The organism is Comamonas sp. 7D-2 (assembly GCF_022749555.1).
Classification (GTDB): domain Bacteria; phylum Pseudomonadota; class Gammaproteobacteria; order Burkholderiales; family Burkholderiaceae_C; genus Comamonas; species Comamonas thiooxydans.
Window position 1 is genome coordinate 1944987 of sequence record NZ_CP094238.1, and the last position, 56000, is coordinate 2000986.

A 56000-nucleotide genomic window follows, 5' to 3' on the forward strand; every position below is an offset into this window, starting at 1 on the left:
GCCTGAGCGATCAGCGAAACACCGCGCGGCCGTATGAGCCTATTCCCGTCCTCTGGGGCGAGATGCGCGTGACGCCTGACCTGGCCAGCAAGTCCTATGCCTGGTTCGAGGGCGACGACCAGTACATGAGCACCATCTTGCTCGGCGGCATCAATGTGCACAGTGCAGCTGATCTGGCCATCGGTGACACGCCCATCGGTAACTATTCCGATGTGAGCGTCTACTACAACGGCTTTTCCGGCATGACCAGCCAGAATGTCCCCCTGTATAGCAATGTGGATGCCGTGGCCGGGGCGGAGTTCGTCAACGGCGGCGACTGGATCACGCGCACGGGCTCGGCGGGGGCCGGCGTGCTGCAACTGGACATCGAGGGCCAGTTGTATGACGTAGGCGGCAAAGGCAATATCAATGCCAACTGGGTCGATCTGACGATTCAGGCTCGTTTAGTCGGTGCGCCTGCCTGGACCACGCTGAGCAGCAGCACGCTGACCAATGCCAGCACCGATGTCCTGCGCCGCACCTTCTCGTTTGATGTGGCGCCTGGTCAATATGAAGTGCGTGCCAAGCTGGGCGTGCCGCGCTGGAACGATGGCGGCTCTGGCGATGCCTGCAAGTTCTCCTGGGTGTCACTCAAGAGTGTGCAGGCCGACGCGACCGATTACAGCCAGTGGGGGCGGATCGGCATCAAGATCCGCTCATCCGGGCAACTGAGCGGCAGCCTGGACCAGGTTCGTGCCACCTATCGCGCCAAGCCGATGCCGATCTGGACGGGTACCGAATGGGCCACGGCCACCACGCGCGCAAATGGTCTGTCCAACCCCGGCGCCATCCTGCTGCAGACGCTGCGAGGTGTGTGGGCGACGGACAGCCAAGGTCAGCGCGTCCTGCAGTTTGGCTTTGGCCTGTCCGACGAGCAGATCGACATCGAGGGCTTGAAGGCCTTCATGCTGCATTGCGCGGCGCGCGGCTACACCTATGACAAGTGGATCACCCCCAGCATGTCGCTGGGCGCCTTCTGCGACGAGGTTGCTCTGGCCGGTATGGGCGAGTTCGCCTGGACCGACGGCAGCCGCCCCACGGCCGTCTTTGTGACCAGCGGCCAGCCCAACAGCGCTGTGGTCAACATGGCCAACATGCTCAAGGGCGGTTTCAGCGTGGATTACGCGCTGAGCAATGCTGCCGATGGCATTGAGTACCAATGGCTGAACCGTGACACCTGGGAGATGACGACCCTGCGCGTGATGGCCCCCGGCGTGACTACCATGCTCAGCCCGGCCCGCGTGACTGGTGAGGGCATCACCAGCGAGGCCCATGCCGCTGTCATGGCCCGCTACCACTTAGCCCAGAGCCTGTATCAGTACAAGACCGTGCACTACACGGCAGACATTGAGCATCTGGACTATCGCCGGCTGTCGGTGCTGTCGGTCTCCCACGACCTGACGCAATGGGGTTTTGGCGGCCGGGTGATGGCCGCACAGAATTTGGGCGGCGCAGGCGTGCTGCTGCAGCTCGATGAGCTGGTGCCACCTATGGCAACGGCCTATATTGGCCTGCGCGTGCCTGGTGAGCGGGACTATCGCGTCTTTCAGGTGGATGCACTGGAGATCGAGTCCGATTGGGTCAGGCTGACTGATCCATGGCCCGCAGATCTGGACTTCCCCGGCGAAGGTATCGGCAACCCCGCGCACGACACCCTGTGGTGCTACGACTTCAAGGCAACGCCCGGCTATCGCGTGCGCGTGACTGGCATCGATCCCGAGTCGGATCTCAAGGGCGCGCGCATCACGGCCGTGCCCGAAGGGCCTGAGTTCTGGGACTACGTGCTCAACGGCACCTATGTGCCCGCGCCCAACCAGAGCAGCATTCCCCAGCTGGGTCGCCCCGTCGTCAAAAACCTTCGCGTTGCCGAAAAGGTCAATCTGCAGGGCGATACAGAGTGGTATGAGCTGTCCTGCGTCTGGGATGTGGAGGGCGATTGCGACCATGCCCAGGTATGGGCAGGCCGTGACGGGTCCGAGCTGCGCCTAGTGGACGGCAACGCCCAGGGCGCCCGCAGCACCTTCCGCATCGATGGAGCTGGCGAGTGGCTGATTGTCGTGCGCCCGTTCAATGCGAGCGGCCAGGCCGGGCAGTCGGCAACGCTGCTCTACATCACCACGATGACGCAGCTGCCCCCGCGCAACCCCGGCACCTTTGTGGTCCAGCAGGTTACCGGTGGTCTGCGCCGCTTTGCTTGGTTGTACGCCAGCGACAAGCCTGCGGCATTCGCAGGAGTGCAGATCCGCTACCTGCCAGGCGATATTTCGCTCAGTGTGGATATGTGGGATGACATGCAGCCCCTGGGCGAGGCAGGCGACATCTACACGGCCCAGTTCGAGACGACCAAGCCGCAGGCCGGCCTATGGACCTTTGGCCTGCGCGCTATCGATACCGCTGGGCAACTGGCAAACGGTATCGTGCGCTTTGCTATCACCCTGGACCAGAGCTTTGACCAGATCCAGCAACCGGATCTGACGCCACCACCGCTGGTGACCGGACTTGCTGCCGTAGGCATGTTCACCAGCGTGCAGGTCACCTGGGATGTGGCGAACTACGCCCAGGGCCACGGCCATGCCCGCACCATCATCTATGCGGCCGAGGGCGCCGGGGCGCAGTTTTCTGCGGCGCGCCAGGTGGCCGAGGCCTTTGGCGGGCCTGCCTCCTTCACCAGCGACCCGGCCACCGCCTGGAGCATCTGGGCCAAGCACCAGTCCGTTGATGGCGTGCTGTCTGATCTGCCGGCTGGTCCCGTGGTGGTGGAGACTGGGCAGGACCTGCAGAAGGTGCAAGAGGCGCTAGGCGGTCACATTTCTGAATCTTGGTTGGCCAATAGCCTGGGCCAGCGCATCGATCTGCTGGACAAGGACAACGGCCCGCTCGGGCGTAGCCTGGTCACGGCCGCTCAGCAGCAGGATGCACTCAATCAGTCCGTGCGCGGCAACATCAATCAGATGGCAGAGGGTCTCCTCGAGGCTGCGCTGGCTGCTGACAGGGCGCTGGAGCGCATCACCGACGCCGGCGTGTATGTCGATCCGGCCACCGGCCAGGTCAAGATCTACGGCCTGGAGCAGACGAATGAGCATGTGACCACGCTGCAGATTCTGCTCGATGCGGTGCAGGGCCAGATGCTACTTAAAGCCAGCACGGCTTATGTGGACGGCAAGATCGCTGAGGCTGTGCTGTCGCCTGCGGATCTGCTCCTCTATGAGGGGATCGATGCGCGCCTGATCACTGTGACGCAGGAGCTCGACAGCATCAACGGTCGGCTGACGCAAAAGGCTGATGCCTTGGAGCTGCAGGGGGCACTGGTGCGCCTGACCACAGCCGAGAGCAATCTGGATGCACTCGGTGGTCAGATCGCCCTGCGGGTCACGCGGGCCGAATACCAAGCCGATCAGGATGCCTTGCAACAGCGCATGGGCAGCGCCGAGCTCACACTCAGCGCCCTGGATGTTCCGGCCATCACGGCCACGGTTACGGCCACCAGGCGCAATGAGCGCGATGCGGAGAAGACGGCTGAAGCGCTGCTGCGCGACATCCTCTCTGGTGAGCGCAATCGCGAGCAGGCTGCTGATGCGTTAGCGTTCGCTCGCAATCAGCTCAGCGCAGCGATCACAGACGGTTTGGCCGCAGAAGCCCAGCAGCGCCTGGAGCTGGCGGCCGTTGTCGGCGCGCAGGGTGCGGCACTGACCCAAGAGTCCAAGACCCGCGCGGACGCTATTTCTGCTGAAGCGCTCTCCCGTCAACAGCTGGCAGCCGAGACGCAGCGCGGGCAACAGAGCCTGGCTGCTGACATCGAGCAGGAGGCCGCGACTCGAGCGAGCGCTGTCTCTGCAGAAGCGAGCCAACGTCAACAGCTGCAGGCCGTGGTTGAAGGCAACCACGAGGCTGCAATGCAGGCAGCCCAGTCTGCCAGCGATGCCGCCGGCGGCAAGGGTAAGGTGATCTTTGGCAGCTCGCAGCCGGCCGCAGTCGACAGGCTGGCGCAAAACCTCTGGATCGACACCGCAGGTGGTGCCAATACGCCCAAGCGATGGAGCGGCACGGCTTGGATCGTTGCGACGGACAAGGTAGCCACCGATGCAGCAGCCGCTGCAGCCGCCGCCCAGGCAAAAGCAGATGAAGCCGCTGCAGCCATCCTGGTGGAGTCGCAGACGCGGGCAACGGCTATTGAGGCAGAAGCGACCCAGCGGCAGCAACTGCAGGCAACTGTTGGCAGCAACCACACGGCGGCTATGCAGGCGGCTCAGGCCGCCAGTGATGCGGCAGGGAGCAAAGGCAAGGTTCTCTATGGCGCATCAGCGCCTGCTGTCGCTGATCGTCTGGCGCAGAACCTTTGGATTGACACCACGGGCGGGGCGAACACCCCAAAGCGCTGGAATGGGTCTGCATGGGCCGCAGTGACTGATAAGGCCGCTACAGACGCTGCGGCTGCGGCAGCCACGGCGCAGTCTACGGCCAATAACGCGGTGGCAGCCATCCAGGCTGAGCAGTCGGTGCGCGCCAATGAGACGGGCCACCTCGGCGCTCTGTACTCCGTGCGCATGCAGCTGTCGCAGGGCGGGCAGCAGGTGGTTGGCGGCTTTGCACTCTCAGGCACCTCCAACGGCACGGCGGGCCCAACCATTGACTTTGGTGTTATGGCCAATTCGTTCTGGATCGCTGCGCCCAGCGGCTCGCCGGCTGGCGTGTCCAACGTCAAGCCGTTCTCGGTGCAGACCACGGCGCAAACCATCAACGGGGTGGTGGTGCCTGCCGGCGTCTATATGGATGCCGCTTACATCAACAACGTGACGGTGCTCTTCGGGCGCTTTGGCACTTTGCTGGCTGACAAGATCCAGGCCACGGCCATCAGTGCCAGCCAGCTTACCGCCGGCAATGGCGTGATCGGCGGCAGCTTGAAGTCAAGCAACTACGTTGCCGGCTCCAGCGGCTGGATATTGCGCCCAGATGGGATGGCCGAATTCTCGGGCGTCACCGTGCGCGGCACGATCTACAGCACTGCGGGAACGATTGGGGGCATCACCATCAATGGCAATGGCCTGAACGCGGGCGGCTTCTGGGGCTATGTGTGGCCGCCGGCGGGGCAGAGTGGCTTTCACATCGGGCCTAACGGCATCTTGTTGGGCAACGCCAATAACGGCAGATACATCGAGATCCAAAGCAGCGGCAACATCTATGCGCCAGGGCTGCGCATCGAGAACGGAAACGCGACCTTCTCCGGCAACCTTTCCGGCGCATCGGGCACCTTCAGCGGCACGTTGACTGCGCAGCGTGTCATTTCCATGGAGAACCTTGACTACAACATCGCGACGGTTGCAGTAGGGGTTACGGCAGGGGATCAAGTCTCGCCTATCAATGCGGAAATTCTCGGTGTGACGGCGCCAGCTGCTGACTGGAGTGCGACGTACATCGTCAGTTTTTATGCAGAGGTGAGGGCCGGCACCAGAGGGGTTTTGCAAATACAGGTGGATGGTGGCACGCAATTCGAGTTTTCGTTGAGCGAAGGCGGCATGAAGTCTTTCGGCTTCACGTTCTCGGGTAACGGGCTAACTCGTCGTGTGCGCCTCTATGTGGCCGGCAACAACACGGCGCCAGTGTCATCGGTAATTGCCCGTTCCATTTCAGTAATCGTTTCCAAGAGGTAACACCAATGCGCTACGCAATGCACCGTGCTGGCGAGACCGCCATTTTTCAGATCCTTGAGTGTCCCGAATCCGTCGTGGCGGAGATTACGCCCACTGGTGTGATCTGTGTCCCGATTGGCATCGATGTGTCGGATACGACTCACCTCATCGTGGACGGTAACGCCGTACCCATTCCGACAAGCACCAATCCATAAGGAGCAGAAATGGCCTGGTACAGAACTGGCACCGTCGCGGTGACCAACAACAGCAACGTCATCACCGGCACAGGCACCTCATGGGTGGATGGTGCAGCGGTTGGCGAAACCTTCCTGGGGCCGGACGCGCAGGTCTATGAGATCACGTCCATCGTGAGCGGCACCAGCTTGCGCATCAGCCCGAACTACAAAGGCAGCACGGCCACGGTCCAAGCCTACGCAATCATGCCCACCCAAGGCTATTTGCGCGACCTAGCCGCGCAGGCGGCTGCACTGGTCAATAGCTATCAGGCGGTGCGCGATGGAGCCGGGGCCGGCAAGTTCGCTGCAGGCACGGCGGCGGCGCCCAGTCTGCGCGGCGCAGCCGACGAAAACACCGGTCTCAACTTCCCCGGCGCAGACATCCTGCAACTCATTACCAATGGGGTGGTGCGGTTGCAGATCGCTGCCGATGGAACGCCCAGCGGTGTGTTTGTGGACAAGCTGCCGGTCAGCGCCGCCACTCAGACTGCAATCAACGACTTGGCTGCCGCTTGCGTTGCGCTGTCGGTTTTGGGGACTGGCCCCGATCAAGTTCCTGCAGGCATCCACTTTGGCACGTTGGCGGCCCTGGATGACGTGAGCAGCTTGCAAGTGCAGTGCCATACGCCCATGAGCAAGCCGGGCGACATCTGGCGCGAATACATCAGCGACACGCAGACCGCGCAGAAATTCCACGGCTTTGATGGCGTCATTCGTACCCTGGCAACCGAGAGCTGGACATGACCACATTGCAAAATTTCCCGGCCCATCGCCCCAGCCTATTGCTGGACTTTGCGCGGTCCAAGCGCCTGCACCCGCAGCTACGCTTTACGCGGGCCAGCACGGCTACCTGCTACACGCCCAGCGGCAAGCTGCGCACGGTTGCCAACAACGTGCCGCGGATTGACTACGAGCCCAAGACGGGGCGCTGCCTGGGCCTGCTGGTTGAGCCCACGCGCACCAATACCGCCCTCAATAGCGACACCTTCTCTAGCTGGACCAAGAGCCGCTCGACGGTTGCCGATACAACGGTGCCATCACCCGACCCCGCAAAGTTTGCCAAGAAGCTTGTCGACAACACCGAGCTGAATGAACACGTCGTCAACTACGCATTCACCCCAGCTGCAAGCACCACCTATGTGTTCTCGTGCTTTTTGAAGGCCGCCGAGCGCAACTTTGCCTTCATCAGTATCCGCAATTTTGCCAATCAGGTTACAGGCTACTCGGTTGGTATCGACCTGACGACCTATCAGACCTATGGTGCGCCTCTGAGCACCGCTGGCGAAGTCTTGACGATTACGCCGCTGCCGGATGGTTGGTGCCGTGTGAGTTTGAGCACGACAACGATTGCTGCCCCTGTGGGGACGGTCACTCCCACCATAGGCGTGAAGGACAGTCTCACCGCCCCGGGCACTTACGTGGGTGACGGGACTAGCGGCATCTACATCTTCGGCGCGCAGGTAGAGGTGGGGTCTTCGCCTTCCTCCTACATCCCGACCGCCGGCGCGGCAGTGACTCGCGCGGCCGAGGTGGCTTACCTGGATGTGCAGGACGCCTTGATGCGCGATGGTTTCTCGTGGGCCTTCGAGGGCTCGGGCGACTATGCGGGAGAGTACCCCTGCATGTTTTCTGACAGCGTCAACACGCTGGGCGGCTATGTCGGTGCGCGCTTTCCAACTGGCAGCGTGTACATCAACAGTCCGGAGGGCGGTCGCTCTGCAGGTGTTGGTGCCAGGCCTGCCGTGGGGAGCTGGTTCCGTGTTGCGGCAAGCGTGGCGAATGACGGCTCGGGCGGTATCTCACTGAATGGGGTCACGGGCGCGGGGCAGCTACGCGATGCGGTGGACTTCTCCATGCGGCGCTGGCTCAAGTTCGGAGCCACCACATCGGCGGTAAATGGCATCTGGCGCATCGGCCGCATTGCCATTTACCGGCAGACCCTATCAACGACTCAACTGCAAAGACTCACGCAATCATGACAGTCTTCCTTCAATTCACTTCGGGGGCTGCTGCTGTCGTGGCATTTGCTCCATGGTCTGACGGAGTCGAAATTCCGTCATATGTCGACGCAGTGGCTGTTGATGTTGTCGGGGTGGTCATCAAACCGACGGGCGATGTACAGCAGACCCCGGATGGGGAGGTTGCTGTGATGACACCCGTGCCTGGATTTCACATCAACCTGAGTGATCGCATTCCAGAGCTGCAGCAGTATGAAATCGAGCCACCAGCCACGCCAGATCGCATTTTCGCTGGCAGTGATGTCGTGGACCCGCCGCGTGTACCGGCCGAGGTGGCTCGCTGGCAAGCCAAGCTGGCCCTGATGCAGCGGGTGGATGGGCAAGGTGTCACCCTTTGGGATCGCCTGCAGCAGCTGCGCGAGTCGCTTACGGATGCCAAGCAGCAGACCATGCTCGATGCGGCCATGAATGAGGTGCTGAGCTGGAAGCGCCCCAGCCCCACGGTGCTGTGGGCTGCCGAGCAGCTTGGGCTCAGTGCCCAGCAGGTGGATGAGCTCTTTATCTACGCGCACGCGCTGGAGCTGTAGCCATGGACTGGACACCTTTGATTCATGCGCTGATCGCCGTGCTGACCCAGGTCCTGGTCGGCCTGGTGCTGGGCAACTGGTGGTTGGGCGGCGCGCTGGCCTGCAGCTGGTGGCTGGCGCGTGAGCACACCCAGGCCGAATACCGCTGGATTCAGGCGTTTGCGGGCGGGCACCGCACGGGCATGCCCTGGTGGGGAGGGTTTGATCCCAGGGTATGGAACTGGGCCAGTGGGCTAGATGCGCTGGTACCGGCGCTGTTCTGCCTGCTGCTGTTCATTACGACCAAGCCATAGGAGGGGGCTGATGGAGGAGCTAATCGATGAACTGCCCGTGCTGGAGCATGAGCAAATTAGAGAACGGTTGGACGAAGGGAGTGAGCGCATGGCAACCATCGAGCGCGATCTGAAAGCCTTAGCGCAGGGCCTTCATGAGGAGCGTCAGGAGCTGCAGGAGCTCAAGCAGCAGCTGGCGGAAATGCTGGAGTTTTTCACCGCCATGAAGGGCGCTTTCAAGGTGCTGAATTGGGTGGGCAAGGTAGCCAAGCCTCTGGCGGCCATCGTCATGTTGGGCGGTGCCTGTGTGGGCTTCTGGACTGCAATCAAAGGAGTGACAAGCCGATGAGCTGGAAAGAAAGACTTATCGCGGCCATTGGCGGCGCTGCAGTGGCCCTGGCCGTGCCCTTGGTGCAGAAGTACGAGGGCACAGTGCTGCGCAGCTACCGAGACCCGGTCAACGTGTTGACCAGTTGCACTGGGCACACCGGCCCCGAGCTGCGGGATGGGCAAACGTTCACCCGTGAGCAGTGCGAGGAGATGCTTTACAAGGACTTGGCCAAGCATGCCGACGCCCTGAGTTGCGTGCGTGCGCCGCTGACGGACGCCCAGCGCGCGGCATTCCTGAGCTTTGCCTTCAATGTGGGGGATGACGCTTTCTGTCGCAGTACCTTGGTGCGCAAGGCCAATGCCGGCGATATGGATGGCGCCTGTGCCGAGCTGAGCCGGTGGACCTACGCCGGCGGCAAGCAACTCCCCGGCCTGGTCAAGCGCCGCGCGGCCGAGCGGCAACTGTGCGAGCGGGGGCTGGCATGACAGGCGCGTCCCGCATCTGGCCGTGGCTGGCCCTGGCTATAGCCCTGCTGCTGGCTGTGCAGACCCAGCGGCTGGCCAAGGTCGAGACTTCACAGTCAAAAGCTGCGGCTGCTCAGGCTCAAAAGGCGCAAGCTGCGACAGAAAAAAAAGCAGAGGCCGTGGTAGAGCACGGCACTGCCCAACAGGAAAACACCCATGACTACACGCAAGAAATGGCCCGCCTGGAGGCTGGGCGCGCTGCTGACGCTTCCCGCATTGCAGGCCTGCAGCACGACATCAGGAGCGCTGCAACCCGCAACGCCCAGCTTGCCGGTGACGCCGCTGCCTGCCGAGATCTCGCAGATCAGCACCAGCGACTCGCAGCCCGTGCTGCAGGAGGCGCGGGCGTGGTTGGCCAGCTTATCGGTCTGGTCGAGCGCCGAGACGCCCAAGTCAGCGCCCTGAAAGGACAGGTGCAGGTCGACAGGGCGCTTATCGAGCGGCTGCAGTAGCTGAGCGGCGCACGCCTAGCTCCAGATCAAGGCCCATGGTCGCCAGGGCTTTGGCGATGGTGTCGATCTTGGTTGCATGCTTGAGGTCCGTCAGCCGGTTGACTTCTTGTTTAGTCGTGCCCATGCGTGCTGCCAGGTCGATGGGGCGCACGCCTTGATGCACCATCTCGTTGAGCAGCAGCACCTTTGCCGACACGCTGGCCGGCAAAGAGATAAGCACCTGGCCCTTGGCGGCCTTGGATGGCTCAGGGACGGCGCGGCGATCGTCAAAATAGAAGTCCATCGCAGTCAGTAGCGCATCATGGGCCATGGATACGGCCTCATCGTAGGTATCGCCGCAGGTCAATGCCTCCGGGATATCGGGAAACGAGACCATGAAGCCATCACCATCGGGCTCGATGTTTGCAGGAAATCGCATTCTTTTTCTCCATGTTGTCGGGGTTCCGGCAAATCCAGTAGGTAGCCCCTTGCGGGGCCACCTCCTATTTAAGTCCTAGCTGTTTCAGAATCGCTTTTCTGAGTCCTTCGCCAATCTCTTGGCTTGGGTGCCGGGGCATTATTGTTTGCTTGCCGTTCAGGAAAACCTTCAAGTGGCGTGTGCCGTGGCTGAAAGTTGCTCCCTGCGCAGCGAGCCATCTCTGGAACTCGCTTTGCTTCATGAACCCTCCCTGTGTTGAACATGGCTCAATGGTAATCAAATATGTTTACTTCTGCAAGAGAAAAGTAAATAAATTTGTGTACTTTTTAGGGTTCGCAATCCTCTGCAAGCCACTGCCGCAATTGCAGATAGGGGGAGTGGCTGGCGAAGTCCAGGCAGGTGGGGTGCTTGGCCTGCAGGAACTCATAGAAAAGGTGCATGGCGGTGCCGGGGTGCGGGTGCATGTCGGCCTCAGCCAGCCTTTCTTGCCAGTTGACCCAGTGGCCCAGAATGGCCTGTTTTGCATCGGTTCGTCTCATCAGGCCCTCGCAATCGGTATGTCGTCAATCTTGGTGGTGTAGCGCGGTGTTCGGCGCTCTTGGCGCATGCGCCAGCCGCTCTCATCCTGCTCGGGCACTCCGGTGCTTGCCACATGCACCGTGCCCTTGCCAAAGCGCTTGTTGACCTTGTCCATGGCTTCCATCAGCTTGCTTTGATCGCGGCAGGGTTCCTCGAAAAGCAGGTCGCCTTGCTGCACTTCTGCAGGGCACAGGTCTTGCAGCATGACGCCGGCCTTGGAGAGCTGATAGCCGGGCTGGTAGATCGATCGCAAGCCGCGCACGGCCGCATTGACAAGCGCCTTGGTGTCGGATGAGGGCGGTTGGAGTTGAATCACTGCCGTTTCGTAGAACCTGCGGCCTGGTCTGAATGGCGATGTGTGTGCGAAAACATGCAGGGCACCAGCGCGCAAACCGCCAGCGCGCAGTTTTTCTGCGGCCCTGGTTGCAAATTCGCTCACGGCTTCAATCAATGGGGGTAGGGTGGTGATGGGGTGGCCGAAGCTGCGGGTGCATGCAATCTGCTTTTTGGCGGCAGGGGCCGTCTCCAAGCTCATGCAGCTCACGCCTTGCAGCTCGCGCACGGTGCGCTCGAGTACCACGCTCCAGCCATCGCGCGCGGCATGGGCGGGCAGCCTGGCCAGGTCAAGCGCAGTCAGCACGCCCTGCTCGGCCAGCTGGGCAGAGATGCGCCGGCCCACGCCCCAGACCTCGCCGGCGGCGGTGCGGCCGAGAATATCGGTGCGTTGCTGATCGGACAGTTCGGCCCAGTTGCAGACCCGCTGAAGCTCGGCGGGGTAGCTTCCCGGCTTGCGCTCCGAGTCCTTGGCAACGTGGTTGCAGAGCTTGGCCAGGGTCTTGGTGGGGGCCAGACCCACACAAGTAGGGATGCCGGTCCATTTAAGGATGCGTGCGCGAATGGCAAAGGCACGGCGCGTGAGATCCCGCACGCCGTCCAGATCCCCGATGAATGACTCGTCAATGCTGTAGATCTCTTGGGTGGGGCCCAGGCCAGCAGCGAGCGACATCATGCGGTCGCTCATGTCGCCGTACAGCTCAAAGTTTGGTGAGAGGCAGACAAGCCCCTTGTGCTCGACCAGGTCGCGCAATTGAAAAAACGGTTGCCCCATCTTCACGCCCAGGGCCTTGGCCTCGTCGGAGCGTGAGATGGCGCAGCCGTCGTTATTGCTCAGGACGACGACAGGGATGCCCTCAAGGGCAGGCCTGAAAGCTCGCTCGCAGCTGACGTAGAAGTTGTTGCCGTCGATGAGCGCGAACATACATGCTCATGCAAAGCGTTTGATGCAGGACTTGACCACGCCCCAGATCTCAAGCTCTTGGTTTTCTTTGGGGACGATGTCGGGATAGGTGGGGTTGCCGGCCCTGAGCTTGAAGCAGCCGCCCGCGTTGTGCAGCACCTTGACGGTGAAGTCGTTATCAAGCAAGGCCACCACGATGCTGCCATGGCGAGCGCGAAGCGCGCGGTCGACCACGATGATGTCGCCGTCATCGATGCCGTATTCGCGCATGGATGGCCCGGCCACGCGCAACAGGAATGTGGCCTGTGGGTGCTCGACAAGCAGCTCGGTAATGTCCAATCGCTTGCCCGAGAAGTCCTCGGCTGGTGAAGGGAAGCCTGCGCGCACGCTGCAATCAGCCAGCGGCAAGACAACTGGGGTGGCAGTGAGTTGGACGGGCATGCCGCTCAGTAGACGATGACTGTACATGCATACAGTATATAGCCGCCTTTTCTGGGCGAATATTGAAAGCCCCTGCTGCCAGCGCACGGGGCCTTTGTCGTCGCGGCGCTGATGGATTAGTCAGCAGCTTCGTAGTTTTCGCCATGTACCCAGTTGCCATCCCGGTCAATGCGAAGCCATCTGGAGCTGCCGCCTTTGGCGACCAGCATCAGGTCAATGTAGTAGTCGCGGGACTTCGGTGTGTGATTGGGGCGAAGGCCGTGGTGGTAGACCGATATGCGGCTGAAGGTGTCCGCTACAAGCTGGCGCGCTTGCAATCGTGTCTCTATGTCCTGGGCTTCCACGCCGGCAGCGAGTGCCCGCCATTTCTCATCAGCACCAGATATATCGCGGCGGGCGAGCATGGCGATATCGCGCTCTTGGGCTGTCAGAGATTTCTCTGCGACTGCCAGATCCTCTTCGAGCTGGCGGGCGCGGCGGGCAAATGTGAGTGGTATTCCTTCATCAGCCGAGGCAAGCATTGCGTCCGTCAGCTTGTCGAGCTGGGTCTTTATCGCCTCGACATTCTTTTGTGCCTTCAGAAGCTCCTTGCGGCTTTCAGAGCTGGTGTCCGCTTCAAACAAGCCTTGCAGATTCATCATGTCGGAGCAATAAGACATGATCGCGCGCTCGATGGGGGCAACCGAGGTTGAGCCGCGAACCGGGCACACCGCACTGAAGGTGGCAGCGGCCGAGCACAGCAGGCGCCTGTAGCCATCCCGAATGCGACCGTCAGACAGCCGCTTCTTGCTGGCCAGGTGCTGCCCGGCCATGGGGTGCCCGCAGTACCCGCAGAACGTGATGCCGATGCCGGTGATTACGTGGGGCAGATCCCCCTTCACCCTGCGGCGTCCAGAACTCTTGACAACCCGTTGCAGGTCTTCCCATTCGAGCTCCGACAGCAGCGGTGGGTAATAGCCTTTGAGCAAGTACTCGTCGCCATCCACGCTGATGGGCTTGTGCCCAGCCAGTTGGGGCATTTTGGTGACGCGGTAGACCTGTAGCGTCTGGTTTTCCTTGCTGGTTGGGTAGATGCGCAGGCCCTCGGCATTGAGCTTTTCAATAATGCGCTTGCCGCCCAGGCCTTGCTTATACATCTCGATCGTGCGCAGGATGGCCTTGACCGTCTCGGGCTTGAAGTCCCAGCCGTCGGCGTCATTGCGGGTCAGCCAGGCCGGGTCGTGGCCCTGTTCGACGCGGCCACGGTAGGAGCCATCAATCCATTTTTCGCAAAGACGGCGGACGCTTGCCTTGACCCGCTTGCTCTTGGTGTCCGACTCTTCGTGAGCGCGAATCATCACCAGCAGGCTATAGACAAGGTCCATCGGGTTGTCTTTGAGCCGCTGCCGGCTGTAGGTCTTCCCGTCGCTGGCGGTGACCACTGTGATGCCCGCATTTACAATCTGGGCTAGTTGCGCCTGTGCCTGGATGGGTTCAGCGCGAGATAGGCGGTCCAAGCCCTCAACAATGAGTACTGAGCCAAAGGGAACACGCCCTTCTTCGACAGCACGCAGGAAAACGCCCAGAGCGCCTGATTTGATGTGCTGTTGATGGTAGGCAGAAAGACCCTCATCCCTTAACGATAGATGGGTATCAAGTTTTAGGTCGTGCTCGGCAGCCCACTTGGCAGCATATGCAAGCTGTCGGTCTGTGCTGCCTCCTGCCGATTGCTTTGGATCAGAGAACCGCAGATAGCTATACACCAAACCATTTTTTGCAGAATCCCCCATGACTGAAGCCATCTCCCAGAAAGATCAAATTCCCCGTATAGGTATGGTATCACTCGGGTGCCCCAAGGCCTTGACTGATAGCGAGCTGATTCTCACGCAGCTCAGCGCCGAGGGTTACCAGACTTCCAAGACCTTTGAAGGCGCGGATTTGGTCATCGTCAACACCTGTGGCTTCATTGACGATGCCGTCAAGGAAAGCCTGGACACCATTGGCGAAGCTCTGGCAGCTAACGGCAAGGTGATCGTGACCGGTTGCCTGGGTGCCAAGGCTGGCAAAGAGGGCGGCTCCACCATGGTGGCCGAAGTGCACCCCAGTGTGCTGGCCGTCACCGGCCCCCATGCTACCCAAGAGGTGATGGACGCCGTGCACACCCACCTGCCCAAGCCGCATGACCCGTTCGTGGACCTGGTGCCTGGCAGCTTTGGCGATGCTGGCATCAAGCTCACGCCCAAGCACTATGCCTATCTGAAGATTTCCGAGGGCTGCAACCATCGCTGCACCTTTTGCATCATTCCCAGCATGCGCGGCGATCTGGTTTCGCGTCCGATCGGCGATGTGCTCAAGGAAGCCAAGGCGCTGTTCGAAGGGGGCGTGAAAGAGCTGTTGGTGATCAGCCAGGATACCTCGGCCTATGGTGTGGATGTGAAGTACCGCACCGGTTTCTGGGACGGCAAGCCCGTCAAGACCCGCATGCTGGAGCTGGCCGACGAACTGGGCAAGCTGGCGCAGCAGCACGGTGCCTGGGTGCGTCTGCACTATGTCTACCCCTATCCCACCGTGGATGCGGTCCTGCCCTTGATGGCCGAGGGCAAGATCCTGCCTTACCTGGATGTGCCCTTGCAGCACAGCCACCCCGATGTGCTCAAGCGCATGAAGCGACCCGCATCGGGCGAAAAGAACCTGGACCGTATCCGCGAGTGGCGCAAGATCTGCCCCGAGCTGGTGATTCGTTCCACCTTCATTGCCGGCTTTCCCGGCGAGACCGAGGAGGAGTTCGAGCATCTGCTGGACTTCATTCGCGAAGCCGAGATCGACCGTGCCGGCTGCTTTGCCTACAGCCCCGTCGAAGGCGCCACCGCCAACGAACTTCCCGGCATGCTGCCTGAAGAAGTACGCGAAGCACGTCGTGCGCGCTTCATGGAGGTGGCCGAGGAGGTCTCCACCAAGCGTCTGCAGCGCCGCGTAGGCCAGGTCATGAAGGTGTTGGTGGACAAGGCTGTCAGCCTGGGTAAAAAGGGCGGTGTGGGCCGGACTTATGCCGATGCTCCCGAGATCGATGGTGTGGTTCACATCCAGCCGCCCGAGAAGGCCAGCAAGACCTACAAGGTGGGCGAGCTGATCAGCGTGCGCATCGTGGGCACGCAGGGGCATGATCTGGTGGGCGTTCCGGTTTGAATTTTCATGGCGTCACCGTGCGGCGTCATTTCAATCCAGTAGGGACAAAAAGGCCGCGACTGCGGCCTTTTTTGCATCTGATCTCTTGGCCTCTTGGTTGCCGCTCTTGTCTGCCAATGGCCTGCGGGAGATCCTGATGCAATGAAGGGTTCAGATTCGGTTCTGATCGGGACGGCATCGCCTCCGGGGTGGATTTGAGATCCAGGACATGACGTCAGCACGAAACACTTTTTCTGTACTTTTCCTGGGAGAAGCACTGCAGCATCGTGTTGTTAATGGTGAAGAATTGCCTTTCTAGGAAGACAGCCTCTTGTCTGTAAAGAGGTTTCCATCGAAAGGTGACGAGCCTGATCTCGGCACTGTATCCACAGTTAGGGCTGCTTGGTTCCCCACCTGACCCGGTTGGCTGCTTCCCCATGCGAGGAGGCCCGTCACATTCGATTATAGATGCAAAACCGACACAGCTCCGCGAGCTGTGAAATGAGATTCCAGGAGCAGGCTTGTTGGCATGCCCCGGCCCCGTAGAATCAGAGGCTATGTCTTATTTAGTGCTTGCTCGCAAATACCGGCCTCGTACCTTCACCGAAATGGTGGGGCAGGAGCACGTGGTTCAGGCTCTGACCAATGCGTTGACCCAGCAGCGTCTGCACCATGCCTATCTGTTCACGGGCACACGTGGCGTGGGCAAGACCACGGTGTCGCGCATTCTGGCCAAGTCCCTGAATTGCCAGGGCCTGGACGGTAACGGTGGAATCACCGCAACCCCTTGCGGGGTTTGTGCAGCATGCACTGAAATCGATAGCGGGCGTTTCCCCGACTACACCGAGCTGGATGCTGCGTCCAACCGGGGTGTGGATGAGGTGCAGAGCCTGCTGGAGCAGGCGGTGTACAAGCCGGTGCAGGGGCGCTTCAAGGTCTTCATGATCGACGAGGTGCACATGCTGACAAACACCGCGTTCAACGCCATGCTCAAGACGCTGGAGGAGCCTCCGGAGTATCTGAAGTTCGTGCTGGCCACGACCGATCCGCAAAAAGTGCCGGTCACTGTGCTCTCGCGCTGCCTGCAGTTCAATCTGCGCCCGATGGCGCCCGAGACGGTTCTGGAGCACCTGACCCATGTGCTGGACAAGGAAAGCGTGCCGGCAGAGCCTCAGGCGCTGCGATTGCTGTCGCGTGCTGCGCGTGGCTCCATGCGCGATGCGCTGAGCCTGACCGACCAGGCGATTGCCTTTGGCAGCGGGCAGTTGCAGGAGGCGACGGTGCGCCAGATGCTGGGCAGCGTGGATCGCAGCCATGTCTTTCGCCTGATCGATGCCTTGGCGCAGGGTCATGGGCGTACGGTGGTTGAAATCTCCGAAGAGCTGCGCCACAACGGTCTGTCTGCTGCATCGACCCTGGAGGAAATGTGCGCCGTGCTGCAGCGCATGGCCGTGTTGCAGGCCGTACCCGATATGCCGCTGGATGCTAGCGACCCGGAGGCCGCCGAAGTAGACCGACTGGCCAGTCTGATGCCGCGCGACGAGACTCAGCTGCTCTACAGCATCTGCCTGCACGGCCGTGCCGAACTGGGGCTGGCCCCGGATGAGTACGCTGCGCTGACCATGGCACTGCTGCGGTTGCTGGCTTTCAAGCCTGAAAACGCCGAAGCCGGCACGGCTGAAAAAAAAACTCCGGCGCTGAGGCCTAGCCGGCCTGTTGTCCAGGCTCCGAATCCGATTCAGCAGCCTCCGGCTTCACCGCCAGCGGCGATGGAGGCGCCACCGGCCAAGGTTCATTCCGTGCAGCCGGTGGTGGAATCCGCACCGGCGCAGGAGCCTGCGTCAGTGGCCGGCATGGCCGAGCCAGAACATATTCAAGTTGTTGCCGATCGCTCGGATTCAGCAGCGTATTCCGTCCCAAGGCCGGTGATGCAGGCAGTGCCGGAGTCGACCCGCTTGCCTGCTCCTGCAGTGACGCCTGAGCCTGCTGCGGTTCGGCAAAACATGCCTGCTGAGGATCAGGAGGCCGTCGCCGAGGCAGACCAGGCGCCTGTCGACGATGCGTCCGAGAGTGCAGAGGGCAGCGATATGGCTGATGCTCCCGAAGAGCAGGATGCCAGCGAGGCGGCCTGGGCAGGCATGCCCGATGAGGGCTGGTCTGACGATGGGCGCTGGGGCGATGATGCCGACCTGGATGTCGGACAGCCCCCGCATGCCATGCCGCCCATGGAGTCTGACGAGCCGGCGGCCCAGAGCGCAAGCGGCGGCTATGTCAGTACGGCCCAGGACGCAGCCCCTGTGGAACGCACAGCCGAGGGCGATCTGTGGTTTGGCGTGGTGCAGCAGTTGCTGCAGAGCGAAGCCGTGGTGGCCGTGGCGCGGCAGCTGGCGCTGCAGTCTCAACTTCTGGGCCGTGACGGCGATCTGTGGCGGCTGCGCGTGGAGTCCAACTCGCTCAATCAGGCTGGCACACGTGATCGTCTGCGTGCTGCGCTGGAAGCGGCCGGTCATGCGCGACAATTGCAGGTCGAGCAGGGGCCCGTGACGGATAGTCCCGCCCGCCGACTGGCCCTGGAAAGAAAAGCCAGCCAGTTGCTGGCCGAGGACATTGTCAAAAGCAATCCGCAGGTTCAAACCTTGATGCGAGACTTTGGCGCGAAAATCGTGCCCGGTAGCATCAAGCCCATATCTATTCAGCCTGAATAAGGCGTTTCAACAAAAGAAGGAATTCTCATGTTCAACAAAGGACAACTCGCCGGTTTGATGAAGCAAGCTCAGGCCATGCAGGACAACCTGAAGAAGGCTCAGGAAGAGCTGGGCAATATCGAAGTCGAAGGCGAATCCGGTGCCGGTCTGGTCAAGGTCGTGATGACCTGCAAGCATGACGTCAAGCGCATCACCATCGACCCCAGCCTGCTGGCCGAAGACAAGGATATGCTGGAAGACCTGGTGGCTGCCGCCTTCAACGCGGCTGTGCGCAAAGCCGAAGAGACTTCCAACGAGAAGATGGGCAAGATCACTGCCGGTATGCCCGGCCTGCCCGGCGGGATGAAGTTCCCGTTCTGACGGATTTCCCCCTGAGCGGCAGTGCCGCTTCCCCGACTTAGGGCATGCAAGTGTTGTGGGCAGGGGAATGAATGGCGATCTGCGTAGTGGCAGATCGCCTTTTTTCTGGTGACTGAAAGGACAAGCCTGTGTCTGATGTGCAATCTCTGGACGCCTTGATCGAGGCCTTGCGCCGACTGCCGGGTGTGGGCATCAAGTCGGCGCAGCGTATGGCGTTTCATTTGCTGCAGCGTGATCAGGCTGGTGCGCTGCAGCTGGCGCGGGCGCTGGACTCGGCGGTGAACTCTGTTCATCACTGCGAGCGCTGCCATACGTTTACCGAAGGTGCTATCTGCAGCATCTGTGATGACGCCGGGCGCGACGGGGCTCGGTTGTGCGTGGTCGAGGCTCCGGCCGATCTGGCTGCGATGGAGCGCACGGGGGCCTATCAGGGCTATTACTATGTGCTGATGGGGCGGCTGTCCCCGCTCGACGGCGTGGGCCCCAAGGAAATCGGCATGAAGCAGTTGCTGGAGCGTGCCTGTGATGGCGTAGTGCAGGAGGTGATTCTGGCCACCAGCTTTACGGCAGAGGGCGAGGCCACGGCCCATGCTGTCAGCGAGGCGCTCAAGTCGCGCGGCATTCTGGTCACGCGGCTGGCGCGTGGCGTGCCGATAGGCAGCGAACTTGAATATGTGGATCTGGGCACGATTGCCCACGCGCTGGTTGACCGGCGCTGAAAATATCGCTTGAATTGGGAGCCAACGCTTCTATATCAGGCGTGTGCTGCTATCGATTTCTTTGAATGAGCAGAGATAAAAAAGCCCGCTGGTTTTTACGAACAGCGGGCTTTTTGGCGGGCGGCGAAGCTTATTTGCGCTTCTTGGCTGGTGTGCCGCCACGTGCCTTGGGTTCGCTCTTGCCGCCACGGGGAGCGGGCGCGCTGCTGGTTCTGGCGTTCTTGGTGGAGGCTGCCACCTTGCTGCCGCCACGGGTGTTGCGGGCTGACTCGCGTGGGCTGTCGTTGGCTTCGGCGCGTGCGCTGCGGGCTGCACGGCTGGGCAGGTAGGCAATCAGCGACTGGCCGGGGCGCAAGGATGCCGTGGACTTGAGGTCGTTCCAGTCCGCGAGGTTGGAGACGCTGATGCCATAGCGGCTGGCCACGCTGACCAGGGTATCGCGTTTGCGCGCCTTGACCGTGGTGCGCACGGTCACGATTTCGGGGGCGAAGGAGATCTGACCGTTGTCGGCCACATGGCCGGGCACGTCGGTCTTGACGTTGGCATCGCGCGGCACCATCAGAGCCGAGCCGGCCTTGATCAGCATGCGCGGCGGGATGTTGTTGATGGCGCGCAGGTCGGCTTCGCCCAGGCCTGCACGCTGGGCGGCTTCGGCCACGGTAATGGTGGTGGGCACGGTCCATACCGTCCAGCTGGCAAACTGGCCTTCGCTATAGGCCTGCAGATTGCGGCGGAAAACCTTGGCGTTGTCCCAGGGCAGCAGCACCTGTGGCGTGGCGCGCGCAAAGATCACCGGTTTGTGAAAGCTGGGATTGAGTGCCTTGAAGTCCTTGACGCTCACATCGGCCAGCTTGGCCACCAGCTCAACGTCGATGTCGTGCGGGAGATCCACGGCCTGGAAATAGGGGTGGTTCTCGATGATGGGAAGCTCGGTGTTGAACTTCTCGGGTTCGGCCACGATGTTCTTGACGGCTTGCAGCTTGGGCACGTAATTGCGGGTTTCGGCCGGCATCTGCAGGTCGAGGTAGCCTGCGGGCTGGCCCAGCTTTTCATTGCGCTTGATGGCGCGGCCCACGCTGCCTTCGCCCCAGTTATAGGCGGCCAGGGCCAGATGCCAGTCGCCGAACATGTTGTAGAGCTTTTGCAGATAGTCGAGCGCGGCGCGGGTCGAGGCCAGCACATCGCGGCGATCATCGCGGAAGACATTCTGCTTGAGGTCGAAATAGGTGCCCGTGGCCGGCATGAACTGCCACATGCCGGCGGCCTTGGCGCTGGAGACGGCCTGAGGGTTGAAGGCGCTCTCGATGAAAGGCAACAGCGCCAACTCTGTCGGCATGTTGCGGCGCTCCAGTTCCTCGACGATGTGGAACAGGTATTTGCTCGACCGCTCCGTCATGCGCTGTATGTAGTCGGGGCGCGTGGCATACCACTGCTCCTGGTTCTGGACCAGATCCTGCTCAAGGTTGGGCATGGCAAAGCCCTTGCGGATACGTACCCAGAGGTCGCCTGTGGCTTCAAGCTCAGCGACTTCAGCGCTGCCGACTTTGCCCTGGCCCAGGGGTTTGAGCGGGCCATTGGGATACATGGGGTCGACACTGCTGGTGGTGGCGCAGCCAGTCAATATCAGTGCGCTTGTCAGCAGCAGGGTGGATAGCAGCTTCATCAGAAAACGTTTTTCCATTGGCGCAAGGTAGCCAGAACGCTGGCGGGCTCCTCGGGCCTGGTTTGAGGATCATGGTGCACGGCGGCTGCGATCACATCTGCAGCGCGGCTTCGCATGAACGGGTTGATGGCCAGCTCGGTCTGCAATGTGGAGGGTAGCGTCGGCTGCCCGCTCTTGCGCAGTTGCTGGCAATGTTCCAGATACTGAGCCAGTTCCGGGTTGTTTGGTTCCACGGCCTGCGCAAATCGCAGGTTGGAAATTGTGTACTCATGTGCGCAGCACACCAGCGTGTTGCCGGGCAGGGCGGCCAGTGCGTCCAGCGAGGCCTGCATCTGCGCTGCCGTGCCTTCGAAAAGGCGACCGCAGCCGCCCGAGAACAGTGTGTCGCCGCAGAACAGCAGGGGCTGGCTTTGCGCCCGGGTGCTGAAGAAGGCGATATGGCCGCTGGTATGCCCCGGCACATCGATGACCTGCCAGGGGCCGCCTAGCAGCTCCACGTGGTCGCCCCCCTGCACGCGCGTCACGGGCTCGGGCAGGGTCTCGTAGGCGGGGCCCCAGACCGGAGCACCCGTGGCCGCGCGAATGGCGTCCACGCCGCCCACATGGTCGGCATGATGGTGGGTGACTAAAATGCCCTGCAGTTTCAGACCCCGCTGTGCCAAGGTGGCCAGCACAGGCTCGGCCTGACCCGGATCGACGACCACGGCATGTTCTGCATCGTGGAGCATCCAGATGTAGTTGTCGGAAAAAGCGGGAATGGGCAACAGGTTCATGAGCTGCAAAATTATAGAGATGCATCACTGGACGGATTCAGCCCTCGGGCACTATCTCCTGAAATGGGAGCAGCAGCGCTTTGACGAGGCGGTGGCCGATATCTTTGGCTACCACGCCTTGCAGCTGGGCTTGCCGCAGCTGCAAGGACTGCGCAGCAATCGCATGCCTCATCGCTGGCTGGCGCTGGAGGGTCTCGATCCCGTTCCGGATGCAAAAGCAGGCACTGTAGCGCAAGCGAGGGCGACCGCAGTGTCGCAGCAGCAGCCGCCCGCTGATGAAGCACAGAATTCTGCCCCGTTGATGCCGGCGCTCAGAACCGCCCCGGAAGCCCTGCCTTTTGCCGAGGCCAGCCTCGACCTGTTGCTGATGCCGCATACGCTGGAGGCTTGCAACGATCCGCATGCCGCGCTGCGCGAGGCTGCACGCGTGCTGGTGCCGGAAGGCAGGCTGGTGATCAGCGGGCTGAACCCCTCAAGCCTGCTGGGCTTGCAGCGCCGGGTGGAGCGCAGTGCGGGCTATTTGCCGGACTTGAGCCTGGGTGTGGGCTACTGGCGTTTGCGCGATTGGCTGCGATTGCTGAGCTTCGAGATCGAAGCAGTGCAATTTGGCTGTTATCGTCCTGCCACTCAAAGTGAAAAGTGGCTGAGCCGCTGGCAGTTCATGGAAGGCCTGGGCCACCGCTGCTGGCCGGTGATGGGGGGCGTCTATTGCGTGGTGGCCGTCAAGCGTGTGCAGGGCATGCGGCTGATGAGCCCGAGCTGGCGCAAGAGCAGCGTGCCGGCCGGCATGAAGGCGCCCGTGACCCAGAGGCAGCCGCCGGACATGTCCTGGCGTAACAAGGAAGAAAATTGAATCAAGTTGTGATCTATACCGACGGTGCCTGCAAGGGCAATCCCGGCCCTGGCGGCTGGGGCGCATTGCTGCAGGCCGGATCGGCGCAGAAAGAACTCTTCGGTGGTGAACTGGGAACCACCAATAACCGCATGGAACTCAAGGCCGTGATTGAGGCGCTGTCCGCGCTCAAGCGTCCCTGCGATGTGGTGCTGTATCTGGATAGTCAGTACGTGCGCAAAGGCATTACCGAGTGGATACAGGGTTGGAAGGCCAAGGGCTGGGTTACCGCTTCCAAGGAGCCCGTCAAGAATGTCGAGCTCTGGAAGCAGCTGGACGCGCTGGTGCAGGGCAGCGGCCACCGCATCGACTGGCGCTGGGTCAAGGGCCATGCCGGAGACCCCGGCAATGAGCGCGCCGATGCGCTTGCCAACAAGGGCGTGGAGCTGGCACTTAAGAAGGGCTGAGCCAGGAGCCGGGGTAGATGCGCTGGCTCAGTTCGTGATTTGTGCCAGCGCTTCTTGGATCTGTTGCTCGGATTCGGGGCGCACGATGCGCGCTACTTCCTTGCCGTCACGCAGAAAAATCAGCGTGGGCCAGAGCTTGACGCGATAGCTGCGGCCCAGCGGCCGGCCGGGACCGTCTTCCACCTTGATGTGCGCTAGTTCTGGCTGGGTTGCCAGCGCAGCCTGCAACAGCGGCTGGGCGCGCTGGCAGTGGCCGCACCAGGGAGTTCCGAATTCCAGCAAATTCGCGCCCTTGAGCGCATCGATGGCCTGCCTTGTGGGTTCTGTGGCCCAGTGGGTGGCTTGGTATGGCATGAAATATTTCCCAGAATGGATCGAGGGTAGAAGACCAGGCAGAAAGTCCGTCTTCAGATCAGCCCCTGCAGCAGCAGGACATTGACGGATTCTCCGGGCTGGACGTCGCCGCGTGCATCGTCCAGCACGATGATGCAGTCGGCGGCGACCATGGAGCTGAGCACGCCCGAGCCTTGCGATCCCGTGGTGCGCACGGCGGCCTGGCCCTTCTCATTGAGTTCGAGCACGCCGCGCAGATATTCGGTGCGGCCCGGGCGTTTGCGCAGGCGCTCGCGGCTGATCGCCTGCAGCAATGGCACGGAGGGGCTGCGTTCGCCTGCCAGCATGGCCAGGGCCGGGCGCACAAACATCAGAAAGCTCACCATGGCGGCCACCGGGTTGCCGGGCAGTCCCAGCAGCACCGCAGGGCGCTGAGTGGGCGGTGGATTGCTCAGATTTTGTGAGCTGTTTGCGCTTGTCTTGATTGGGATGCCTGTTGATCTGGTCAATGAGATTCCACCGGCGGGAGCGAGCAGGCCCACCGCCAGTGGCCGACCGGGACGCATGGCCACCCGCCAGAACTGCACAGTGCCCAGGCGCTGAAGCATCGCACGGGTGTGATCGGCCTCACCGGCGCTGATGCCGCCACTGGTCAGCACCACATCGGCCAGGGTGGCTGCTTCGCGCAAGCGCTCTTCCAGTGCGGCCGGTTCATCGGGCACGGCCCCCAGGTCCAGCACATGGGCTCCCAGCCGGCGCAACAGCGCCTGCAGGCTGAAGCGGTTGCTGTCGTAGATGGCTCCCTCGCGCGGCTCGGCACCTGGGCTCAGCAGCTCGTCGCCGGTGGAGAAGTAAGCCACGCTGAGGCGGCGTCGCACGCTGACCTGGCCCAGTCCCAGACTGGCCAGCAGACCCAGGGCGGCTGGTGTGAGACGCTGGCCGGCCTGCAGTGCCACAGAGCCTTGCTCCAGGTCTTCGCCGCGCAGGCGACGATTGGCACCTGCACGCAGGGCACTGGCGTCAAACTGAATGCACTCCTCGCCAGAGCTGGCTTGCTCATGGGCGACTACGGTATCCGCACCCACCGGCATGACCGCACCCGTCATGATCTTCACGCATTCGCCCGCGCCAAGCCGGCCTTGCCAAGGCCCTCCTGCCAGAGCCGTCCCCACCACACGCAGCATCAGCGGCTGGCCGGGCCGCGCCTGCTCCAGTTCGCTGCCGGCAAAGGCATAGCCGTCCATGGCACTGTTGTCGTGGGGTGGTACGTTGACGGGGCAGATCACATCGGCTGCCAGCACACGATCCAGTGCATCGGGCAGGGCGACGGCTTCCACCTCGGCGACCGAACCCAGCGGCTGCAGCAAGGCTTGCAGCTGTTGCAGTACCTGGTCAGTGGTCAGCGTCTGGGCGCTGGTGGAAGCGGCAGGTTGAAAAGTCGCAGTCATAACAGCAAAAAAATAAAAAAACCTCATGACGGATGCGGCCATGGGGCTGCGTGGCACTTTACGCTTTTGGCTGGTGGTGCCGGTGACTCAGGATTGGCGTTCGGGGGCGATTTGCTCCAGATCAAGCAACTGGACCAGCGTGTTGGCGTTGCTGAAGGCCTGTTCGTCCCCGGGGCGGTCAAATACGGCCTGGGCGCTGTGATGCTGGCCGGTCCAGGCGTCTATCTTGCGGCCACCACTGGTGATGAAGCGCTCAAGGCTGCAGGCGAGTCCGGCCCGCAGCAGGCAGAACACGGGCTGGGGGCGCAGTTGCGGCGGCTGCCCCGGCTGGGCATGCTCGGTATCCCAGCCGTGAGCGATGACGATATCGGCATCGCCACGCGACGCCAGCATTCGCGCAGCCAGATCGAGGGGCAGCAGCGGCGTATCGCAGGGCACGCACAGCAGCCATGGCGTGCGGCAATGCGCGAGGCCGGCCATGAAGCCCGCCAACGGGCCTGGGTAGTCGGGCAGGCTGTCGGCGCAGACCTCGGCAGCCAGTGGCCGACCCAGCTCGGCGTAAGCTGCTGTATTGCGATTGGCATTGATGAGCAAGGGGCCGACCTGCGGAGCCAGGCGCTGCAATGCATGCAGTGCCAGTGGCAAGCCTTGAAAGCTCTGCAGGCCCTTGTCCACACCGCCCATGCGCGCACCGCGTCCTCCGGCCAGCACGCAACCGGTGATCTGCTTGGGGGTGATGCGTGAGTCAGCCACCGATATAGCTCATCTCGATGCGCCGACCTTGCCGCACTGGCGCCATATCGGGGGGCATTTCGCTGCGCATTTGCGAGTAGCGATCGTCGCGCTGTTGCCAGATGGGGGCAATGGCGGCTGCAATCTCGGCATCGCTGGCACCGGTGCGCAGCAGGCTACGCAAATCCCAGCCGTGGCTGGCGAACAGGCACAGATAGAGCTGACCCTCGGTGGACAGGCGTGCACGGTTGCAGTCCCCGCAGAAAGCGTGGGTCACACTGCTGATGACGCCCACCTCGCCCAGCTGCGGATCATGTCGGCCGCTGGCATCGGCATAGCCCCAGCGCACGGCGGTCTCGCCTGGGGCGCTGGGTGCCAGCGGGATTAGCGGCAGTTCGGCGCGCAGACGGGCTATGACCTCGTCGGAGGGCAGCACCTCGTCCATGCGCCAGCCGTTGGTGGCTCCCACGTCCATGTATTCGATGAATCGCAGCGTGATTCCCGTGCCGCGGAAGTAGCGGGCCATGGGCAGGATCTGGTCGTCATTGGTGCCGCGCTTGACCACCATGTTCACCTTGATGTGCGACAGGCCCGCAGTCTGTGCAGCCTCGATGCCGGCCAGCACATCGGTCACGGGGAAGTCCACATCGTTCATGCGCCGGAACACGGCGTCGTCTAGTCCGTCGAGGCTGACGGTCACGCGGTTCAGGCCGGCGTCCTTCAGGGCGCGGGCCTTGCGCGCCAGCAGCGAGGCGTTGGTTGTCAGTGTCAGGTCCAGCGGCTGGCCGTCGGGCGTGCGCAGCTCGGCCAGCTGGGCGATCAGGGCTTCGATGTTCTTGCGCAGCAGCGGCTCGCCGCCGGTCAGCCGCAGCTTGCGCACGCCATGGGCGACAAAAAGCCTGGCCAGGCGCGTAATTTCCTCGAAGCTCAACAGCGAGCTGTGGGGCAGATATTGGTAGTTCTTGTCAAAAACTTCCTTGGGCATGCAGTAGTTGCAGCGGAAGTTGCAGCGGTCGGTGACGCTGATGCGCAGGTCGCGCAAAGGCCGTCCCCATTGATCCTGCAGCAGCCCGGTAGGGGCCTGCAGGGGGCTGGGGACGATTGCGCTGCGGGATGCCGCACGCTCATCGACCAAGGGGATCACACGTTCTGCCATGGGCTCGATTGTGCCGCAAGAGTGAAGTCCGGGCCGGCTGCGGGCTTGTTGTGGGCTATCAAAATTGATAGCTGGTGGCGCTTGATGGTATTGTGGATCAGTCTTTTGTAGTGGTTTTCACGGGTTGCTGAGAGAGCGGCTTCCAGCCCTTGAACTCGGGGTAGAACTCGGCCACGCCGGGGCCGTTGAAGTCCCAGCCCAGGCACTGACCCAGATGGCGTGGCGGCAGGCCCGAGCCATTGGGGCCGAACTGGTTGAGCACGGTGTGAAAAGCGGGCGTTGCCATATTGAACAGCAGCTCGCGCAGATGCGTGCAGCCCACTACCCCGCCCAGATTGTCGGCAATGGCGCGGCGCCAGCCGCGGGCTATGCAGCAGCCCACCATCTTTTGCATGGACTTTGTGGCCTGGGGGCAGTGGCCCAGGGGGTGGTCGTCCATGGCGGCCTCTATGCCGTGCACCACCATGTCGGCATCGATGGTCAGGCGGATCCACATATGGTGAATCGGCTTGCCCGCTGGCACTTTGCGGCGGCCATGAAGCTCGATGTCATAGGTTTTCTGGTCGATCAGCTCGGCTTCCACGTCCCACATGCCGTCATCGCGGGCATAGCCCCGGTATTTGACGTCGCGCATATTGATGGGGACTGGCTTGCGGCTGGCACTGGGAGACAGGGGCATGGGGTATCCGTTGTTATGGCGGGCGACAACGACGGCATGTCGGAACTCGGCTGGGTCGCCCGCGATGATCTTGAGCCGGGTCTGGTGCATCAGACCCGATTTCATTATCAAAGAGATAGCAGGCTTGTCCAGCACCAAGCGGACAGCGGGGCGGGGGGGCGACCCCGAGCCAGGCCGGCAGCGCCTAGCTGCTAGTGGGGATTTGCCCGGTGAGTGCTGCGGCCTTGAGTGCGGCCAGGTCGAGAACTTCCAGCTTGCCGCGCCGCAGTTGCAGCCAGCCGGCCTGCTGCAACTCCTGCAGGATCTGGTTGGTGGTCTGGCGTGACAAGCCCAGCATGCGTGCGATCTGCTCCTGCGAGACGGCCAGCTCGCGGTGGGTGCGCATGCGGTCGGCCCATTGCTCGTGGCCCATGGCCATTTGCACCAGACGGCACATCACGCGCTGCGGTGCAGGCAGCACGGTCTGCTCCTCCAGCGCGATCAGGCTGGCACGCAGCTTGTGGGTCAGCAGCAGGGCCATGTGGCGCCAGCAATGCGGGTTGGCATCCAGCCATTCGCGCAGCGGCGGTATAGGGATATGCAGCAGGGCGCAGGCGGTGTTGGCGCAGGCGTCGTGGGTGCGGGGCTCGCCATCGAAGAGGGCGATCTCGCCCAGCCAGCTCGGCGGCTCGATCAAGGTCAGCAAGGCCGTGCGGGTGTTTTCCTGAAGCGCTGCCGTGCCGGAGATGCTGAGCGATCCCCTGGCCACCGCATACAGGCCGCAGGGGGCATCGCCGCGGCGAAACAGCCATTCGCCGGCGGCCAGCAGCCTTGGCTGGGCCAGTTGCTGCATCTGGGCGGTCAATTCCGGCGGCAGCGAGCGGAACCAGCGGCCGGCCTGCACGATGGCCCAGAGATCATTGGAGTTGACATGCTCGAAGCTGCCGCGCTTGCGTGCAGTGGGCACTGAGGCCAGTGCAGGCCTGGGTGAAGGGTTTAGCGCTTGTGTCGGTGGCATGACAGACGGCAAGGTTGATGCTGCGCCACCATGCTCTGACAAGCGACAAGGAGATACAGCGATGAAAACCCTAATCGATCAACTGTCCAACTACGCCGACTACCACCGCGACCCGCGCAATATCGTCACGCACTACATCGGTGTGCCCATGATCATGCAGGCGGTGGTGATTCTGCTGGCCAGGCTGCAATGGGGAGCGCTTGGCAGCATGCCGATCTCGCTGGCTCTGCTGGCAGCGGTTGCTGCAGCAGTGTATTACTGGCGGCTCGACGGGCGATACGGCCTGTTCATGAGCGTGTTGCTGGCCGCCATGCTGGCGCTGGCAACTCCTGTCGCCGCGCAGCCCATGGGGAGCTGGCTGGCCTGGGGGCTGGGCCTGTTTGTGCTGGGCTGGGTGATCCAGTTCATCGGTCACTACTGGGAAGGACGCAAGCCCGCTTTTCTTGACGATGTGATGGGCCTGCTGATAGGCCCGCTGTTTGTGGCGGCCGAGTTGGGTTTTGCTTTGGGCCTGCGCAAGGAGGTGCAGGCTGCGGTGGAGCAGCGCAGCGGGCCCGTGCGTCGCCGGCATCCGGTGAGCGCCTGACATGCTCTTGTTCTGAGAGCTGACACCGCTTTATGGGTGTTGGTTTGAGTGGGTTTTCATGGTTGAAGTGGGCGAGGCTGCCTAGCGGGAATACACGACTGCACGCGCATCTTTCAAACATGTAATGCCAGCGTTAGGGTCATGCGCCTAAAATCGCGGGCTGACCCTCAGGTGCCGATGCTTTGTTGGCTCTGGCGGGCTTTTTGTATTACTTCTCCCAACCATCATGTCTCTGAACAATGTGACCCCCGGCTCCAAGACGCCTGAAGTCTTCAACGTCGTCATCGAAATCTCGGCCAACTCGGCTCCCGTGAAGTACGAAGTGGACAAGGAATCCGGCTGCCTGTTCGTGGATCGTTTCCTGGGCACTGCCATGCACTACCCCGTGAACTACGGCTATGTGCCCCAGACCCTGTCTGGCGACGGCGACCCCGTGGACGTGCTGGTGATGACTCCCTTCCCCCTGCCCAGCGGCGTGGTGGTGCCCTGCCGTGCCATCGGCATTTTGGAGATGGAAGACGAATCCGGCGTCGACGGCAAGGTTCTGGCCGTTCCCACACAGAAGCTGCTGCCTTCCTACGACAAGATCAACCACCTCAGCGACATCCATGAGCTGACCCTGCAGCAGATCGCCCACTTCTTCGAGCACTACAAGGATCTGGAAAAGGGCAAGTGGGTCAAGGTTCTGGGCTGGAAGGGCGTGGACGCGGCACACAAGGAAATCGTGGACGGTATCGCCAACTACAAGGGCTGATCCAAACTAGTAAAGGGTCTCTAACCTTTACTTGCAGAGAAGCCTCGCTATCTGCATATATACAATTTGAAACGCACCCGGCGGACATCGCTTGGTGCGTTTTTTATTGCCTGTATCGATATATACGAGGGGATGCGCATGAGTTGGAAGATTTCGGACTGGCGCGTGGGGACCAAGTTGGGCATCAGCTTTACGGCGCTGGTGTTGTTGTCTGCATTGCTCGGCCTGGTGGCCTGGTTGCAGCTGTCCAGCATTCATGCCGCGGGCCGTGAGGTTTCCGAAGTGGCGCTGCCCAGTGTCTACAACGCAGCCTCCATGCGCTCCGAGTACAACCGGCTGCGCCGCCATGAGGCAGGTATCGCCACCGCTCGCACCCTGGTCGAGATCGAAGGCTACGAGCAGCAGATCCAGCAGCGCCTGAAAACCATTGCCGAGCAGGAGAAGGTGGTCCATGAGCTGATTGCCAGCCCGCCGCTGCGCGAGGCCTACGAGGGCTATCAGGCCAACAAGGCGAATTTCCTGAAGCTGCACGAGCAGTTGCTGGCGCGGGCACGCGATGGCGACTACAACACCGTGGACAGCCAGGCAGGCATGGCCGACGAGCTGGGGCTGTTCTTTGCCGGGCTGTCCGAACAGGCCTTCAGCCAGCTGGCGGAAAGCACGGGCAAGCTGATGACGCTGCAGCTCGAGAACGCGGCTCAGGCCCAGCAGGCCGAAAAGTCCAGTTTCGAGCTGGCCCGCTACTGGCTGCTCGGTACGCTGGCGCTGGTGGTGCTGTTTGCCGCCGTGGTCGGCATTGCGATGACACGTGCCATCACGGCTCCCGTGGCCACGGCAGTTGAGCTGGCGCAGGCCGTGGCAGCCGGCAGGCTGGGCATGGTGGTGAAGAACCAGCGCCGCGATGAAATGGGCTTGCTGCTCAATGCGCTGGAAGACATGCGTCGGCAACTGTCCTCCGTCGTTCAGGATGTGCGCGGCAATGCCCATGGCGTGGCCCTTGCGTCCAGCGAAATCGCTCAGGGCAATGCGGATCTTTCGGCGCGCACCGAAAGCCAGGCCAGCGCCCTGGAGGAAACGGCGGCCTCCATGGAACAACTGGGTTCGACCGTGCGCCAGAACGCCGACAATGCCCAGACAGCCAATCAAATGGCAAAGAATGCCTCCGATGTCGCGGGTCGTGGCGGGGATGTGGTTGCCCAGGTGGTGGACACCATGAAGGGCATCAACGACAGCAGCCACCAGATCGCCGACATCATCGGCGTCATCGACTCGATTGCCTTCCAGACCAATATCCTGGCCCTGAATGCGGCCGTGGAAGCCGCGCGTGCCGGCGAGCAAGGTCGTGGCTTTGCCGTGGTGGCAGGCGAGGTGCGCACGCTGGCCCAGCGCAGCGCCGAGGCGGCCAAGGAAATCAAGCAGCTCATCCATGCCAGCGTGGAGCGCGTGGAGCAGGGCACGCAGCTGGTGGACAAGGCCGGCGCCACCATGGCCGAAATCGTGACGGCCATAGGCCGCGTGACCGACATCATGGGCGAGATCAGCGCGGCCAGCCGCGAACAGAGCCAGGGCGTGGCCCAGGTGGGTGAAGCCGTCACCCAGATGGATCAGACCACGCAGCAGAATGCGGCCCTTGTGGAGCAGAGCGCGGCGGCCGCCGATTCTTTGCAGCGCCAGGCCAAGGCGCTGGTCGATTCGGTGGCGATTTTTCAGTTGGGGAATCAGGCACAGAGCTTTGCCGCTGCGGCGCTGAAAAATCGGGTCGAGCCGGTTGCAAAGGCTGGCATGAGCGCTGGCCCGCGGGCTGCGGCGTTAGCCGATCAAGGCCCAGGCAAGGCTGTGCCTGCGCCGGTCAAAACGGCTCAGCCCGCCTTGAGCAATGACCAGGATTGGGAGCAGTTCTGAGGTCGAGGTATTGCCGGTTTCAACGGCTTCCGTCTCAAAACCCCGATAGCGAATGCTGTCGGGGTTTTTTTACAAGCTTTCTTCAAACTGTCTTGACATTGATCAAGAAGAGGGGTGGCTTGATGCTTTTTCAAGGCTATGTAGGTTGCCATGGCATCGAGAATCTCTGCTGTCACTGATTGGTAACTTTCAGTAACTTAAGTGCGGCGTAAGCGACTGCCTACATGACTGTAGGCTCGTGAAGATAGGCAAGGAATATGAAACTGGAAACAATTGAAAACATATAAGCCGGTATCAAGGAGCATTCCATCTCTGGTATGCCATTCAGAGAGATATTTCCCGATCGAGCAGAAACATTGAATCCTTGCGCTTCGTGGGCATGGATTCAAAAGAAGTATTTATAAAAACTAATTGGTAATAGAGGGAGGTGCAATCAATGAAAAGCATCAAAATCTCCACGCGGATTCTCGGTACGTTCGGGGTTCTGGTCTTGCTGCTGGTCGTGGTGGTTGCCATGGCATTGCTGCAGCTGCGCTCCATGCGCTCCAGTGCTGAAACCATCACCGGCAATGCCCTGCCCAGTGTGGAAGTGATCAATACACTCAATACCGACCTGGCGCGCACCCGCTTGCTCGAGTTGCGGCATGTCAATAATGACGAGACCGGCTATATGGCTCAGGTGGAAGCTCAATTCGAGCAATTGCAGAAACACCTGGCGGAGGCAAAAAAGCTCTATGAACCTTTGATTGTCACTGCCGAGGAGCGCGAGCTCTACACGCAGTTCCTGCGCGAGAGAGAGCATTATGTGGAGTTGAACAAGCAACTGTTCGAAATTTCGCGTCGAGGCGATAAAGAGCAGGCCAAGCAACTGCTGGGAGGCGAATCTCTCAAGCTCTATGAACAGTCTTCGGCGACCCTGCAAAAGCTGATCAAGTTCAACAGCGATGTGGCCAAGGGCGAGACTCTGGCTTCGGAGAGGGTTTACGACCGGGCTGTGAGCATGCTTGCCTTGGCTGCCTTGATTGCGGTGCTGGTGGCTGCAGGGGCAGGCATCTGGCTGGTGCGTTCCATCCGTGCGCCGCTGGAGCAGGCGGTGCAGGCCGCGGACCGTGTGGCCAATGGGGATCTGAGCGGCGTCATCCGCGTGGAGCGAGAGGACGAAACAGGCCGCTTGCTTAGCGCCCTGGAGCGTATGCAAAGCAGTCTGGTGCAGACCGTGCGCTCGGTACGCCAGAACGCGGAAGGCGTGGCCTCGGCCAGTTCGCAGATTGCCTCGGGCAATGCTGATCTCTCCGGTCGCACCGAGGAGCAGGCCAGTGCGCTGGAGGAAACCGCCGCCTCCATGGAGCAGCTGGGCTCTACCGTGCGCCAGAACGCCGACAACGCCCGTGCCGCCAATCAGATGGCGGTGAATGCTTCCCAGGTGGCAGCGCATGGCGGTGCCGTGGTGGCCGAAGTGGTGGAAACCATGAAGGGCATCAACAACAGCAGCCAGCAGATTGCCGACATCATCACCGTCATCGACTCCATCGCCTTCCAGACCAATATTCTGGCGCTGAATGCGGCCGTGGAAGCAGCGCGCGCCGGTGAGCAGGGCCGTGGTTTTGCCGTGGTGGCGGGCGAGGTGCGTACCCTGGCCCAGCGCAGTGCCGAAGCTGCCAAGGAAATCAAGGCCTTGATCAGCACCAGCGTGCAGCGGGTGGAGCAGGGCACGCAGCTGGTGGACAAGGCCGGTGCCACCATGGCCGACATCGTGTCGGCGATCAGCCGGGTGACGGATTTGATGGCCGAGATCAGTGCCGCCAGCCAGGAGCAGAGCCAGGGTGTGGCCCAGGTTGGCGAGGCGGTGACGCAGATGGATCAGACGACGCAGCAAAACGCGGCGCTGGTGGAGGAAAGTGCTGCAGCCGCTGGTGCGCTGCGCAAGCAGGCGCAGGATCTGGTTCAGGCTGTGGCGGTCTTCCAGCTGCCTGCCAGTGCGCTTTATGACCAGGCACCCAAGGCTGCAGCCCGTGCAGCGGCGCCGGCCGTGGTCGCCGCTGCCACCCCGGCGCGTCAGGCAGCTGTCCGTCGTGTGGCTGCCCGTCCTGCCCCCATGCCGGCAGCTCCGCGCTCTTTGATGGGGGGCGCGGTTGCTGGCGAATCCGCTACTGCCCGTAATGTGCAAAAGTCCTCGTTGGATGAGGATGACTGGGAAACCTTCTGAAGGTCTCCTGGAGTCTGAGCTTCAAGGCCGCTGCAAAGCGGCCTTTTTTTGTCTCTACCTTCAGGCCTTGCGCAGCGGACTATGGGATTGCAGCTCTTCCACATATTGGGCCATGCCTTCGCTCTCGCGCTGCAAGAAGCGCTCAATGGCATCGGCAAAAGCGGGGTGGGCCACCCAGTGGGCACTCGGTGTTTCCACGGGCAGCAGCGCGCGGGCCATCTTGTGCTCGCCCTGGGCGCCGCCTTCGAAGCGGTTAAAGCCGTTGGCGATGCACCATTCGATGGGCTGGTAGTAGCAGGCTTCGAAATGCAGGCTGTCGATCCGTTCCAGAGCGCCCCAGTAGCGGCCATAGGCGACCTTGTTATTGATAGCTGCTTGCGCCTGTCTATCCTCAAAAAACAATGGTTTTGATGCTGAAATCGTTGATTGCAAGGCGTTAATAGCTATCAAACTTGAAGCGACAGGCTGTCCGTCGCGCTCGGCGATGAACATCACCCAGTTCTCGGGCATGGCCGAGGCCATGTAGGCAAAGAACTCCGGTGTCAGATACGGCGGGTTGCCATGCTCCAGGTAGGTGCGCTCATAGCAGCGGTAGAAGAAGGACCAGTCCTGCGCACCGATGTCGCTACCCTGCATGGCTTTGAAGCTCACGCCGGCTTCGCGTATCTTGCGCCGCTCCTGGCGGATTTTCTTGCGCTTTTCCTGGTTCAGCGAGCCCAGAAAGTCGTCGAAGTCCTTCCAGCGGGACGGTGTCGCTGCAGTGCCGGCGCAGGCCTGCAGGCTGGCAGGCTCTGCCTCTGCAGGCAGAGTGGCGCCCGCAGCGGGAAGTGCGGGCGGCGTGTTCGTCCAGTGAAACTGCACCGTGCTGCGCTGCATCCAGCCCGCTGCAGCGCAGGCGGCAAGATCGTCGGCATCGCCAAACAGCAGATGCAGCGATGACAGCTGCTGCTCGGCTGCCCAGGCCTGGACGGCATGCACCAGCGCCACGCGCAGTGCCTGGCTGCGTGCCAGCAGGCGGGAGCCGGGCACGGGCGTGAAGGGGACGGCCAGCAATCCCTTGGGGTAGTAAGGCAGGCCATGCTGCTGATAGGCGCGCGCCCAGGCCCAGTCAAACACATATTCGCCGTAGGAGTGGGTCTTGATATAGAGGGGGCAGGCCGCCAGCAGCTCATCGCCGTCCCAGACGGTGATGACCCGGGCGATCCAGCCGGTATCGGGCGTGGCGCTGCCGCTTTGCTCCATGGCTGCCAGGTATTCGTGGCGCATGAAGGGCGTGGGCGTGGATTGAGAGGCCAGCAGCACATTCCAGGTTTGTGCGTCCAGCTGCTGCACGCTGGCAAGCACGCGAGTGATAATCTTGTTTTCGGCCATGCCCTGATTGTCGCGGGGGCTGGTGGCCTCACCGCCTAGCTTGCTTTTCATGACGCTTTCCATTTGCTGTGCCCAACGCAATTTTGTTGTGGGAGACCTCTCTGGCAATGTCCAGAAAATCATCGCCGCTGCTGCTGAAGCTTATGCCAACGGTGCCCGCCTGCTGCTCACGCCCGAGCTTGCCCTGTGTGGCTACGCGGCTGAGGACCTGTATCTGCGTCCGGCATTTTTGGAAGCCTGCGATGCGGCCCTGCAGCAGTTGCAGCAAGCCAGTGCCCAATGGCCGGGGCTGGCGCTGGTCATCGGTCACCCGCAGCGCGATGAGCAGGGTGAGAAACTGTTCAACGCTGCCAGCGTGCTGCGCGATGGTCAGCAGATTGCGCGCTATTTCAAGCAACTGCTGCCCAACTTTGGCGTGTTCGACGAACAGCGCTACTTTGCGGCCGGTGAGGAAAGCTGTGTCTTCGAGCTGGATGGGATCCAGGTCGGACTGCTGATTTGCGAAGACGCCTGGCATGCCGGCCCTGCGCGGGCGGCCGTGGCCGCAGGCGCCCAGTTGCTGGCCGTCATCAATGCCTCGCCGTTCCATAGCGGCAAACCCTCCGAGCGCGAGGCGGTGATTGCGCAGCGCGCCATGGAAAATGCGGTTCCCCTGGTCTATGCCCATCTGGTGGGCGGCCAGGACGAGGTCGTGTTCGACGGCTGCTCGTTTGCGGTGGACGCCAGCGGTCAGGTGTCGGCTCGCGCGGCAGCTTTCGAGGAAGATCTGCCCATGGTGGCTGCGCAGCTGGTGGATGGACACGTGAAGCTGATGGGGCAAGTCAAGCCCCAGCTGAACCACCACCATGCGCTTTGGTCGGCGCTGGTGCTGTCCGTGCGCGACTATGTGGGCAAGAACCGCTTTCCGGGTGCGCTCATCGGCCTGTCGGGCGGCATGGATTCGGCCCTGGTGCTGGCCATCGCCGTGGACGCACTGGGTGCGGACAAGGTGCGCACGGTCATGATGCCTTCGCCCTATACGGCCGATATCAGCTGGCTTGATGCGCGCGAAATGTCCGAGCGCGTGGGCGTGCAGCACGAAGAGATCGATATCGCGCCGCAGTTCGAAGCCTTCAAGGCGGCGCTGGCTGGCACTTTTGCCGGACGTGCCGAAGACACGACCGAGGAAAACCTGCAAGCCCGTATTCGCGGCACCCTGCTGATGGCCATGAGTAACAAGTTTGGCTCCATCGTGCTGACCACGGGCAACAAGAGCGAGATGTCCACCGGCTACTGCACGCTGTACGGCGACATGGCCGGTGGTTTTGCCGTCATCAAGGATGTGTTCAAGACCGAGGTGTTTGCGCTGGCACGCTGGCGCAATGCCAACGATCCCTTCGGCACGGGGCTCGATCCCATTCCTGAGCGCATCATCACGCGTCCGCCCAGCGCCGAGCTGCGCCCCGATCAGAAGGATCAGGACAGCCTGCCGGACTACGAGGTGCTGGATGCCATCGTGTCCCGTTACATGGAAAACAACGAGAGCATAAGCTCCATCGTCGCCGAGGGTTTTGCGCCTGCGGATGTGGAGCGGGTCACGCGTCTGATACAAATCAACGAGTACAAGCGTCGCCAGGCGCCGGTCGGTCCACGTCTGACAATGCGCAGCTTTGGCAAGGACTGGCGCTACCCCATCACCAACAAATTTCGCGCCTGAGGTTCTGCCTCCGGTGTTTTGCCGATTTCAATCAATTGAGGAACCAGCCCCATGAAAATGATTACCGCCGTCATCAAGCCCTTCAAGCTCGAGGAAGTGCGCGAGGCCCTGGCCGAGTGTGGGGTGAATGGTCTGACCGTGACCGAAGTCAAGGGTTTTGGCCGCCAGAAAGGCCATACCGAGCTCTATCGTGGCGCGGAGTATGTGGTGGATTTTCTGCCCAAGGTGAAGATCGAAGTCGTGGTGCGAGATGAAGACGTGGACCGCTGCGTGGATGCCGTCGTCAACGTCGCGCGCACCGGCAAGATTGGTGACGGCAAGATCTTCATCACCCCCGTGGAGCGCGTGGTGCGCATCCGTACGGGTGAGCTGGACGACACTGCCGTCTAAGTCGCCATGTCGCGCCCCAGTCATGCGCCCCAGGCAAAAAGCCAGACCTTGAGTCTGGCTTTTTTCCTGGTCCGGGGCCGGGTGTGTGCACTGCAGGCAGCGCTACGGGTCGGCGGATGCCTCCCTGCAGTGTTTTTCAGGGCTCAGATTACCGAGCGCAGAGGCGGCGTATCCAGCTGACTGCCGGCATTCTGGACGAGATTTTGCAGCAGGGCCGAGGTGTCGCTGCTGCTTTCGACCAGGCCCATCTGCCACTCGCCCATGAAGCCGTTGCCCACGCAGGACTGAAGAAACTGCAGCATGGCGTCGTAATAGCCATCCACATTGAGAATGCCGACGGGCTTGTCGTGGTAGCCCAGCTGTCGCCAGGTCCAGACTTCGAACAGCTCTTCAAAAGTACCGATGCCGCCGGGCAGGGCCACGAAGGCATCGCTGCGCTCGGCCATCATGGCCTTGCGTTCGTGCATGTTCTTGACGATGTGCAGTTCGTCGCAGGCCTGGTTGGCCAGCTCCTTGTCGACCAGTGCCTGAGGGATGATGCCGACGACACGGCCGCCAGCTTGTTGCGTGGCTTCGGCCACCACGCCCATCAGGCCGCTGCGTCCACCGCCATAGACCAGCTGGCCGCCGCGCGAGCCTATCCATTGGCCCACGGCCTTGGCGACTTCGGTGAATTGAGGGTTGGTGCCGGGGCGTGAGCCGCAGTACACGCAAATGGAAAAAGCGGGTTGAGTCATACGATGAAACGGTGATAAAGAGCGGCAGCCCAGACGGCTCCGCAAAGGCACAGGGCCAGAAATACAGCAGCGCTGCCCATGTCCTTGGCTTTCTTGGACAGCTCGTGCCATTCGGGCCCAATACGGTCTATGGCTGCCTCTATGCCGGTATTGAGCAATTCCACAATGAGCACCAGGATGACGGTGCCGGCCAGTAGCGCTGTCTGCTCCCAGCTCTGGCCCAGCCAGAGCGCCAGAGGAATCATGACGGCAGCACAGATTGCTTCTTGCTGGAATGCTTTTTCATGCCAGCCGGCCTTGAGGCCAGCCAGTGAGTAGCCGCCGGCATGCAGCACCCGGGACAGTCCGGTACGGCTTTTTTGCGGGTTGACGGGGTCGGGTGAGGAGGTACTCATGGAGGGGCGGGTCAGCGGATGCGTTTGGGAGTTGGGGCCTGATGCACCAGCTGGGTGCCGGCCCAGGCGTCGTGCCAGAACTGCTTTCTGGGGTGAAAGCGGCTCAGCAGCGCCCAGATCAGAATCCAGCCCATGAGCAGCACCAGAACCTCCAGTGGCGGCAGGCCCAGCGGGTAGAGCAGGGCCAGCGGTGGCAGCCACCACATCCAGCTGGCTGCGTAACGCAGCAGGGCGCGGGTTTGCGTCAGGGGGCGACCTTGGGTATCGACCACGCGGATATGCCAGGTCTTCATGGCCAGCGTCTGGCCCTTGCTCCAGAACCAGACAAAGTAAATCCCCAGCACCACCAGCATGAAGGCCTGCAGCAGATGCCGATTGTCGAGTGCATTGCGCGTCTGAGACAACGTTCCGAACAAATAGCCGGCGATGAACACCACACCAAACAAAAGCATGCCTTCATAAAGCCAGCAAGCCATGCGGCGACGCAGGCTTGGTGCTATGAAGTCAGGAGTCGATGAGGCTGCCGGCCGGGTGTCTTGCTGCATGAGGGCATTGTAGGGCTCAGGTCAGCGGGCTTGGCGCTCGGTTGCCGCACCGACACTGTCATTGGTGCGCGTCTTGACTTGGCGCATCCAGCGGAGGCAGGGTGATCGGGGTGGCGCGAGGAATGTCCACGGGAGCCGTCTCCACAATCACCGAGGGCGTACGGATGGGGTGCGTCTCCACCATGGCAGGTGTTGCGGGCACGGGCGGTGGTGGATGATGAATGGTTGCGGGTGGAATCTTGGGCAGATTGGGCACCGTATTGGGGGAGGCCGTGGCAGCAGGAATGCGCGCCAGCTTCTTGGACGGCACGGGCTTGATGGCCGGTGCGGCGCTTACCACCTTGGGAGTGGCGCGGGCGGCCAGCAGTCGCTTTTCTTCATCGCTCAGAGCCTGGTAGGCCTCCCACTGGGCCTGCTTGTCAGTCGCGAGCTTGTTGGTAATGGCGAAATTCAGCCGGGCCTGATTGCGCTGGGCAGCACTCAGGCCGGACCAGGCTTCCATGCGGTCATGAAGCTTTTGCTGTTCGCGCTCGCTGAGTTTGTCAAAACCATCCGCCAGGGCAATCCAGCGGCGCTTCTGCACCGAGCCGATCATGGCCCAGCGCTCTTGCAGCGGCTGCAGAATCTCGCGCTGGTGGCTGCTGAGTTCGCCCCAGCGTGGACCTGAGGCCTGCGCCGAGGCTCTCTGGCGCGTGGACGGGTCTGCATGCATGGATCTGGATGCAGCTACCGTGGCGGGGGGGACGGAGCTGGGTGCCAGCCTGACTTGCTGTACGACATTCCATCCTGTCCAGCTCAAGGCCACCAACAACAGCGCCGCCATGATGGCGGCGGTGTTGTCGGGTTTCAGGAGGGAGCGCTTCTCAGTGGGCATCAAGGCAGAGGTGGCAGGCTGTTTAGTGTTCTGATGGGGTGGCTGCCGAGGTCTTGAGGTACTGGATGAAGCCAGGGTCAGAGTAGGCAGCAGGGGGCAGATCATCGGTCAGCAAGGCTGTATCGACCTCGGTGACTTCGCTTAGCATACTTTGTTCGGTGTCGGAGTTGTAGATTACCAGGCCCGCAATGAGTGCAAAAACGGGGATGGCCGAGACCAGGGTGCGCCACCAGCCGTTACCCTCGTCGGGGTTGCCCAGTGTCAGGGTACTGCCCTGGGCAGATGCTGCAGTACTGGTCTGAACGCGCAGTACAGACGCTTCGCGGCGACGTATGGACACGGCTTGCTCGCGGGAGGCGCGCAGGCGTTCGGTAATTTCGTAAGGGAGCAAGGCTTCGCCCTCGCTCAGGCGGGCAGTGATTTGACGGGCGATGCGGTCGGCGGTCTGTTCTTGCCGGAGGGTGGGCGCGGATTTCATAACTCGATTCCTTTGGCCTTGAGTGCCTTGCTCAATGTTTGAATGGCGCGGAAGCAATGGGTTTTGACGCTGCCTTCAGAGCAACCCATGGCGGCAGCGGTCTCTGCGACATCCATCTCTTCCCAGTAACGCATGAGAAAGGCCTCGCGTTGACGCGCAGGCAGCTCCTGTATCTCTTTTTCTATGCTTTGCAGTGTCTGCTTGCGTTCGGTCAGGCTCTCGGCGTTGCTGGCGGCGGATGCGTCGCCGTTGGTGGCATAGGTTTCCAGCCAATCGAAGTCGCTGTCCCCGTCTACGGAAGACTCTAGGTCGCTGAAGTGAGTGAAAACGGCTTTCTGTGTCTTCTGGCGGCGAAACCAGTCAAGAGTGCTGTTCGACAGAATGCGCTGGAACAGCATGGGCAGTTCATTGACCGGTTTGTCCCCATAGTGCTGGGCCAGTTTGAGCATGCTGTCCTGCACGATATCCAGGGCGGCCTCCTCGTCGCGGACATGGAAAACGCTGCGTTTGAAGGCGCGCTTTTCAACGTCTTTGAGGAATGCAGACAGTTCTTGTTCTGTGGCCAAGAGAGAGTAACCCTGGAGAAAGCGGGAGTTAGGTAGTGACGAAAGCGGCAGATTATCGCATCCGATGATGTTTTTTTGTGTACTGCATTTGAAGGTCTTGTTGCAGTGCGATAATGATCTTCAACTTAAAGAAGCAAACGGATCACGGTCCGGCGTACACACAAACGTCCATGGCATGTGGTCTTAAGTCCTAAACCGGCCTCACAAGGGCTTCAGGCTAAGGGCACCGAAGGTTTTTCGTTAGAGAAATTCACAAAGGTTGATCATGGAAATCTCCAAAGCCGAGCTGGCCTCTGCAGCCGCCGCATCGTCCCCCAAGGGCGCCCTGGAATTGATGGGCTCCGAAATCCTCATCAAGTCTCTTCAGGCTGAAGGTGTCAAGCACCTGTGGGGTTACCCTGGCGGGGCAGTTCTCTATATTTACGACGCGCTCTACAAGCAGGACAGCATTCAGCATGTGCTGGTGCGCCACGAGCAGGCGGCCGTGCATGCAGCCGACGGTTTTGCGCGTGCCACCGGTGAGGTGGGCGTGGCGCTGGTGACTTCCGGCCCCGGTCTGACCAATGCGGTAACGGGCATTGCCACCGCCTATACCGACTCCATCCCCATGGTGGTGATTGCGGGTCAGACATCGACCAATTACATCGGTACCGACGCGTTTCAAGAGTGCGACACAGTGGGCATCACGCGTCCCATCGTCAAGCACAACTTCCTGGTCAAGGATGTGCGCGAGCTGGCCGAGACCATGAAAAAGGCTTTCCACATCGCCCGCACCGGCCGTCCCGGCCCTGTGGTGGTGGATATTCCCAAGGATGTGTCCTTCAAGAAGGCGCTGTACACGGGCTATCCTGAAAAAGTGGAAATGCGCTCGTACAACCCCGTCAAAAAGGGTCATGCAGGCCAGATCCGCAAGGCCTTGCAGCTGCTGCTGACGGCCAAGCGCCCTTATATCTACACCGGCGGCGGCGTGCTGCTGGGCAATGCCTGCAACGAGCTGCGTCAGCTGGTGGACATGCTGGGCTACCCGGTCACGAATACGCTGATGGGCCTGGGCGCCTACCCGGCCAGCGGCAAGAAGTTCCTGGGCATGCTGGGCATGCACGGCACCATCGAAGCCAACAATGCCATGCAGAACTGCGATGTGCTGCTGGCCGTGGGTGCGCGCTTTGACGATCGCGTGATCGGCAATCCCAAGCATTTCATGTCGGTGGAGCGCAAGATCATCCATATCGACATCGATCCTTCCTCCATCTCCAAGCGCGTGAAGGTGGATGTGCCTATCGTGGGCGATGTCAAGGACGTGCTCAACGAGCTGATCGCCATGCTGCGCGAGTCGGCACAGCGCCCCGATGAGGCGGCTTTGGGCCAATGGTGGAGCACCATCGAAGGCTGGCGCAGCCGCGACTGCCTGAGCTACGACAAGTCCAACACCGAAGTCATCAAGCCCCAGTACGTGGTCGACACGCTGTGGAACATGACCAAGGATGCCGACGCCTACATCACCTCCGATGTGGGCCAGCACCAGATGTGGGCGGCGCAGTATTACCGCTTCGATGAACCCCGTCGCTGGATCAACTCCGGCGGTCTGGGCACCATGGGCGTGGGCCTGCCTTACGCCATGGGCATCAAGCTGGCCAAGCCCGACTCCGAAGTCTTCTGCATCACGGGCGAAGGCTCGATCCAGATGAATATCCAGGAGCTGGCCACCTGCAAGCAGTACAACACCCCGGTGGTCATCTGTGCGCTGAACAACCGCTTCCTGGGCATGGTGCGCCAGTGGCAGGAAATTGAATACTCGGGTCGCTACTCAAGCAGCTATATGGATTCGCTGCCCGACTTCGTGAAGCTGGCCGAGGCCTTTGGCCATCGTGGCCTGCTGATCGAGAAGCCTGCCGATGTCGAGGCTGCGCTGCGCGAGGCGCGCCGTATCGTGCGCGAGGAAAGCAAGACGGTCTTCCTGGACTTCCGCACCGATCCGACTGAGAACGTGTTCCCCATGGTGCAAGCCGGCCGTGGCATCACGGAAATGCTGCTGGGCGCCGACGATCTGTGATGCCGGGTAGCCGGTTTTGAAAAAAATCGGCCTCAAGTACTTACATATCAAGCACAAGTAGCTATATTTTAAATAGCATTTTTTTGACGAATCTATTGTCCGCCGAGCCTGGCACTTACCGGTGTCAGGGGAGGGCGGCGAAAAGAGGAATCTCCCAATGAAACATATTATTGCCGTGCTGCTCGAGAACGAGCCTGGAGCACTGTCGCGCGTCGTGGGCCTGTTTTCCGCCCGTGGCTACAACATCGAATCCCTGACTGTCGCACCGACCGAGGACCCCTCGCTGTCGCGCATGACCATCCTGACCACGGGCTCGGACGATGTGATTGAGCAAATCACAAAGCACCTGAACCGACTGATTGAAGTGGTTAAAGTGGTGGACCTGACCGAAGGTGCCTACACCGAGCGCGAGCTGATGATGGTCAAGGTGCGTGCCGTGGGCAAGGAACGCGAGGAAATGAAGCGCATGGCGGACATCTTCCGCGGCCGCATCATCGACGTGACCGAGAAGAGCTACACCGTGGAGCTGACCGGCGACCAGTCCAAGAACGACGCCTTCCTGCAAGCCATTGATCGCACTGCCATCCTTGAGACCGTTCGCACAGGCGCCTCGGGTATTGGTCGTGGTGAACGCATTCTGCGTGTCTAATGGCTGCGTTGCACCACTTTTGAATCTGAACAAACCTTTTTAACCCCCTCAAGATAAGAGACCTGGAGCCATCATGAAAGTTTTCTACGACAAGGACTGTGACCTGAGCCTGATCAAGGGCAAGACTGTTGCCATCATCGGCTACGGCAGCCAAGGCCACGCACATGCTCAAAACCTGAACGACAGCGGCGTGAAGGTTGTGGTCGGTCTGCGCAAGGGCGGCTCTTCCTGGGACAAGGTCGGCAAGGCCGGCCTGACGGTGATGGAAGTGAACGACGCGGTGAAGGCTGCCGACGTGGTCATGATCCTGCTGCCCGACGAGAACATCCCCGAGGTGTACAAGAACAACGTCGAGCCCAACATCAAGTCCGGCGCTACCCTGGCTTTCGCTCACGGCTTCAACGTGCACTACAACCAGGTCGTGCCCCGCGCCGATCTGGACGTGATCATGGTTGCCCCCAAGGGCCCCGGCCACACCGTGCGCTCCGAATACCTGAAGGGCGGCGGCGTGCCTTCCCTGATCGCCATCTACCAGGACAAGTCCGGCAAGGCCCGTGACGTGGCCCTGTCCTATGCTTCTGCCAACGGCGGCGGCAAGGGCGGCATCATCGAAACCAACTTCAAGGAAGAAACCGAGACCGACCTGTTCGGCGAGCAGGCCGTGCTGTGCGGCGGTGCCGTGGAACTGGTGAAGATGGGCTTCGAGACGCTGACCGAAGCTGGCTACGCTCCCGAAATGGCTTACTTCGAGTGCCTGCACGAGCTCAAGCTGATCGTTGACCTGATGTATGAAGGTGGCATCGCCAACATGAACTACTCCATCTCCAACAACGCGGAGTATGGCGAGTACGTGACCGGCCCCGAAGTCATCAACGAAGAATCCCGCAAGGCCATGCGCAACGCCCTCAAGCGCATCCAGAGCGGTGAATACGCCAAGATGTTCATCAGCGAAGGTCGTCTGAACTATCCTTCGATGACTGCCCGTCGTCGCCAGAACGCCGACCATGCCATCGAGCAAGTGGGTGGCCAGTTGCGCTCCATGATGCCCTGGATCTCCAAGAACAAGCTGGTCGACCAGACCCGCAACTAATGCAGGCAAGTCATTCGGCGCGAGCCGGATGACTGCGCTTGGGCAAGAGGCCACCTTTGAGGTGGCCTTTTTTCATTCCGGATGCGATCTGTGTGGCGGGTACACTGGTGGCAGGGACATGGCCATGATGGCCATGCTTGAAATACTATCGTTTTAATAGCTGCATGCAATTGACATGCAAGCACTGGAGGTCTGTTTGATGCAAAACAGCAATGATTCTGCCGATCTGAGTGGAATGCCGCGCAAGCCGCGCAAAGGCATTTATGTGCTGCCCAATCTGTTCACGCTGGCAGCGCTGTTTGGCGGTTTCTACGCCATCGTCATGGCCATGAACAACAAGTTCGAGCTGGCGGCCGTGGGCGTTTTCTGCGCCATGGTGCTCGACAGTCTTGACGGTCGCGTGGCGCGCATGACGCACACGCAAAGCGCGTTCGGCGAGCAGATGGACTCGCTCTCCGACATGGTGTCCTTCGGTGCCGCGCCCGCGCTGATTGCTTATGAATGGGCCTTGCGTCCCCTGGGGCGCTGGGGCTGGATTGCCGCCTTTGTGTATTGCGCCTGCGCCGCATTGCGCCTGGCGCGCTTCAACGTGAATACGGCCGTGGTGGACAAGCGCTATTTCCAGGGCATGCCTTCGCCTGCGGCTGCGGCCCTGGTGGCGGGCTTTATCTGGCTGACCAGTGCGCTGATGGTTTCCCATCGTGATGTACCTATCTTCGGCGATGTGATTTCCTGGTTTGGCGGCTATCCCACGGACAGGGCCGATCTGTCCTGGATCATGTTCGCCATCACGCTGTTCGCAGGTCTGACCATGGTCACCAATATTCCCTATTACAGCTTCAAGGACATCGGCGGCGCCAAGAGCATGCCGTTCGTCTCGCTGGTGGTGGTGGCCCTGCTGATGGCCGTGGTCAGCATCGAGCCTGCAACCATGCTCTTCCTGGTGTTTGTCGGCTACTCGGTTTCGGGCTATGTGATCTATGTCTGGCGCCGTGCCAAGGGTGAGCAGGTCAGCATTGTGGCGACCTCCAAGGACGAGCCCGATGAGCGTGGTCTGCACGACGATTGAAGCGCGGCCCCAAAAAATCCTGGCCCTGTCAACTTTTCTTGTGTTAAAGTGAGCCGCATGCAAAACCTGTCGCTAGCTCTACTACTAATGTCCAACGGGCAGAGAAAGTAGCGCGCGCGTACAAACACACCCTACTTGGCGGCCCGTAGCATCAGCGACGGGCCGTTTTTGCTTTTGGGCGTCGCTGGAGCTGGGTTCAATTTCCTCTAATTTCGACTAAAGAGACTCACCATGTTGCAAAACCCTTCCACCAAATACCGCGCTTTCGCCCCCGTGCGTCTGACCGATCGCACCTGGCCCGACGCGGTCATCACCAAGCCTCCGGTCTGGTGCAGCGTGGATCTGCGTGACGGCAACCAGGCCCTGATCGAGCCCATGGACATCGAGCGCAAGGTGCGCATGTTCGAGCAACTGGTGAAGATCGGTTTCAAGGAAATCGAAGTCGGCTTTCCTTCGGCCTCGCAGATCGAGTTCGACTTCATGCGCAAGCTCATCGAGGAAAACCGCATTCCCGACGACGTGACCGTGCAGGTGCTGACCCAGGCGCGTGAGCACCTGATTCGCCGCACCTTCGAAGCGCTCGAAGGCGTGCCCCGCGCCATCGTCCATCTCTACAACGCCACGGCTCCCGTGATGCGCCGCGTGGTGCTGAACATGACTGAAGACGAGATTGTGGAATTGGCTGTGACCAATGCCCAGATGTTCAAGGACATCGCGGCCCAGCACCCCAACACCAAATGGACCTTCCAGTACTCGCCCGAAATGTATTCGGACACCGAGCTGGAGTTCTCCAAGCGCGTGATAGACGCCGTCACCGACGTCTGGCAGCCCACGCCCGAGAACAAGTGCATCATCAACCTGCCCACCACCGTGGAGCATTCCACGCCCAATATCTTTGCCGACATGGTGGAGTGGACGCATCGCAACATCAAGCGCCGTGATAGCGTGGTGATCTCGGTCCATCCACATAACGACCGCGGCACGGGAACGGCGGCTGGCGAGCTGTCCCTGATGGCCGGCGCGGACCGCCTGGAAGGTTGCCTGTTCGGCAACGGCGAGCGCACCGGCAATCTGGACGTGGTGAATGTGGCGCTCAATATGTATATCCAGGGCGTGAACCCCGGCCTGGATTTCTCCGACATCGACGATATCCGTGCAACGGTTGAGCATTGCAACCAGTTGCCCGTGCATCCTCGTCACCCTTACGTGGGTGACTTGGTCTACACCTCCTTCTCCGGCTCCCACCAGGATGCCATCAAGAAGGCTTTCGCCGCCCACAAGGAAGGCGATATCTGGGATATGCCTTATCTGCCCATCGATCCCAAGGACCTGGGTCGCAGCTATGAGGCAGTGATTCGCGTGAACAGCCAGTCGGGCAAGGGTGGTATTGCCTATCTGCTCGAGAGCGAATATGGGCTTCAGCTGCCTCGTCGCCTGCAGATCGAGTTCAGCCAGGTCGTGCAGCGCGAGATGGATGCCAGCGGCAAGGAATTGTCGGCTGCGGATCTGTGGGAGCTGTTCCAGCGCGAATATGGGGTCAACACTGTCAAGGCTCCTCAATATCGCCTGAGCGAGGCAGATGGTGTGGTCAATATGACTTCCCACATCGAGATCGCCGGAGAAAAGTATTTTTTGGAAGGCGAAGGTACGGGCCCCATTGATGCCTTCGTGCAGGCGCTGTCGGCTAACGTCGGCCGCAATGTGCGCGTGCTCAACTATGCCGAGCATGCGATTGGCGAGGGAGCGAATGCCAAGGCGATTGCCTATGTGGAGCTGCGCGTGGATGACGCTCAGGTCTGCTATGGCGTCGGGGTCGATGCCAATATCGTTTCTGCCTCGTTGCGCGCCATCATCTCGGGAGTGCAGCGCGTCCCTGCTGTCGCCGAAGAGGCGGTAGCCGCATAAAAGGTTCAAAGCCGGTGTCGCCAAAAGCGCACCGGCTTTTTTGTCGGCAATCCTCCAGTCAAAACAGGCGTCTACCGGCGCCATTACATAGAGAGTCCCCACCATGTCCGATCAGCTCATTATTTTTGACACCACCTTGCGTGACGGCGAGCAGTCGCCCGGCGCATCCATGACGCGCGATGAAAAGCTGCGCATTGCACGCCAGCTGGAGCGCCTCAAGGTCGATGTGATCGAGGCAGGGTTTGCCGCAGCATCCAATGGCGACTTCGAGTCCATCCAGACCATTGCACGCGCCATCAAGGACTCCACAGTCTGCTCGCTCTCCCGCGCCAACGACCGAGACATCGCGCGTGCGGCCGAGTCCTTGAAGGGTGCCAACCGCGCTCGCATTCACACCTTCATCGCCACCAGTCCGCTGCACATGGAGAAAAAGCTGCGCATGACACCCGAGCAGGTGCTGGAGCAGGCCAAGCAGGCGGTGCGCTTCGGGCGCAATCTCATCGAGGACATCGAATTCAGCGCGGAGGACGGCTATCGCAGTGAGCCCGATTTTCTGGCGCGCGTGATCGAGGCCGTCATCAAGGAGGGTGCAACCACCATCAACGTGCCCGACACCGTGGGCTACGCGATTCCCGAGCTTTATGGCGAGTTCATTCGCAACTTGCGCGAGCGCGTGCCCAACAGCGACAAGGCCGTCTGGTCCGTGCATTGCCACAACGACCTGGGCATGGCGGTTGCCAATTCGCTGGCGGGCGTGAAGATCGGCGGCGCGCGCCAGATCGAATGCACCATCAACGGGCTGGGCGAGCGTGCAGGTAACTGCTCACTTGAAGAAGTGGTCATGGCCATCAAGACGCGCAAGGACTACTTTGGTCTCGACGTGAATATCGATACCCAGCATATCGTGGCCGCCAGTCGCCTGGTCAGCCAGACCACGGGCTTTGTGGTGCAGCCCAACAAGGCGGTGGTGGGAGCCAATGCCTTTGCCCATGCCTCCGGCATTCATCAGGATGGCGTGCTCAAGGCGCGTGATACCTACGAAATCATGCGTGCCGAGGATGTGGGCTGGGCGGCCAACAAGATCGTGCTGGGCAAGCTCAGCGGTCGCAACGCCTTCAAGCAGCGTCTGCAGGAGCTGGGGGTGGAACTGGACAGCGAAGCTGCCATCAACCAGGCCTTCACGCGCTTCAAGGAACTCGCGGATCGCAAGAGCGAAATCTTTGACGAGGACATTCTGGCGCTGGTGAATGCCGAAGGCGCGGAGCACCAGGACAATCAGTTCCAGTTCATTTCGCTGGCCCAGCAGAGTGAAACGGGTGAGCGCCCACATGCCAGCGTAGTCTTCAGCAATGCAGGCCGGGAAATCAAGGCCAGCTCCGAGGGCAATGGTCCGGTTGATGCCTCGTTCAAGGCCATCGAGTCCGAAGTCAAGAGCGGTGCCGAAATGGTGCTGTATTCCGTCAATGCCATCAGTGGCTCAACCGAGAGTCAGGGCGAGGTGACGGTGCGCCTGCAGCGCAGTGGTCGCATCGTCAACGGAGTGGGTGCTGACCCCGATATTGTGGTCGCATCGGCCAAGGCATATCTGAGCGCTTTGAACAAATTGCATAGCAATCAGGAAGTTGTTGCAGCACAAGGTTGACTGCTGGATTTATAATTTCACTCAGATTATCGAGAAGGTTGTGCAAGTGCTTGTCACTGCACAACTTTTTTGATTGAATTAAATCCTTACACCTTGTTGTCTGGAGTATCGCATGCAGCTGCTGCGTCCATTTCGCCTTGCAAAACTCACCCAGGTGGTGTCTTTGGCTCTGTTGAGCTGCGCTCTGGCTGCTCCGGCAGCGCATGCGGCGACGCCCAAAAAAGACTCCAAAAAGCCCGTGGCTGCTGCGGCTTCGGCTAAGAAAGCGGCCAAGGAGCCGGCTGGCAAGGTTCGTGCCGCAGCGCAGCCCAAAAGCGCAAAGGTCGCCAAAGGCAAGCCGGAAAAGGCAGACGCCAAGCTTGCAAGCAAGAAGGGCGGCAAGACTTCTCTAGCAGCCAAGGCCGAAAGAGACGAGAAGACCGGCGGCAAGAAGCGTCTGGCCAGGGCAGGAGCCGCTGGCGCTACGGTTGCGGCAGCAGCAACTGCCACGGCAGTCGAGCCCGCACGTCTGTCCTATGGGCAGATGGCGGGTCTTCACTCCGTCTCGGATCCCCTGGATCTGCAAAGCAGCGTGGCTTATGTGATCGACCAGGACACACATGAGGTGCTGCTGAGCAAGAACGATCAGGCCGTGCTGCCGATTGCCTCGCTGACCAAGCTGATGACCGGTCTGCTGATCTCTCAGGCCCGCCTGCCCATGGATGAGATGATCACCATCACGCAGGACGATGTGGACACCGAAAAGCACAGCAGCTCCCGCCTGCGTGTCGGTACCACCTTGACGCGTGCCGAGATGATGCATCTGGCGCTGATGTCCAGCGAGAACCGTGCTGCCCATGCCCTGGGACGCACTTATCCCGGCGGTCTGGCGCAGTTTGTGCAGCTGATGAACTCCAAGGCGCTGCAGTTGGGCATGAAGGACACGCGCTATGTGGAGCCCACCGGCCTGTCCAGCAGCAACCAGTCCAGCGCACGCGATCTGGCGCGCCTGGTGGCGGTGGCGCATGCCGATCCGCTGATGCGCGAGTACTCCACATCACCCGGCTATGAAGTAGCCGTCGGTCGCCGCACGCTGCAGTTCAACAACACCAACCGTCTGGTCAAGAGCGACAACTGGGATATCGGCCTGCAAAAGACCGGCTATATCTCCGAAGCCGGACGCTGCCTTGTGATGCAGGCCCATGTGGCCGGGCGCAAGCTGATCATGGTGTTCCTGGATTCCGCAGGCAAGTTCAGCCGCCTGGCAGATGCCGAGCGCGTGCGCCACTGGATGGAAAGCAAGGGGCCCACCGCCAGCAATACGATTGCAAGCCGTATCAGGGGCTAAGCAGGTACAGGTCCAGTCAAAAAGCGCTACCCAGGTAGCGCTTTTTTATTGGGTCTACATCTGAAATGGAATTCCAGTCCCTTTGCAGATTGCGAGAGGCGCCCCTGTATTCAACTGTGCTGGCTGCGGCTATAGGGGTTGGGGGCGGCCTGAGCCGGGGCCGTGCGTGTGCCGCTGAAACCCAGCGCCACGGAAATTTCCTGCACCGTGGCCTGCAATCTGGGGGCCCAGCTCTCGTCAAGGCGGTCTGCTGGGGCAGAGATAGACAGGCCCGCAATCAGCTTGCTCTGGTCGTCGTAAATGCCGGCTGCCATGCAGCGCACGCCCAATTCCAGCTCTTCGTTGTCGCGGGCAATGCCGTATTGGCGCACCTTGGCCAGCTCATGTTCTAGGTCACCCAGCTGGGTGATGCTGAAATGGGTCTTGCCGGGCAGGCCGGTGCGCATGGCGTAGGCGCGCACCTGCTGGGAATCGTCAGCTGCCAGAAACAGCTTGCCGTTGGAGGTCAAATGCAAAGGCGCGTGGCCGCCAATGGCGCGTACCACCTGCATGCCAGAGCGCTCGCTGTAGGCGCGTTCCACATAGACAATCTCGTCGCCCTGGCGCACGGACAGGCTGATGGGTTGCTGAATCTGCTTGTAAAGCTGACGCATGGGGGTCAGCGCCACTTCACGTACGTTCAGCCGGGCCTTGACCAGGTTGCCCAGTTCCAGAAAGCGCATGCCCAGGCGGTAGCTGCCCGATTCGGGGCGATCCACAAAGCGGCCCAGTGCAAGGTCATTGAGTATGCGGTGCGTGGTCGATGGATGTAGGCCCGTGCGTTCGCTGATCTCCTTCAAAGAAACCGCTTCCTCACGCGATGCCAGCACGTCGATCAACGTGAACATGCGTTCCAGAACCTGGACGCTGGGCTTTGCGGAGGCCGATAGGTCGTCTTTTTTCATGCGTTGGAGATACTTTGCGGGATGAGGGCATTCTAGCGGTGCTGCAGCCGTGCAGCCATGTCATCCGCTCATATATCCATGTGCTGTTTTTTGCAGCGTCACTCTTCAATTTGCGAGCGCACAATGCTTTGCCTGTCTACGCGCTGCCATAGCTCGCCCTGGCGGATCTCATGTGGCAAAAAGCTGGCCTTGTAGCGCATCTTCTGGCTCTCGGAGATCCAGTAGCCAAGATAGACATAAGGCAGGTTCATGGCTTTGGCTTGCTGAATTTGCCACAGCACATTGAAGGTTCCATAGCTGGCGTGGTCCTCCGGATCGTAGAAGGTGTAGACCGCCGACAGCCCGTCCTCCAGTACGTCCAGAATGGAGAGCATTTTGAGTGTGCCGGGCTGACCTTCTGCGCCCGGTTCGCGGAACTCGACCAATCGGGAGTTGACCCGGCTTTGCAGCAGAAACTGCGTGTACTGGTCCACGCTGTCGTTGTCCATGCCGCCGCCGCTATGGCGGTGCTGCTGGTAGCGTAGGTAGAGTTGGTAGTGTTCGTCGGAGTAGTGCAGGCGCTGAATGGAGGCGACAAGTTGCCCATGCTGTTTTGCAGCGCGCCGCTGGCTGCGGCTGGGGCGAAACTCCTGGGCCAGAATTCGCAGAGGAACGCAGGCCTTGCAGCCATCGCAATAGGGGCGATAGGTGAACATGCCGCTGCGCCTGAAGCCCAGCGTGACCAGTTCCGAATAGGTGGTGTTCTGAATCAGGTGACTGGGTGTGGCGACCTGAGAACGTGCCAGCCGGCCCGGCAGATAGCTGCAGGGATAGGCTGCCGTGGCATAAAACTGCAGGGCATGTAGCGGGAGGTCGTTCGGGTGCGTCATGATCGGACTCAGCTGCAGATGCGGTGCGTCAAGCCTCAGTATGGCTCAGCAACTGTTCCCAGTATATGGGCCTGAATTGCCACTGCATATCGGGCAGCTGGGCCTGGGCTTGAACGGTCCGGGCGAACTGCGCTCTTGTGACTTCTCGAGCGCCCATGAAAGATAGATGTGCGGTGGCCTGCTGGCAGTCGATCTGCGGCACCTGATGAGCCCTGCACAGGGCCACCAGCGCCGACAGTGCAATCTTGGAGGCATCGGTCTGCAGTGCGAACATGGATTCGCCAAAAACCGCTCTGCCCAGTGCCACGCAGTAGAGGCCGCCAACCAGCTGGCCATCGATCCAGGTTTCCACGCTGTGTGCAGCGCCCTGCTGATGCAGCTCGGTATAGGCATCGACGATGCTTTGCACAATCCACGTACCGTTCTGGCCGTCGCGCGGGGTCTGGGCGCAATGCTGCATCACCGTGGCAAAAGCGCTGTCGATGCGAATTTCGCAGCGCGGATCATTGCGAAATTTCTGCAGTCTTTTGCGCAGGCTGCGGTGCAGACGAAACTCGTCGGGATGCAGAGCCATGCGTGGATTGGGGGACCACCAGAGCACGGGCTGGCCCTCGCTGAACCAAGGGAAGATTCCCTGGCTGTAAGCCGTGCGAAGGCGGGCGGCATCCAGGGTGTTGCCGGCGGCGAGCAGCCCGGGAATGGGATCCCTCTCCCCCCAGGTCTGATCAATGGGGGGAAATTCTTGTTCGGGCTGCAGCCAGGGCAGGGAGTGCGTCATTGGCAGTGGGAGTGGATGGACTGCCCTTAGTCTTGCACAGACTGAAGCGGTTTTGAGTATCGCGGCAGACGAAGGCGGCTGGCGTAATCCCGCTGTCGGAGGCGGAAATGAAAAAAGGCTTCCTGAGGAAGCCTTTTGCCGGGGAGCAGCTGCGGCAGCTGCCGCCACATTACACGCGCTTGCGGTATTCGCCGGTGCGGGTGTCGATTTCGATCTTGTCTTCTTGAGACACGAACAGGGGCACGGCCACTTCGAAGCCGGTAGCGATCTTGGCGGGCTTCAGAACCTTGCCGGAGGTATCGCCCTTGACGGCGGGTTCGGTCCAGGTGATTTCGCGCACGATGGTGGTGGGCAGCTCGACGGAGATGGCCTTGCCGTCGTAGAACACCACTTCGGCAGTCATGCCGTCTTCCAGGTAGTTCAGTGCGTCAGCCATGTTTTCGGCTTCGACTTCGTACTGGTTGAATTCTTCGTCCATCCACACGTACATGGGGTCGGCGAAGTAGGAGTAGGTGCAATCCTTCTTGTCCAGGATCACGTTGTCGATCTTGTCGTCGGCCTTGAACACGTTTTCCGTGCCGAAGTTGCCGATCAGGCTCTTGAGCTTCATGCGCACGGTAGCAGCGCCACGGCCGCCACGAGCGTATTCGGTCTTCAGAACGATCATGGGGTCCTTGCCGAACATGATCACATTGCCTGCGCGGATTTCTTGAGCGATTTTCATGGCTTGCTTGCGTTTGAAAGGTTGGAGCCGCTCTACACGGCAGGCAAGCTGTTCGCAATGGTCGCTGGAGAAAGCAACGCATCAAAGGTGCGGCGGCGGGGCCTGCCGCATGTACCGCGGCGGGGCGCGACCCCGAAAGCAAGATCGCTCGGCATACCGGCTGCGACTGCCCTCAGAGAGGCAAAACGTGGATTTTAGCTTTTTTCGGCGACAAAAGCTTGAAGCTGCGCAATCAGCTCGGTTTGTTCCGTCAATCTGCTGCGCGCAGCCCTAATGCAGCAGGCCCATTCATTGAGCATTTCGCGCGTCAGCAAAGGCAATGTTTGCGGTGCGGTCATGCCATTCCAGGTGTGGTGAAAGCGCCTGAGGCTGTCCGGGGCCTGGAGCCAGTCGAGAAAGGCATTCAGCTTGTCGTGGTGGGCGTTGTCATGCTGAGGGTAGATCTGCCAGACCATGGGCTGGCCGGCCCAGAGCGCGCGGACCAGGGAATCCTCGCCACGCACCAGGTTCAGGTCGCAGCCCCAGAGCATTTCGTCGAACCGGGCCTGAGGGCGGGCTTGCAGATAGACCGGCTGCATCTGCTGCGCTTCGGGCAGCGCCTGCACGGCAGCCGTTGCGCGTCCCGGGGTTACCAGCAGCCTGGCATTGAGCGCCTGCTTGTCCGTGAGCTGCGCGAGCAACCGGGGCAGGGCGGCAGGCTCGTAGCAAAACAGCGAGACGGCGCATTCGTCATGCTGAATGCCTTCTGCGCGGCGCCATGATTCGCGCTGCGCCATGAAGGTCTGCTGGCGCTGTGCCAGGTTCTGCTCGCGCACCAGCGAGCCGGTGGCAGCCGTGAAGCCGGGGTAGAAGAACCAGCGTGTCAGCCCGGCAGCAGGGCCGCTCATGATGCGTGAGGGCAGGCGATGGCAGCGCTCCACATAGTCTTCGGCCGAGAGATATTCGAGGTTGATCCAGACTGGAGGCTTGCTCTTCGACGCCTTGTCTGCAATGGCGCTCAGAAATGCTGCGGGAATCTCGCAGCCAAATGCCTCGATGACCACATCGCCGATTGGCGCAGGGATGTCAGCAGCTTGCACAGGCCAGGCATGCACGCTCAAACCCGGCGGCCAGGGCTGAGGTGCCATCCATTGCAGGGCACTGGCATCGTCCATCCACAGGCGTACATGTTGGCCGCGTGCGGCGAGTTCTGCGGCTGTGCGCCAGCACACGCCCACGTCGCCAAAGTTGTCTATGACCTGGCAGAAGATGTCCCAGCACAGCGACGGATGGGGCGTCCCGGGGGCGGGCAGAGGCATGGGTGAGAAATCAGGCATGGGTTCAGTTTTTATCGGTTGAGGCGCTCTGGCACAGGTGCTCGACCAGCAGTTGCGCGACGGGCGAGAGTGCGTCCTGGGAGCGTACGCAGAGCATGAGCTGGCGCTCCGCCCAGACTTCGTCCAGGCGGATGCAGCGCAAGGGCAGGGCGCCCATGTAGATATGGGCGCTGCCCTCGGGAAGAATGCCCACGCCCAGGCCGGCGGCCACCATCAGGCACAGGGCGTCATAGCCGGTGACTTTCATGCGCAGGCGCGGCTGCAGGCCCTGATCGGCGGCAGAGCGGGTGATGAGATGGTTAAGTGCGCTGTCGGCATGCATGCCGATCAGATCATGCTCGAGGACTTGTTCCAGGCGCAGTCTGTGCTCGCCGGCCAGCGGATGCGATCGAGGCATGACCACGGCCAGCCGATCCCGGCGATAG

At 61.2% G+C, this 56000-nt stretch carries 54 protein-coding genes and 1 other RNA gene (2 of these 55 cut by a window edge); 27 read left to right on the forward strand and 28 right to left on the reverse strand.

Features of this window, described 5'->3' with window-relative positions; translation table 11 throughout:
* From MPZ60_RS08990 to MPZ60_RS09025, 8 genes are all read left to right on the forward strand, one after another.
* Positions 1 to 5687, forward strand: the 3' portion of a protein-coding gene (locus MPZ60_RS08990) for a DUF1983 domain-containing protein (RefSeq protein WP_242881773.1). It extends 514 nt beyond the left edge of the window; the window shows 5687 of its 6201 coding nt (coding positions 515–6201); its start codon lies beyond the left edge, outside the window; its stop codon occupies positions 5685 to 5687.
* A gap of 203 nt (positions 5688 to 5890) precedes the next feature.
* Positions 5891 to 6646, forward strand: a complete 756-nt coding sequence (locus MPZ60_RS08995) for a hypothetical protein (RefSeq protein ID WP_242881771.1) — start codon at positions 5891 to 5893, stop codon at positions 6644 to 6646.
* Entirely contained in the window at positions 6643 to 7881 is a 1239-nt protein-coding gene (locus tag MPZ60_RS09000; protein WP_242881769.1) for a hypothetical protein, read from the forward strand. The genes MPZ60_RS08995 and MPZ60_RS09000 overlap by 4 nt, the downstream gene beginning before the upstream one ends.
* Positions 7882 to 8051: 170 nt before the next feature.
* Positions 8052 to 8447, forward strand: coding sequence for a hypothetical protein (locus tag MPZ60_RS09005; RefSeq protein WP_242881767.1), 396 nt, complete (start codon positions 8052 to 8054; stop codon positions 8445 to 8447).
* Positions 8448 to 8449: 2 nt separating this feature from the next.
* Positions 8450 to 8740: a hypothetical protein gene (locus MPZ60_RS09010; protein WP_242881765.1), complete on the forward strand. Its 291-nt coding sequence runs from the start codon at positions 8450 to 8452 to the stop codon at positions 8738 to 8740.
* Between the two features lie 10 nt (positions 8741 to 8750).
* A complete protein-coding gene (locus tag MPZ60_RS09015) occupies positions 8751 to 9068 on the forward strand; it encodes a hypothetical protein (protein WP_242881764.1) in 318 nt (105 codons plus the stop codon).
* Positions 9065 to 9535 (forward strand): lysozyme, encoded by a 471-nt coding sequence (locus MPZ60_RS09020; RefSeq protein ID WP_045839658.1) that lies wholly within the window; start codon positions 9065 to 9067, stop codon positions 9533 to 9535. Before MPZ60_RS09015 ends, MPZ60_RS09020 begins: the two co-directional genes overlap by 4 nt.
* Positions 9532 to 10026 carry a hypothetical protein gene (locus MPZ60_RS09025; protein WP_242881763.1) on the forward strand — a complete coding sequence of 165 codons (495 nt, stop codon included), beginning with the start codon at positions 9532 to 9534 and terminating at the stop codon, positions 10024 to 10026. Before MPZ60_RS09020 ends, MPZ60_RS09025 begins: the two co-directional genes overlap by 4 nt.
* Here MPZ60_RS09025 and MPZ60_RS09030 read toward each other — a convergent pair.
* The 6 genes from MPZ60_RS09030 to MPZ60_RS09055 all read right to left on the reverse strand — a co-directional run bounded on the left by MPZ60_RS09030 (position 10007) and on the right by MPZ60_RS09055 (position 14470).
* A complete protein-coding gene (locus MPZ60_RS09030; protein ID WP_242881762.1) occupies positions 10007 to 10444 on the reverse strand; it encodes a type II toxin-antitoxin system HicB family antitoxin in 438 nt (145 codons plus the stop codon). The genes MPZ60_RS09025 and MPZ60_RS09030 overlap by 20 nt on opposite strands.
* Positions 10445 to 10508: 64 nt before the next feature.
* The gene (locus MPZ60_RS09035; RefSeq protein ID WP_053282542.1) at positions 10509 to 10685 is read right to left on the reverse strand and encodes a type II toxin-antitoxin system HicA family toxin; all 177 of its coding nucleotides are present in this window, start codon (positions 10683 to 10685) and stop codon (positions 10509 to 10511) included.
* A gap of 85 nt (positions 10686 to 10770) precedes the next feature.
* Complete coding sequence (locus MPZ60_RS09040) at positions 10771 to 10983, reverse strand: hypothetical protein (RefSeq protein ID WP_242881761.1); 213 nt, start codon at positions 10981 to 10983, stop codon at positions 10771 to 10773.
* Positions 10983 to 12281, reverse strand: a complete 1299-nt coding sequence (locus tag MPZ60_RS09045; RefSeq protein ID WP_242881760.1) for a Y-family DNA polymerase — start codon at positions 12279 to 12281, stop codon at positions 10983 to 10985. The genes MPZ60_RS09040 and MPZ60_RS09045 overlap by 1 nt, the downstream gene beginning before the upstream one ends.
* Positions 12282 to 12287: 6 nt before the next feature.
* Entirely contained in the window at positions 12288 to 12701 is a 414-nt protein-coding gene (locus tag MPZ60_RS09050; protein WP_242881758.1) for a LexA family transcriptional regulator, read from the reverse strand.
* Between the two features lie 116 nt (positions 12702 to 12817).
* The gene (locus MPZ60_RS09055) at positions 12818 to 14470 is read right to left on the reverse strand and encodes a recombinase family protein (RefSeq protein ID WP_242881756.1); all 1653 of its coding nucleotides are present in this window, start codon (positions 14468 to 14470) and stop codon (positions 12818 to 12820) included.
* Here MPZ60_RS09055 and rimO point away from each other — a divergent pair.
* Complete coding sequence (gene rimO, locus MPZ60_RS09060; RefSeq protein WP_045839653.1) at positions 14469 to 15866, forward strand: 30S ribosomal protein S12 methylthiotransferase RimO; 1398 nt, start codon at positions 14469 to 14471, stop codon at positions 15864 to 15866. The genes MPZ60_RS09055 and rimO overlap by 2 nt on opposite strands.
* Before the next feature lie 337 nt (positions 15867 to 16203).
* Here the strand turns inward: rimO and ffs are convergent.
* An RNA gene (gene ffs, locus MPZ60_RS09065) (signal recognition particle sRNA small type) lies at positions 16204 to 16299 on the reverse strand.
* Between the two features lie 103 nt (positions 16300 to 16402).
* Between ffs and dnaX the strand changes: the two genes are divergently transcribed.
* From dnaX to recR, 3 genes are all read left to right on the forward strand, one after another.
* Entirely contained in the window at positions 16403 to 18550 is a 2148-nt protein-coding gene (gene dnaX, locus MPZ60_RS09070) for a DNA polymerase III subunit gamma/tau (RefSeq protein WP_034356954.1), read from the forward strand.
* A gap of 27 nt (positions 18551 to 18577) precedes the next feature.
* The gene (locus tag MPZ60_RS09075; RefSeq protein WP_003066189.1) at positions 18578 to 18910 is read left to right on the forward strand and encodes a YbaB/EbfC family nucleoid-associated protein; all 333 of its coding nucleotides are present in this window, start codon (positions 18578 to 18580) and stop codon (positions 18908 to 18910) included.
* Positions 18911 to 19038: 128 nt separating this feature from the next.
* Entirely contained in the window at positions 19039 to 19629 is a 591-nt protein-coding gene (recR, locus tag MPZ60_RS09080; RefSeq protein ID WP_003066191.1) for a recombination mediator RecR, read from the forward strand.
* Between the two features lie 130 nt (positions 19630 to 19759).
* Here recR and MPZ60_RS09085 read toward each other — a convergent pair whose 3' ends face one another.
* Both MPZ60_RS09085 and gloB read right to left on the reverse strand, forming a co-directional pair.
* A complete protein-coding gene (locus MPZ60_RS09085) occupies positions 19760 to 21292 on the reverse strand; it encodes a transglycosylase SLT domain-containing protein (protein ID WP_034356957.1) in 1533 nt (510 codons plus the stop codon).
* Positions 21292 to 22065 (reverse strand): hydroxyacylglutathione hydrolase, encoded by a 774-nt coding sequence (gloB, locus tag MPZ60_RS09090; RefSeq protein ID WP_034356961.1) that lies wholly within the window; start codon positions 22063 to 22065, stop codon positions 21292 to 21294. Before gloB ends, MPZ60_RS09085 begins: the two co-directional genes overlap by 1 nt.
* A 19-nt stretch (positions 22066 to 22084) precedes the next feature.
* Here gloB and MPZ60_RS09095 point away from each other — a divergent pair, with 19 nt between their 5' ends.
* Positions 22085 to 22918 (forward strand): class I SAM-dependent methyltransferase, encoded by an 834-nt coding sequence (locus MPZ60_RS09095; protein WP_034356964.1) that lies wholly within the window; start codon positions 22085 to 22087, stop codon positions 22916 to 22918.
* Positions 22915 to 23364: a ribonuclease HI gene (gene rnhA / locus MPZ60_RS09100; protein ID WP_003066200.1), complete on the forward strand. Its 450-nt coding sequence runs from the start codon at positions 22915 to 22917 to the stop codon at positions 23362 to 23364. Before MPZ60_RS09095 ends, rnhA begins: the two co-directional genes overlap by 4 nt.
* A 27-nt stretch (positions 23365 to 23391) precedes the next feature.
* Here the strand turns inward: rnhA and MPZ60_RS09105 are convergent, their stop codons facing one another.
* The 6 genes from MPZ60_RS09105 to MPZ60_RS09130 form a co-directional block, all read right to left on the reverse strand.
* Positions 23392 to 23718: a thioredoxin family protein gene (locus tag MPZ60_RS09105; protein ID WP_034356966.1), complete on the reverse strand. Its 327-nt coding sequence runs from the start codon at positions 23716 to 23718 to the stop codon at positions 23392 to 23394.
* A gap of 53 nt (positions 23719 to 23771) precedes the next feature.
* Entirely contained in the window at positions 23772 to 25145 is a 1374-nt protein-coding gene (locus MPZ60_RS09110) for a molybdopterin molybdotransferase MoeA (protein WP_034357049.1), read from the reverse strand.
* 87 nt (positions 25146 to 25232) lie between these two features.
* Positions 25233 to 25898 carry a molybdenum cofactor guanylyltransferase MobA gene (gene mobA, locus MPZ60_RS09115; RefSeq protein ID WP_034356969.1) on the reverse strand — a complete coding sequence of 222 codons (666 nt, stop codon included), beginning with the start codon at positions 25896 to 25898 and terminating at the stop codon, positions 25233 to 25235.
* Complete coding sequence (moaA, locus tag MPZ60_RS09120; RefSeq protein WP_034356972.1) at positions 25891 to 27033, reverse strand: GTP 3',8-cyclase MoaA; 1143 nt, start codon at positions 27031 to 27033, stop codon at positions 25891 to 25893. Before moaA ends, mobA begins: the two co-directional genes overlap by 8 nt.
* A 97-nt stretch (positions 27034 to 27130) precedes the next feature.
* The gene (locus MPZ60_RS09125) at positions 27131 to 27712 is read right to left on the reverse strand and encodes a DUF2889 domain-containing protein (RefSeq protein WP_034357051.1); all 582 of its coding nucleotides are present in this window, start codon (positions 27710 to 27712) and stop codon (positions 27131 to 27133) included.
* A gap of 184 nt (positions 27713 to 27896) precedes the next feature.
* Positions 27897 to 28709, reverse strand: coding sequence for a Crp/Fnr family transcriptional regulator (locus MPZ60_RS09130; protein WP_045839648.1), 813 nt, complete (start codon positions 28707 to 28709; stop codon positions 27897 to 27899).
* A 61-nt stretch (positions 28710 to 28770) separates the two neighbouring features.
* On the opposite strand from MPZ60_RS09130, the gene MPZ60_RS09135 reads away from it, so the two are divergent.
* The 4 genes from MPZ60_RS09135 to MPZ60_RS09150 all read left to right on the forward strand — a co-directional run bounded on the left by MPZ60_RS09135 (position 28771) and on the right by MPZ60_RS09150 (position 34157).
* Positions 28771 to 29295 (forward strand): DUF962 domain-containing protein, encoded by a 525-nt coding sequence (locus MPZ60_RS09135; protein ID WP_034356974.1) that lies wholly within the window; start codon positions 28771 to 28773, stop codon positions 29293 to 29295.
* Between the two features lie 226 nt (positions 29296 to 29521).
* Positions 29522 to 30049 (forward strand): inorganic diphosphatase, encoded by a 528-nt coding sequence (ppa, locus tag MPZ60_RS09140; protein ID WP_003056663.1) that lies wholly within the window; start codon positions 29522 to 29524, stop codon positions 30047 to 30049.
* A 138-nt stretch (positions 30050 to 30187) separates the two neighbouring features.
* Complete coding sequence (locus MPZ60_RS09145) at positions 30188 to 31951, forward strand: methyl-accepting chemotaxis protein (protein ID WP_034357053.1); 1764 nt, start codon at positions 30188 to 30190, stop codon at positions 31949 to 31951.
* 436 nt (positions 31952 to 32387) lie between these two features.
* Positions 32388 to 34157, forward strand: a complete 1770-nt coding sequence (locus MPZ60_RS09150; RefSeq protein ID WP_034356977.1) for a methyl-accepting chemotaxis protein — start codon at positions 32388 to 32390, stop codon at positions 34155 to 34157.
* Between the two features lie 60 nt (positions 34158 to 34217).
* Here the strand turns inward: MPZ60_RS09150 and MPZ60_RS09155 are convergent, their stop codons facing one another.
* Positions 34218 to 35579 carry a GNAT family N-acetyltransferase gene (locus MPZ60_RS09155; RefSeq protein ID WP_034356980.1) on the reverse strand — a complete coding sequence of 454 codons (1362 nt, stop codon included), beginning with the start codon at positions 35577 to 35579 and terminating at the stop codon, positions 34218 to 34220.
* Here MPZ60_RS09155 and MPZ60_RS09160 point away from each other — a divergent pair.
* Both MPZ60_RS09160 and MPZ60_RS09165 read left to right on the forward strand, forming a co-directional pair.
* Positions 35578 to 37224 (forward strand): NAD+ synthase, encoded by a 1647-nt coding sequence (locus MPZ60_RS09160; protein WP_034356982.1) that lies wholly within the window; start codon positions 35578 to 35580, stop codon positions 37222 to 37224. The genes MPZ60_RS09155 and MPZ60_RS09160 overlap by 2 nt on opposite strands.
* A 51-nt stretch (positions 37225 to 37275) precedes the next feature.
* Positions 37276 to 37614 carry a P-II family nitrogen regulator gene (locus tag MPZ60_RS09165; protein ID WP_003056652.1) on the forward strand — a complete coding sequence of 113 codons (339 nt, stop codon included), beginning with the start codon at positions 37276 to 37278 and terminating at the stop codon, positions 37612 to 37614.
* 143 nt (positions 37615 to 37757) lie between these two features.
* Here MPZ60_RS09165 and MPZ60_RS09170 read toward each other — a convergent pair whose 3' ends face one another.
* From MPZ60_RS09170 to MPZ60_RS09195, 6 genes are all read right to left on the reverse strand, one after another.
* Positions 37758 to 38351 carry a TIGR00730 family Rossman fold protein gene (locus MPZ60_RS09170; protein WP_034356985.1) on the reverse strand — a complete coding sequence of 198 codons (594 nt, stop codon included), beginning with the start codon at positions 38349 to 38351 and terminating at the stop codon, positions 37758 to 37760.
* On the reverse strand, positions 38348 to 38746 hold the full coding sequence (locus MPZ60_RS09175; protein ID WP_034356988.1) for a diacylglycerol kinase: 399 nt from the start codon (positions 38744 to 38746) through the stop codon (positions 38348 to 38350). Before MPZ60_RS09175 ends, MPZ60_RS09170 begins: the two co-directional genes overlap by 4 nt.
* A gap of 11 nt (positions 38747 to 38757) precedes the next feature.
* Positions 38758 to 39222 carry an RDD family protein gene (locus tag MPZ60_RS09180; RefSeq protein ID WP_003066228.1) on the reverse strand — a complete coding sequence of 155 codons (465 nt, stop codon included), beginning with the start codon at positions 39220 to 39222 and terminating at the stop codon, positions 38758 to 38760.
* 127 nt (positions 39223 to 39349) lie between these two features.
* Positions 39350 to 40165: a DUF3106 domain-containing protein gene (locus MPZ60_RS09185; protein WP_034356994.1), complete on the reverse strand. Its 816-nt coding sequence runs from the start codon at positions 40163 to 40165 to the stop codon at positions 39350 to 39352.
* A gap of 22 nt (positions 40166 to 40187) precedes the next feature.
* A complete protein-coding gene (locus MPZ60_RS09190) occupies positions 40188 to 40643 on the reverse strand; it encodes a DUF3619 family protein (RefSeq protein WP_034356997.1) in 456 nt (151 codons plus the stop codon).
* Entirely contained in the window at positions 40640 to 41209 is a 570-nt protein-coding gene (locus MPZ60_RS09195) for an RNA polymerase sigma factor (RefSeq protein ID WP_034356999.1), read from the reverse strand. Before MPZ60_RS09195 ends, MPZ60_RS09190 begins: the two co-directional genes overlap by 4 nt.
* A 265-nt stretch (positions 41210 to 41474) precedes the next feature.
* On the opposite strand from MPZ60_RS09195, the gene MPZ60_RS09200 reads away from it, so the two are divergent.
* From MPZ60_RS09200 to pbpG, 7 genes are all read left to right on the forward strand, one after another.
* A complete protein-coding gene (locus MPZ60_RS09200; RefSeq protein WP_034357001.1) occupies positions 41475 to 43262 on the forward strand; it encodes an acetolactate synthase 3 catalytic subunit in 1788 nt (595 codons plus the stop codon).
* 157 nt (positions 43263 to 43419) lie between these two features.
* Positions 43420 to 43911 carry an acetolactate synthase small subunit gene (ilvN, locus tag MPZ60_RS09205; RefSeq protein ID WP_003056638.1) on the forward strand — a complete coding sequence of 164 codons (492 nt, stop codon included), beginning with the start codon at positions 43420 to 43422 and terminating at the stop codon, positions 43909 to 43911.
* A 73-nt stretch (positions 43912 to 43984) separates the two neighbouring features.
* Positions 43985 to 45001 carry a ketol-acid reductoisomerase gene (gene ilvC, locus MPZ60_RS09210; RefSeq protein ID WP_003056637.1) on the forward strand — a complete coding sequence of 339 codons (1017 nt, stop codon included), beginning with the start codon at positions 43985 to 43987 and terminating at the stop codon, positions 44999 to 45001.
* A gap of 199 nt (positions 45002 to 45200) precedes the next feature.
* Positions 45201 to 46070 carry a CDP-diacylglycerol--serine O-phosphatidyltransferase gene (gene pssA / locus MPZ60_RS09215; protein WP_003056635.1) on the forward strand — a complete coding sequence of 290 codons (870 nt, stop codon included), beginning with the start codon at positions 45201 to 45203 and terminating at the stop codon, positions 46068 to 46070.
* A 231-nt stretch (positions 46071 to 46301) separates the two neighbouring features.
* The gene (leuA, locus tag MPZ60_RS09220) at positions 46302 to 47975 is read left to right on the forward strand and encodes a 2-isopropylmalate synthase (protein WP_034357004.1); all 1674 of its coding nucleotides are present in this window, start codon (positions 46302 to 46304) and stop codon (positions 47973 to 47975) included.
* A gap of 103 nt (positions 47976 to 48078) precedes the next feature.
* The gene (locus tag MPZ60_RS09225) at positions 48079 to 49617 is read left to right on the forward strand and encodes a 2-isopropylmalate synthase (RefSeq protein WP_012837810.1); all 1539 of its coding nucleotides are present in this window, start codon (positions 48079 to 48081) and stop codon (positions 49615 to 49617) included.
* 112 nt (positions 49618 to 49729) lie between these two features.
* The gene (gene pbpG, locus MPZ60_RS09230; RefSeq protein WP_034357008.1) at positions 49730 to 50944 is read left to right on the forward strand and encodes a D-alanyl-D-alanine endopeptidase; all 1215 of its coding nucleotides are present in this window, start codon (positions 49730 to 49732) and stop codon (positions 50942 to 50944) included.
* A 110-nt stretch (positions 50945 to 51054) separates the two neighbouring features.
* Here pbpG and MPZ60_RS09235 read toward each other — a convergent pair whose 3' ends face one another.
* From MPZ60_RS09235 to MPZ60_RS09260, 6 genes are all read right to left on the reverse strand, one after another.
* A complete protein-coding gene (locus tag MPZ60_RS09235; RefSeq protein ID WP_034357013.1) occupies positions 51055 to 51888 on the reverse strand; it encodes an IclR family transcriptional regulator in 834 nt (277 codons plus the stop codon).
* Between the two features lie 98 nt (positions 51889 to 51986).
* A complete protein-coding gene (locus MPZ60_RS09240) occupies positions 51987 to 52757 on the reverse strand; it encodes an arginyltransferase (protein WP_034357015.1) in 771 nt (256 codons plus the stop codon).
* A 28-nt stretch (positions 52758 to 52785) separates the two neighbouring features.
* A complete protein-coding gene (aat, locus tag MPZ60_RS09245; RefSeq protein WP_034357018.1) occupies positions 52786 to 53535 on the reverse strand; it encodes a leucyl/phenylalanyl-tRNA--protein transferase in 750 nt (249 codons plus the stop codon).
* Positions 53536 to 53704: 169 nt separating this feature from the next.
* Positions 53705 to 54259 (reverse strand): elongation factor P, encoded by a 555-nt coding sequence (gene efp, locus MPZ60_RS09250; RefSeq protein WP_003056627.1) that lies wholly within the window; start codon positions 54257 to 54259, stop codon positions 53705 to 53707.
* Between the two features lie 194 nt (positions 54260 to 54453).
* Positions 54454 to 55575 carry an elongation factor P maturation arginine rhamnosyltransferase EarP gene (gene earP, locus MPZ60_RS09255; protein WP_034357021.1) on the reverse strand — a complete coding sequence of 374 codons (1122 nt, stop codon included), beginning with the start codon at positions 55573 to 55575 and terminating at the stop codon, positions 54454 to 54456.
* A 4-nt stretch (positions 55576 to 55579) separates the two neighbouring features.
* A protein-coding gene (locus MPZ60_RS09260) for a LysR family transcriptional regulator (protein ID WP_034357023.1) crosses the window boundary here: on the reverse strand, positions 55580 to 56000 show its end. It continues 494 nt past the right edge of the window; only the last 421 of its 915 coding nucleotides appear in the window; its start codon lies beyond the right edge, outside the window; the stop codon is at positions 55580 to 55582.

Coding starts and splice junctions, on each gene's coding strand:
- MPZ60_RS09000 (WP_242881769.1), top strand. CDS start 6,643: ATGACCACATTGCAAAATTTCCCGGCCCATCGCCCCAGCCTATTGCTG.
- MPZ60_RS09110 (WP_034357049.1), bottom strand. CDS start 25,145: ATGACTGCGACTTTTCAACCTGCCGCTTCCACCAGCGCCCAGACGCTG.
- ilvN (WP_003056638.1), top strand. CDS start 43,420: ATGAAACATATTATTGCCGTGCTGCTCGAGAACGAGCCTGGAGCACTG.
- MPZ60_RS09045 (WP_242881760.1), bottom strand. CDS start 12,281: ATGTTCGCGCTCATCGACGGCAACAACTTCTACGTCAGCTGCGAGCGA.
- MPZ60_RS09200 (WP_034357001.1), top strand. CDS start 41,475: ATGGAAATCTCCAAAGCCGAGCTGGCCTCTGCAGCCGCCGCATCGTCC.
- MPZ60_RS09085 (WP_034356957.1), bottom strand. CDS start 21,292: ATGAAGCTGCTATCCACCCTGCTGCTGACAAGCGCACTGATATTGACT.
- MPZ60_RS09130 (WP_045839648.1), bottom strand. CDS start 28,709: ATGCCACCGACACAAGCGCTAAACCCTTCACCCAGGCCTGCACTGGCC.
- MPZ60_RS09030 (WP_242881762.1), bottom strand. CDS start 10,444: ATGCGATTTCCTGCAAACATCGAGCCCGATGGTGATGGCTTCATGGTC.
- MPZ60_RS09050 (WP_242881758.1), bottom strand. CDS start 12,701: ATGCCCGTCCAACTCACTGCCACCCCAGTTGTCTTGCCGCTGGCTGAT.
- ilvC (WP_003056637.1), top strand. CDS start 43,985: ATGAAAGTTTTCTACGACAAGGACTGTGACCTGAGCCTGATCAAGGGC.
- moaA (WP_034356972.1), bottom strand. CDS start 27,033: ATGGCAGAACGTGTGATCCCCTTGGTCGATGAGCGTGCGGCATCCCGC.
- MPZ60_RS09170 (WP_034356985.1), bottom strand. CDS start 38,351: ATGACTCAACCCGCTTTTTCCATTTGCGTGTACTGCGGCTCACGCCCC.
- MPZ60_RS09055 (WP_242881756.1), bottom strand. CDS start 14,470: ATGGGGGATTCTGCAAAAAATGGTTTGGTGTATAGCTATCTGCGGTTC.
- MPZ60_RS09185 (WP_034356994.1), bottom strand. CDS start 40,165: ATGCCCACTGAGAAGCGCTCCCTCCTGAAACCCGACAACACCGCCGCC.
- MPZ60_RS09155 (WP_034356980.1), bottom strand. CDS start 35,579: ATGAAAAGCAAGCTAGGCGGTGAGGCCACCAGCCCCCGCGACAATCAG.
- MPZ60_RS09075 (WP_003066189.1), top strand. CDS start 18,578: ATGTTCAACAAAGGACAACTCGCCGGTTTGATGAAGCAAGCTCAGGCC.
- MPZ60_RS09135 (WP_034356974.1), top strand. CDS start 28,771: ATGAAAACCCTAATCGATCAACTGTCCAACTACGCCGACTACCACCGC.
- MPZ60_RS09180 (WP_003066228.1), bottom strand. CDS start 39,222: ATGGCTTGCTGGCTTTATGAAGGCATGCTTTTGTTTGGTGTGGTGTTC.
- pbpG (WP_034357008.1), top strand. CDS start 49,730: ATGCAGCTGCTGCGTCCATTTCGCCTTGCAAAACTCACCCAGGTGGTG.
- MPZ60_RS09005 (WP_242881767.1), top strand. CDS start 8,052: ATGACACCCGTGCCTGGATTTCACATCAACCTGAGTGATCGCATTCCA.
- MPZ60_RS09125 (WP_034357051.1), bottom strand. CDS start 27,712: ATGCCCCTGTCTCCCAGTGCCAGCCGCAAGCCAGTCCCCATCAATATG.
- MPZ60_RS09160 (WP_034356982.1), top strand. CDS start 35,578: ATGACGCTTTCCATTTGCTGTGCCCAACGCAATTTTGTTGTGGGAGAC.
- earP (WP_034357021.1), bottom strand. CDS start 55,575: ATGCCTGATTTCTCACCCATGCCTCTGCCCGCCCCCGGGACGCCCCAT.
- MPZ60_RS09175 (WP_034356988.1), bottom strand. CDS start 38,746: ATGAGTACCTCCTCACCCGACCCCGTCAACCCGCAAAAAAGCCGTACC.
- MPZ60_RS09015 (WP_242881764.1), top strand. CDS start 8,751: ATGGAGGAGCTAATCGATGAACTGCCCGTGCTGGAGCATGAGCAAATT.
- pssA (WP_003056635.1), top strand. CDS start 45,201: ATGCAAAACAGCAATGATTCTGCCGATCTGAGTGGAATGCCGCGCAAG.
- dnaX (WP_034356954.1), top strand. CDS start 16,403: ATGTCTTATTTAGTGCTTGCTCGCAAATACCGGCCTCGTACCTTCACC.
- efp (WP_003056627.1), bottom strand. CDS start 54,259: ATGAAAATCGCTCAAGAAATCCGCGCAGGCAATGTGATCATGTTCGGC.
- MPZ60_RS09165 (WP_003056652.1), top strand. CDS start 37,276: ATGAAAATGATTACCGCCGTCATCAAGCCCTTCAAGCTCGAGGAAGTG.
- MPZ60_RS09190 (WP_034356997.1), bottom strand. CDS start 40,643: ATGAAATCCGCGCCCACCCTCCGGCAAGAACAGACCGCCGACCGCATC.
- ppa (WP_003056663.1), top strand. CDS start 29,522: ATGTCTCTGAACAATGTGACCCCCGGCTCCAAGACGCCTGAAGTCTTC.
- leuA (WP_034357004.1), top strand. CDS start 46,302: ATGTTGCAAAACCCTTCCACCAAATACCGCGCTTTCGCCCCCGTGCGT.
- MPZ60_RS09150 (WP_034356977.1), top strand. CDS start 32,388: ATGAAAAGCATCAAAATCTCCACGCGGATTCTCGGTACGTTCGGGGTT.
- MPZ60_RS09035 (WP_053282542.1), bottom strand. CDS start 10,685: ATGAAGCAAAGCGAGTTCCAGAGATGGCTCGCTGCGCAGGGAGCAACT.
- MPZ60_RS09025 (WP_242881763.1), top strand. CDS start 9,532: ATGACAGGCGCGTCCCGCATCTGGCCGTGGCTGGCCCTGGCTATAGCC.
- MPZ60_RS09095 (WP_034356964.1), top strand. CDS start 22,085: ATGCATCACTGGACGGATTCAGCCCTCGGGCACTATCTCCTGAAATGG.
- MPZ60_RS09020 (WP_045839658.1), top strand. CDS start 9,065: ATGAGCTGGAAAGAAAGACTTATCGCGGCCATTGGCGGCGCTGCAGTG.
- MPZ60_RS09010 (WP_242881765.1), top strand. CDS start 8,450: ATGGACTGGACACCTTTGATTCATGCGCTGATCGCCGTGCTGACCCAG.
- MPZ60_RS08995 (WP_242881771.1), top strand. CDS start 5,891: ATGGCCTGGTACAGAACTGGCACCGTCGCGGTGACCAACAACAGCAAC.
- MPZ60_RS09225 (WP_012837810.1), top strand. CDS start 48,079: ATGTCCGATCAGCTCATTATTTTTGACACCACCTTGCGTGACGGCGAG.
- MPZ60_RS09040 (WP_242881761.1), bottom strand. CDS start 10,983: ATGAGACGAACCGATGCAAAACAGGCCATTCTGGGCCACTGGGTCAAC.
- MPZ60_RS09240 (WP_034357015.1), bottom strand. CDS start 52,757: ATGACGCACCCGAACGACCTCCCGCTACATGCCCTGCAGTTTTATGCC.
- MPZ60_RS09235 (WP_034357013.1), bottom strand. CDS start 51,888: ATGAAAAAAGACGACCTATCGGCCTCCGCAAAGCCCAGCGTCCAGGTT.
- MPZ60_RS09145 (WP_034357053.1), top strand. CDS start 30,188: ATGAGTTGGAAGATTTCGGACTGGCGCGTGGGGACCAAGTTGGGCATC.
- aat (WP_034357018.1), bottom strand. CDS start 53,535: ATGACGCACTCCCTGCCCTGGCTGCAGCCCGAACAAGAATTTCCCCCC.
- gloB (WP_034356961.1), bottom strand. CDS start 22,065: ATGAACCTGTTGCCCATTCCCGCTTTTTCCGACAACTACATCTGGATG.
- rimO (WP_045839653.1), top strand. CDS start 14,469: ATGACTGAAGCCATCTCCCAGAAAGATCAAATTCCCCGTATAGGTATG.
- MPZ60_RS09105 (WP_034356966.1), bottom strand. CDS start 23,718: ATGCCATACCAAGCCACCCACTGGGCCACAGAACCCACAAGGCAGGCC.